General features: G+C 42.2%; 49 protein-coding genes and 2 pseudogenes (2 of these 51 only partly in view). 40 read left to right on the forward strand and 11 right to left on the reverse strand.

The window, feature by feature from the left end; all coding sequences use genetic code 11:
- The 4 genes in view from DMB88_RS14750 to DMB88_RS14760 are tightly spaced (each overlapping or abutting the next) and all read left to right on the forward strand, a layout consistent with a single transcriptional unit that may run on beyond the window.
- Window positions 1–25 carry the end of an ABC transporter ATP-binding protein gene (locus DMB88_RS14750; protein WP_254438588.1) on the forward strand. The gene continues 569 nt to the left of window position 1, outside the view, so the window shows 25 of its 594 coding nt (coding positions 570–594); its start codon lies off the left edge, out of view; it ends in the stop codon at window positions 23–25.
- Window positions 19–147, forward strand: a complete 129-nt coding sequence (locus DMB88_RS31735) for a hypothetical protein (protein ID WP_302476290.1) — start codon at window positions 19–21, stop codon at window positions 145–147. Before DMB88_RS14750 ends, DMB88_RS31735 begins: the two co-directional genes overlap by 7 nt.
- Window positions 144–893, forward strand: coding sequence for an ABC transporter permease (locus DMB88_RS14755; protein WP_128101953.1), 750 nt, complete (start codon window positions 144–146; stop codon window positions 891–893). Before DMB88_RS31735 ends, DMB88_RS14755 begins: the two co-directional genes overlap by 4 nt.
- Entirely contained in the window at window positions 890–1,654 is a 765-nt protein-coding gene (locus tag DMB88_RS14760) for an ABC transporter permease (protein ID WP_128101954.1), read from the forward strand. The genes DMB88_RS14755 and DMB88_RS14760 overlap by 4 nt, the downstream gene beginning before the upstream one ends.
- A 48-nt stretch (window positions 1,655–1,702) precedes the next feature.
- Here DMB88_RS14760 and DMB88_RS14765 read toward each other — a convergent pair whose 3' ends face one another.
- Window positions 1,703–2,593 carry an AraC family transcriptional regulator gene (locus DMB88_RS14765; protein ID WP_128101955.1) on the reverse strand — a complete coding sequence of 297 codons (891 nt, stop codon included), beginning with the start codon at window positions 2,591–2,593 and terminating at the stop codon, window positions 1,703–1,705.
- Between the two features lie 166 nt (window positions 2,594–2,759).
- Between DMB88_RS14765 and DMB88_RS14770 the strand changes: the two genes are divergently transcribed.
- Window positions 2,760–3,911, forward strand: coding sequence for a Gfo/Idh/MocA family protein (locus tag DMB88_RS14770; RefSeq protein WP_128104456.1), 1,152 nt, complete (start codon window positions 2,760–2,762; stop codon window positions 3,909–3,911).
- A gap of 175 nt (window positions 3,912–4,086) precedes the next feature.
- Window positions 4,087–5,082, forward strand: coding sequence for an ROK family protein (locus DMB88_RS14775; protein ID WP_128101956.1), 996 nt, complete (start codon window positions 4,087–4,089; stop codon window positions 5,080–5,082).
- A 78-nt stretch (window positions 5,083–5,160) separates the two neighbouring features.
- Here the strand turns inward: DMB88_RS14775 and DMB88_RS14780 are convergent, their stop codons facing one another.
- The gene (locus DMB88_RS14780) at window positions 5,161–5,457 is read right to left on the reverse strand and encodes a dimethylsulfonioproprionate lyase family protein (RefSeq protein WP_368028370.1); all 297 of its coding nucleotides are present in this window, start codon (window positions 5,455–5,457) and stop codon (window positions 5,161–5,163) included.
- A 261-nt stretch (window positions 5,458–5,718) separates the two neighbouring features.
- Window positions 5,719–6,096: a MerR family transcriptional regulator gene (locus DMB88_RS14785; protein WP_128101958.1), complete on the reverse strand. Its 378-nt coding sequence runs from the start codon at window positions 6,094–6,096 to the stop codon at window positions 5,719–5,721.
- Between the two features lie 134 nt (window positions 6,097–6,230).
- On the opposite strand from DMB88_RS14785, the gene DMB88_RS14790 reads away from it, so the two are divergent.
- The gene (locus DMB88_RS14790) at window positions 6,231–7,202 is read left to right on the forward strand and encodes an aldo/keto reductase family protein (RefSeq protein ID WP_128101959.1); all 972 of its coding nucleotides are present in this window, start codon (window positions 6,231–6,233) and stop codon (window positions 7,200–7,202) included.
- A 135-nt stretch (window positions 7,203–7,337) separates the two neighbouring features.
- On the opposite strand, the gene DMB88_RS14795 is transcribed toward DMB88_RS14790, so the two are convergent.
- Complete coding sequence (locus tag DMB88_RS14795; RefSeq protein ID WP_128101960.1) at window positions 7,338–8,126, reverse strand: helix-turn-helix transcriptional regulator; 789 nt, start codon at window positions 8,124–8,126, stop codon at window positions 7,338–7,340.
- Window positions 8,127–8,242: 116 nt separating this feature from the next.
- Here DMB88_RS14795 and DMB88_RS14800 point away from each other — a divergent pair, with 116 nt between their 5' ends.
- A complete protein-coding gene (locus tag DMB88_RS14800) occupies window positions 8,243–9,388 on the forward strand; it encodes a DUF2264 domain-containing protein (protein ID WP_128101961.1) in 1,146 nt (381 codons plus the stop codon).
- Window positions 9,389–9,395: 7 nt separating this feature from the next.
- On the opposite strand, the gene DMB88_RS14805 is transcribed toward DMB88_RS14800, so the two are convergent.
- The gene (locus DMB88_RS14805; protein ID WP_128101962.1) at window positions 9,396–10,013 is read right to left on the reverse strand and encodes a TetR/AcrR family transcriptional regulator; all 618 of its coding nucleotides are present in this window, start codon (window positions 10,011–10,013) and stop codon (window positions 9,396–9,398) included.
- 182 nt (window positions 10,014–10,195) lie between these two features.
- Here DMB88_RS14805 and DMB88_RS14810 point away from each other — a divergent pair, with 182 nt between their 5' ends.
- The gene (locus tag DMB88_RS14810; protein WP_128101963.1) at window positions 10,196–10,933 is read left to right on the forward strand and encodes an SDR family NAD(P)-dependent oxidoreductase; all 738 of its coding nucleotides are present in this window, start codon (window positions 10,196–10,198) and stop codon (window positions 10,931–10,933) included.
- Between the two features lie 84 nt (window positions 10,934–11,017).
- On the forward strand, window positions 11,018–11,146 hold the full coding sequence (locus DMB88_RS31175; RefSeq protein ID WP_222124443.1) for a DUF6254 family protein: 129 nt from the start codon (window positions 11,018–11,020) through the stop codon (window positions 11,144–11,146).
- Between the two features lie 133 nt (window positions 11,147–11,279).
- On the opposite strand, the gene DMB88_RS14815 is transcribed toward DMB88_RS31175, so the two are convergent.
- Complete coding sequence (locus DMB88_RS14815; RefSeq protein ID WP_128101964.1) at window positions 11,280–12,062, reverse strand: SDR family NAD(P)-dependent oxidoreductase; 783 nt, start codon at window positions 12,060–12,062, stop codon at window positions 11,280–11,282.
- A gap of 149 nt (window positions 12,063–12,211) precedes the next feature.
- On the opposite strand from DMB88_RS14815, the gene DMB88_RS14820 reads away from it, so the two are divergent.
- Window positions 12,212–13,105 carry a LysR family transcriptional regulator gene (locus DMB88_RS14820; RefSeq protein WP_128101965.1) on the forward strand — a complete coding sequence of 298 codons (894 nt, stop codon included), beginning with the start codon at window positions 12,212–12,214 and terminating at the stop codon, window positions 13,103–13,105.
- Between the two features lie 167 nt (window positions 13,106–13,272).
- Window positions 13,273–13,560 (forward strand): thioredoxin family protein, encoded by a 288-nt coding sequence (locus DMB88_RS14825; RefSeq protein ID WP_285858549.1) that lies wholly within the window; start codon window positions 13,273–13,275, stop codon window positions 13,558–13,560.
- A gap of 56 nt (window positions 13,561–13,616) precedes the next feature.
- Here DMB88_RS14825 and DMB88_RS14830 read toward each other — a convergent pair whose 3' ends face one another.
- Window positions 13,617–14,321, reverse strand: a complete 705-nt coding sequence (locus tag DMB88_RS14830; protein WP_254438589.1) for an AraC family transcriptional regulator — start codon at window positions 14,319–14,321, stop codon at window positions 13,617–13,619.
- A 418-nt stretch (window positions 14,322–14,739) separates the two neighbouring features.
- On the opposite strand from DMB88_RS14830, the pseudogene DMB88_RS32025 reads away from it, so the two are divergent.
- A pseudogene (locus DMB88_RS32025) lies at window positions 14,740–21,057 on the forward strand (GDSL-type esterase/lipase family protein).
- Between the two features lie 223 nt (window positions 21,058–21,280).
- On the opposite strand, the gene DMB88_RS14840 reads toward DMB88_RS32025, so the two are convergent.
- Both DMB88_RS14840 and DMB88_RS14845 read right to left on the reverse strand, forming a co-directional pair.
- Entirely contained in the window at window positions 21,281–21,562 is a 282-nt protein-coding gene (locus DMB88_RS14840) for a GNAT family N-acetyltransferase (RefSeq protein ID WP_128101966.1), read from the reverse strand.
- The gene (locus DMB88_RS14845; RefSeq protein WP_128101967.1) at window positions 21,555–21,806 is read right to left on the reverse strand and encodes a (4Fe-4S)-binding protein; all 252 of its coding nucleotides are present in this window, start codon (window positions 21,804–21,806) and stop codon (window positions 21,555–21,557) included. Before DMB88_RS14845 ends, DMB88_RS14840 begins: the two co-directional genes overlap by 8 nt.
- A gap of 498 nt (window positions 21,807–22,304) precedes the next feature.
- Here DMB88_RS14845 and DMB88_RS14850 point away from each other — a divergent pair, with 498 nt between their 5' ends.
- The 16 genes and pseudogenes from DMB88_RS14850 to DMB88_RS14925 form a co-directional block, all read left to right on the forward strand.
- Complete coding sequence (locus DMB88_RS14850) at window positions 22,305–22,853, forward strand: cupin domain-containing protein (RefSeq protein ID WP_128101968.1); 549 nt, start codon at window positions 22,305–22,307, stop codon at window positions 22,851–22,853.
- A gap of 59 nt (window positions 22,854–22,912) precedes the next feature.
- Window positions 22,913–23,497: a 6-bladed beta-propeller gene (locus DMB88_RS14855; protein WP_128101969.1), complete on the forward strand. Its 585-nt coding sequence runs from the start codon at window positions 22,913–22,915 to the stop codon at window positions 23,495–23,497.
- Entirely contained in the window at window positions 23,446–24,396 is a 951-nt protein-coding gene (locus DMB88_RS14860) for an InlB B-repeat-containing protein (RefSeq protein WP_128101970.1), read from the forward strand. The genes DMB88_RS14855 and DMB88_RS14860 overlap by 52 nt, the downstream gene beginning before the upstream one ends.
- A gap of 11 nt (window positions 24,397–24,407) precedes the next feature.
- Window positions 24,408–25,100 (forward strand): InlB B-repeat-containing protein, encoded by a 693-nt coding sequence (locus DMB88_RS14865; RefSeq protein WP_128101971.1) that lies wholly within the window; start codon window positions 24,408–24,410, stop codon window positions 25,098–25,100.
- A complete protein-coding gene (locus DMB88_RS14870) occupies window positions 25,097–26,677 on the forward strand; it encodes an S-layer homology domain-containing protein (protein WP_128101972.1) in 1,581 nt (526 codons plus the stop codon). The genes DMB88_RS14865 and DMB88_RS14870 overlap by 4 nt, the downstream gene beginning before the upstream one ends.
- A 305-nt stretch (window positions 26,678–26,982) precedes the next feature.
- On the forward strand, window positions 26,983–31,365 hold the full coding sequence (locus DMB88_RS14875) for a helix-turn-helix transcriptional regulator (RefSeq protein WP_128101973.1): 4,383 nt from the start codon (window positions 26,983–26,985) through the stop codon (window positions 31,363–31,365).
- A 167-nt stretch (window positions 31,366–31,532) separates the two neighbouring features.
- Window positions 31,533–33,251 (forward strand): Ig-like domain repeat protein, encoded by a 1,719-nt coding sequence (locus DMB88_RS14880; RefSeq protein WP_128101974.1) that lies wholly within the window; start codon window positions 31,533–31,535, stop codon window positions 33,249–33,251.
- Between the two features lie 77 nt (window positions 33,252–33,328).
- Complete coding sequence (locus DMB88_RS14885; RefSeq protein ID WP_128101975.1) at window positions 33,329–34,741, forward strand: InlB B-repeat-containing protein; 1,413 nt, start codon at window positions 33,329–33,331, stop codon at window positions 34,739–34,741.
- 414 nt (window positions 34,742–35,155) lie between these two features.
- On the forward strand, window positions 35,156–35,581 hold the full coding sequence (locus DMB88_RS14890; RefSeq protein ID WP_128101976.1) for a MaoC family dehydratase: 426 nt from the start codon (window positions 35,156–35,158) through the stop codon (window positions 35,579–35,581).
- A gap of 510 nt (window positions 35,582–36,091) precedes the next feature.
- Window positions 36,092–36,511 carry a MarR family winged helix-turn-helix transcriptional regulator gene (locus DMB88_RS14895; RefSeq protein WP_128101977.1) on the forward strand — a complete coding sequence of 140 codons (420 nt, stop codon included), beginning with the start codon at window positions 36,092–36,094 and terminating at the stop codon, window positions 36,509–36,511.
- A gap of 237 nt (window positions 36,512–36,748) precedes the next feature.
- Window positions 36,749–37,492, forward strand: coding sequence for an SDR family oxidoreductase (locus DMB88_RS14900; protein ID WP_128101978.1), 744 nt, complete (start codon window positions 36,749–36,751; stop codon window positions 37,490–37,492).
- Between the two features lie 49 nt (window positions 37,493–37,541).
- Window positions 37,542–38,186 carry an SDR family oxidoreductase gene (locus DMB88_RS14905; RefSeq protein ID WP_128101979.1) on the forward strand — a complete coding sequence of 215 codons (645 nt, stop codon included), beginning with the start codon at window positions 37,542–37,544 and terminating at the stop codon, window positions 38,184–38,186.
- A gap of 170 nt (window positions 38,187–38,356) precedes the next feature.
- Complete coding sequence (locus tag DMB88_RS14910) at window positions 38,357–38,692, forward strand: rhodanese-like domain-containing protein (RefSeq protein ID WP_128101980.1); 336 nt, start codon at window positions 38,357–38,359, stop codon at window positions 38,690–38,692.
- Window positions 38,693–38,767: 75 nt separating this feature from the next.
- Complete coding sequence (locus DMB88_RS14915) at window positions 38,768–39,133, forward strand: nuclear transport factor 2 family protein (RefSeq protein WP_128101981.1); 366 nt, start codon at window positions 38,768–38,770, stop codon at window positions 39,131–39,133.
- A 157-nt stretch (window positions 39,134–39,290) separates the two neighbouring features.
- On the forward strand, window positions 39,291–40,313 hold the full coding sequence (locus DMB88_RS14920; protein WP_128101982.1) for an NADH:flavin oxidoreductase/NADH oxidase: 1,023 nt from the start codon (window positions 39,291–39,293) through the stop codon (window positions 40,311–40,313).
- Between the two features lie 117 nt (window positions 40,314–40,430).
- Window positions 40,431–40,544 (forward strand): annotated as a pseudogene (locus tag DMB88_RS14925) (SDR family NAD(P)-dependent oxidoreductase); the annotation flags it as partial.
- Between the two features lie 54 nt (window positions 40,545–40,598).
- Here the strand turns inward: DMB88_RS14925 and DMB88_RS14930 are convergent.
- Entirely contained in the window at window positions 40,599–41,207 is a 609-nt protein-coding gene (locus DMB88_RS14930) for an ATP-binding protein (protein ID WP_164848698.1), read from the reverse strand.
- Between the two features lie 711 nt (window positions 41,208–41,918).
- Complete coding sequence (locus DMB88_RS14935) at window positions 41,919–42,635, reverse strand: LytR/AlgR family response regulator transcription factor (RefSeq protein WP_128101984.1); 717 nt, start codon at window positions 42,633–42,635, stop codon at window positions 41,919–41,921.
- A 244-nt stretch (window positions 42,636–42,879) separates the two neighbouring features.
- On the opposite strand from DMB88_RS14935, the gene DMB88_RS14940 reads away from it, so the two are divergent.
- The 11 genes from DMB88_RS14940 to DMB88_RS14990 all read left to right on the forward strand — a co-directional run.
- Complete coding sequence (locus tag DMB88_RS14940; protein ID WP_128101985.1) at window positions 42,880–43,509, forward strand: hypothetical protein; 630 nt, start codon at window positions 42,880–42,882, stop codon at window positions 43,507–43,509.
- Between the two features lie 34 nt (window positions 43,510–43,543).
- Window positions 43,544–46,483, forward strand: a complete 2,940-nt coding sequence (locus DMB88_RS14945; RefSeq protein WP_128101986.1) for a glycoside hydrolase family 3 protein — start codon at window positions 43,544–43,546, stop codon at window positions 46,481–46,483.
- A gap of 5 nt (window positions 46,484–46,488) precedes the next feature.
- Window positions 46,489–46,926, forward strand: a complete 438-nt coding sequence (locus tag DMB88_RS14950) for a hypothetical protein (protein WP_128101987.1) — start codon at window positions 46,489–46,491, stop codon at window positions 46,924–46,926.
- A complete protein-coding gene (locus DMB88_RS14955; protein WP_128101988.1) occupies window positions 46,927–49,347 on the forward strand; it encodes a glycoside hydrolase family 2 protein in 2,421 nt (806 codons plus the stop codon). It abuts the gene before it with no gap.
- On the forward strand, window positions 49,313–49,912 hold the full coding sequence (locus DMB88_RS14960) for a hypothetical protein (protein ID WP_128101989.1): 600 nt from the start codon (window positions 49,313–49,315) through the stop codon (window positions 49,910–49,912). The genes DMB88_RS14955 and DMB88_RS14960 overlap by 35 nt, the downstream gene beginning before the upstream one ends.
- Window positions 49,913–49,939: 27 nt before the next feature.
- Window positions 49,940–50,956: a glycosyltransferase family 2 protein gene (locus DMB88_RS14965; protein ID WP_128101990.1), complete on the forward strand. Its 1,017-nt coding sequence runs from the start codon at window positions 49,940–49,942 to the stop codon at window positions 50,954–50,956.
- Between the two features lie 111 nt (window positions 50,957–51,067).
- The gene (glf, locus tag DMB88_RS14970; protein ID WP_128101991.1) at window positions 51,068–52,183 is read left to right on the forward strand and encodes a UDP-galactopyranose mutase; all 1,116 of its coding nucleotides are present in this window, start codon (window positions 51,068–51,070) and stop codon (window positions 52,181–52,183) included.
- 155 nt (window positions 52,184–52,338) lie between these two features.
- Window positions 52,339–54,096, forward strand: coding sequence for a sensor histidine kinase (locus DMB88_RS14975; RefSeq protein WP_128101992.1), 1,758 nt, complete (start codon window positions 52,339–52,341; stop codon window positions 54,094–54,096).
- Window positions 54,071–55,702, forward strand: a complete 1,632-nt coding sequence (locus DMB88_RS14980) for a response regulator transcription factor (protein WP_128101993.1) — start codon at window positions 54,071–54,073, stop codon at window positions 55,700–55,702. The genes DMB88_RS14975 and DMB88_RS14980 overlap by 26 nt, the downstream gene beginning before the upstream one ends.
- A gap of 120 nt (window positions 55,703–55,822) precedes the next feature.
- Window positions 55,823–57,499 (forward strand): type 2 periplasmic-binding domain-containing protein, encoded by a 1,677-nt coding sequence (locus DMB88_RS14985; RefSeq protein WP_164848699.1) that lies wholly within the window; start codon window positions 55,823–55,825, stop codon window positions 57,497–57,499.
- 61 nt (window positions 57,500–57,560) lie between these two features.
- A protein-coding gene (locus tag DMB88_RS14990; protein WP_128101995.1) for an ABC transporter permease crosses the window boundary here: on the forward strand, window positions 57,561–57,671 show its 5' portion. It continues 801 nt past the right edge of the window; the window shows 111 of its 912 coding nt (coding positions 1–111); it begins with the start codon at window positions 57,561–57,563; its stop codon lies beyond the right edge, outside the window.

Raw genomic sequence — 57,671 nt, forward strand, 5'->3', positions numbered from 1 at the left:
GCAGAGACGGTTGATGATGTGGTGATCATTCAGAAGGGGAAAATCGTTGCAGATGGAACGTTGGAAGAAGTTACGGGCAACTATACCACGTTAGAGGAAGCTTTTTTTGCGCTTACAACAACGGAAAATGCAGGTGATGTTGGGTGAGAGCTTTCAACGCGGAAATGTCTAAATTGTTCTCCCTTCCGAGCATCTGGCTTGCCTGCTTCATTGGAGCGTTTGCCCCAGCAATCTTTGCTGGCTTGGATAGTCTCGCAGAAAAAGAGGATATTATCGCTGGAATTAGCACAAGGTTAGCGGAAGTTGGATATGTCGGATTAGGTTTTGGTGTGCAAGGAGTTATCATCCTTGGTGTGCTTGCTGTAAGCAGTGAGTATTTCATAGAGAGCAGTGAATCTGGTGGAGGACGACAGATTACAACAAGTTTATCTGCAGTGCCATCCCGACTTCATTTTCTGTTGGCAAAGGCAGGGGCTGCGACAGCAATCAGCCTATTGTTATGTATAATGGCTATTGTGACAATTGTGCTATCAACTAAGTTAATTCTTGGTGAATATGCTCCCACATTTGAATGGTTCAGGCTTTTCGGTGCAGTTTGCTACTGGGTGTTCACTGCGCTCATAGCGTTCGGGCTTACTGTTCTAACCAAGAATAGTATTATCCCACTCACTATACTTATGATAAATTCATCTGTTGTTTCATTTAGTATCTTGCTTGCCAAGGTTACAACATTAGCGGTGTATTTACCAGATCGCGCCGGCATTGATATGTTTATGTCGATGAGCGACAGATATCACACTCCACTCACAGGTGGCTTGGTCATGTTTACATGGGTAGTTGTTCTTATGATTGTTGCAGCTGTTGTATTTCATAGGAGGGATGTTGCATCATGAATATCTCTTCTAGTAAAAAAATCCCACGAATTTTGTTTAGTGAACTAAATAAATTAGTTACACTGCCATGGATTTGGATCACACTGATAAGTACATTCATAGCTAATTTATGTTTCGTAGCAGCTTTCACTTCTGCTTCTGCTGGTTTGCATGAGACAGTAGGGACGCAAAATACATTAGATATAGGACTTGCGTCCATGGTATATCTTCAGGCGGGCTTCATGATTCTCGGTACTTTAGCTACTTGTTCGGAGTATACGGGTGGACAGATACGAACGACTTTAATTACTGTACCTTGGCGTGGCCTACAATTATCCATGAAACATGTAGCATTGGCCATCATAACCATTCCTGCGGCATTTATAATTGTTTTATCTGGCGTGCTATATCCGTTATTCATAATGAGAGACACTGTGGCAGGGATTGAACTAGATATGATCATAAAATCATTAGTAGGCGCGACTGGCTATTTAACATTAACCACACTTCTCAGTGCAGCGGTAGGTGCTATAGTAAAAAGAACGACGCCTGCTTTAGTGGTGCTGCTTTCATATTATTTTGTACTGAGTCCATTGTCGAGAGACTTGTTACCTCGTATTAGAGATTACTTTCCAGATACGGCAGGATTGTATATGTACATACCGCCTTCCTCTGATGTAATTAATCACTTTACACCCTTACAAGGGGCAGGCATTTCTTTGTTATGGACACTAACCTTCATTACATTAGCGATTCTACTGTATCTTAAGCGAGATGCTTAAGCGTAGAGCTTATGAATTCATTCTACTGAAATTAACGAATAAATATAGTTATTCCAGACGAAACGGATGATTGACCCATCTCTTGCGATACTGGTGGGGCGTGACATCCATCTGTTCCTTGAATAATTTGCAGAAGTAAGATACGTTACTCAAGCCGATTTCCTCCGCAATGAGCGAGATCGGTTTATTTGTTGTAGTTAACAAGCGAACAGACTGATGAATTCTGCGAGCAGCAATAAACTGAGAAATGCTGACCCCAGTGGCGTTTTTGAATAAATGTGAAAGGTGATAGGAAGATAGGTGCAACGATTGAGCCAGCTCATCTAAACGAAAAGGAACATGATAATTTTTTTCGATCCAGCCCAGGATTCGCTCTACTTGATGATTTTTGCGTTCGGTTGGGGAGACGGCTGAGTTGACCTCGAAGTCATTCCATAACGGTTTGAGATGATGTAGGAAGTTCACCAGAAACAGTGAAATTTCTTCTAACCGATTCGATTCGTCCCAATGGGACATTTGCTCTTGAAAGCTCTTGAATAAGTGAACCAAAATGTGCTGATCATCCAGATCATAGAAGCAGGGCGAGGACAGTTTCCCTACATAAATATGTCTGAAAAACGCATGTAAAACAGGCCATTTCTCAAAATAGGCTTCAAACATAGCGGGCTCGAAAATAGCCAAAGATCGTTCAAAACATTGATTGTTGGAATAATCCAATCTCAGGTGATGGAGCTGATACGGCTGAAAAATGCAGAACATGCCCTGCTTAATATCATAGCTTCGATTATTAACAATCATCGTTCCACTACCTTGGTGGATCAATAACAATTCGATGCCTAAGTGAGAATGAAATGTCTCCATATGCTCGTTATTTATACTTTTCCGCCTATACCCGAAATGAAGGGTATTTTCATTGAACTTGTACAGATCATATCGCATACCTCAACATCTCTCCCCTGTATTGTTATCCAGCATGTTTACTATAACGAAGCTCCTTCAAAACCGCAACATAGCGTTATTTTATCCACATTACAGGATCACAATAGACCGTTATCCTAAGATACCATGATGTTAAGAGCATCTAATGTGAAGAGGGGGATTTATGATGTTAAAGGTAGCGATTATAGGTACAGGGGCTATTTCCAACGCTCATATCCATAGTTATTTGCAATTTGGAGAGCGATGCGAGATTGTAGCGCTGTGTGATCTGTATCCTGACAAAGCTGAAGCAAAAAAGAGTGAATTTAATCTGAACGCCAAAATTGTTAGCGATTACAAAGAGCTGCTTCACGCGGGGATTGATCTGATCTCGATCTGTCTGCCTCCGTATGAACATGCGCCGATCGCTGTTGATTTTCTGAATGCGGGGAGTCATGTATTGGTTGAGAAACCGATGGCATCATCGCTTGAAGAATGCGATCTAATGATTGAAGCCGCCCAGAAGAGCGGCAAGGTACTGTCGGTTGTGGCACAAAATCGGTTCACAAATCCAATCATGAAACTGAAAAATATGCTGGATACTGGACTTGCGGGAGCAATCCTGCATGCACAGGTAGATTCATTCTGGTGGAGAGGTCATTGTTACTATGATCTCTGGTGGCGTGGTACTTGGGAGAAAGAGGGCGGCGGCTGCACGTTGAATCATGCGGTTCATCATATTGATGCCCTGCTCTGGATGATGGGACGTCCTGATCAGGTGCAGGCGTTCATGAGCAATGTCGCGCATGATAATGCTGAAGTCGAAGATATATCCATTGCGATGCTTCGTTATCCGAATGGAGCACTGGGACAGATCACGAGTTCGGTTGTGCATCATGGTGAAGAGCAACAGTTCATTTTTCAAGGGCAACATGCTCGAATCTCAGCTCCTTGGAAAATTACGGCCTCCTCTTCACGAGCGAACGGATTTCCTAAGAAAAATGTGGAGCTTGAGGAACAGCTTCAAGAGGCGTATGATCACCTACCGAATCTACCTTACGAAGGACATACCGCTCAAATTGACAATGTCTTGACTGCCATTGAATCAGGGGAGCCGCCGCTAGTTGATGGAACAAGTGGTCGCAGCACCTTGGAGATGATCACAGCGATTTATAAATCAGCTAGTACAGGTGAGAATGTTAGCTTGCCACTTGTAGCTGGTGATCCCTTCTACACAAGAGCAGATGTTCAGCAACATGCGATTCACTTTTATGAGAAAAGCGGTCATGTTGAGAATTTCACGGAACAACAGATTACTATTGGTAGAACAAAGGAATGAACTATTAAAAGTCAAAACACAAAACGTCTGATATCGATGTTTTGTGTTTTTTGGTTCAACCTCTGACATAAGTTTTTGTGTGAAAAGCCATCCCATAATAGTCTCATATGTCCATTCATTATAGGCATGAAGTATTTTACAATAATCTAAACCTATGAGAACGGAGATCAAAATCATGAGTAACTATGTTATAGGCATTGACCTCGGTGGAACCAATATTAAGTCTGCCATCTTCAACATGGATTTTCAAATTGTTCACGAAAGAAGCGATCCGACGCAAGCAGCTAAGGGGCCAGCTCATGTATTACATAGAATTCAAGAAATTATTCAAGAGATGCTGCTGCACGAAGGTATCGATCAGTCTTCAATTAAATGCATGGGTATGGGCATTCCGGGGTTACTTGATCCAGAGGAAGGGCTGTCTATTTTCTCACCTAATTTTCCTGGTTGGGAAAACATTCATGTAGTGAATGTGATGAAAGAACATTTTGAGTTTCCAGTCTTCATTGATAATGATGTTCGGGTAAACATGTATGGTGAATGGCTGTTCGGTGCAGGCGTTGGATATCGCAACCTGGTATTAATCACATTAGGCACGGGTCTAGGATCGGGTATCGTGAATGATGGGAGGGTGGTTTACGGTACAACATCAAGCGCAGGTGAAATTGGACATATGAATATGTTCCGGGAAGGGCGACCTTGTCGGTGTGGAAGCTCGGGCTGTCTAGGCAGATATGTATCTGCAGTAGGCATGGTTAGAACGTTTACTGACAAGCTTGAAGAAGGTCGATCAAGTATCATCCTGGAATGGGTAGGAGACGACTGGACGACAATTACAGCCCATCTGATATCAGAGGCATACGATCTTGGAGATGCGCTTGCGATCGAAGTGATGCATGAAACCGGAACCATTCTTGGATTTGGACTAGCGAATGTGATTAACTTATTGAATCCAGAAGTCGTTATCGTGGGAGGTGGAATGTCGGCTGCGGGGGATCGCTTACTTGAAACAGTACGAGATACCGTTAGAAAACATGCCTTAGCACTTGCATCCAGTTCTTGTGAAATCGTTCAAGCTACATTGGGTAGACAAGCAGGTATGATTGGTGCGGCTGCGTACGCAAACAAACAAATGAATTCTAACAGCAACAAAAGTATCTTAAACGATTAGCGTGTGCTAGAACACAGAAGGAAGAAAATTATCGGTTGATCATTCCAAGTGTTCTAGTTCATTATGCAGATAATTGTCTTAATCAGTTATGAATTTTGATGATGTTACAAGATCACCTCGCCAGATGTAAAGCGCCAAAACTGGGTCGAGTTTTGATTCTGTGGTGTGTACGTTTCCGCTCTGATGAAGAATCATAGTACCTGGTGCTGTTGCTGTTGGCTGCTCATTACCTTTACTCCATATTCCTACCCCTCCGATGGGGATATATATTTCAACAGCAGGATGCACATGAGCAGGATAAAACGTTTCAGGAGCTAATAAGGTAAGACCAATCAGCAAGTGGTCAGCCATTCCTAGATCATCCGGTCCAATAATTTGTGTGAAGGATACTTGTGATTCTAGGCCTCAGGCCATAATTTCAATATGTTCTTTAACTCAGTTATGATCTCAGGATCTGTTGTCTCATATTGTTTGAGACGTTCGTGTAAACGAATTAAGAATGTATCTATAATCGGGTTCATCTCTTTCATAATTTTAGTTCGACCTCCAACTAATGTTCAAACGCTTGTTAAGGTAAGGATGCAATTCGTACCTAACACGAGCTTTTTTATATTTTTATGATAAACATCCTATGTACTATTTAGTGTCAATATGGAAGATGCCGATCTCATTATAGTGCTCCAGCTTGTAATCAATGGTACCCAGGCTACAGTTTAACATATCCATTTGCTTCAGAATATTTTGCCTATGCTGCTCCAACATCTCCTTCCGCTGTTCGCTAGTGCTGGAACCTTCCAGACATAACAGCATAAAAGCTTTGATATCCTCAAGTGGCATGCCACTGTCTCTCAGACAACGTACTAATTCCAGCCAACATATATCCATCTCAGAATATTTACGGGTACCGTATTCTGTCTTTTTCAACAAGGGCATCAGACCTGCCCGATCATAGAAACGCAGAGTGGAAGCAGGCAATTGGGTGCGTTCCGCGACTTGTTTAATCGAAAATTCCAAGCAAATCTTCCTTTCAAAAAAAATGGTTGAATGTCTTGACTTAAACCTAAGTTTAACCACTATCCTAAGATAGTACAATAGAGCGTTTACATGAATAGGCTCTAATCCAACCATTTTCATAAGGAGTGATTCAGTTGAAATACAGAAGACTGGGTAGAAGTGGATTGAAGGTAAGCGAGATTGGATTGGGAAGCTGGCTGACCTATGGATCGGCAACTTCAGAGGAAGTGGCGCGTGCATGTATGCATAAAGCGTACGAACTCGGCATTAATTTTTTTGATACATCGAATTCGTATCCAGGTGCCGAAGAAGTTATGGGGAGTACGTTGAAGGAGTATTCACGTAGTAGTTACGTACTTGCTACGAAGTTGTTTTTCCCACAAGGATCGGGACCGAACGATCGGGGGCTGTCCCGTAAACACATCGTCGAGCAGTGTGAAGCAAGCTTAAAACGATTGGGAACAGATTATATCGACTTATATCAATGTCATCGCTTTGATTCTGAAACTCCTGTTGACGAAACACTTCGAGCATTGGATGATCTGCAAGCACAAGGCAAAATTTTGTATGCAGGTGTCAGTGAATGGACGGCGGCGCAGATCGCGGAAGCATCAGGAATCAGCAAACGTCTGAACTTACGTCCGTTAATTTCCAATCAGCCGATATACAATATGTTTGAGCGCTATATTGAGAGAGAAGGTGTGATTAAGCAATGTGAGCAGGAAGGACTGGGACTTATCGTGTTCTCTCCATTGGCTCAGGGTGTGCTCACAGGTAAATATAAACCGGGACAACAGATTCCCGAGGGTACACGGGCTGCGAATAATCAGACGAACGGTGTCATCAACAGTTATTTGCGTGAGGATGTGCTCCAATGTACTGTCCAGCTATCTGAACTTGCTAATGAAATAGGAGCAACATTATCCCAATTCGCATTAGCATGGATTCTACGTCAGTCAGTGGTAAGCTCTGCGATTATTGGCTCTAGCAGACCCGCGCAGATTGAAGAGAATCTCAAAGCGGTTGAGCTTGAGCTTACATCCGATATCATCTCGGAAACGGAGAAAATTCTGTCTTCCATCAGCCATTTTGCGCCACTGCGATAATAAAGGATATAACACTTCATAGGTATGGACAATATCAGACCGAAATAGATTAACATGTGTGATAGATCACAGGACATTTGTTACCTGATAGGTTAGCTGTTTTTGCAGGCTAGCCTTTTTTTGGTCTATTCTCTATCAATAGCTAGATTCACTTCTAAATCGATATTGCCTTGGCGAGGTACCTACAAATTTTTTGAACTGACGCATGAAATGGGTGTCATTTTCATAACCACACGAGCTGGCTATTTCGGTTACCGACATCTCACTGTGATCCAAAAGGTACTTCGCATGTTCAAGCCTTCCGTTAATCATATCTATCATCACTGAGCAGCCAAACAACTGCTTATAAATATGCTGGAAATAAGATTTACTTACATTTAATCGGGAGGCAAGCTCTGTCACGGAAATACTCTGTTGAGGTGAGCGGTACAGTTCGCTACGTAATTCATTAAAGGGGACGTAATAACGACTCAGTTGATGAAGAACCGTTCGCTCGCGCAAATCACTCAATTTCATAAAGAAAGATCGAAGATCACAATCGATGATACGCTCACGTAGTGAACCATCGAGCCGGTTGAACTTTTGTAGCTCCATAATACATCTGGATATGAGCAGCGGATCGGATGCTTCAATCGGAGTATCCAGCGGGAAATTCAATTCCATCAGAAAATCAGTCAGGTCTGCGCCATAACAATGAAACCAGTCATTGATAAAAGGGTTCTCCAATTCACGATACGCATGAGGCGTCTCGGGGCGAAAAAGCATAAATGTATTTTTTTCTACAATCATCGTTTGCTCATATAGCGTCACTTCTGTACGGCTATTAAAGAATACAAACGTGTAATGACCTGATCCATTCGGGCGATTTCGGATAATTCCCTCATGGTGAATGGTATGAAATCCGCATGAAATTAACTTCAACATCGGTGTACACTCCTAGCACGATAGGTCAGTTTTTGATCATTATAGTTTATTGAAGGAGGGGATACAACGATCTATACTTGATCTAAAATACGAGCCTGGCGAAGGAGCGATGCATCATGCGAGACGACAGAAAATATTGGGTAGACACGTTAGTACAGATTGCACAACCTGTTTTACGTTCTTTATCGCAACAGAAATTGGCTGTAGAGATGCCTGTTGAAGCAAGCGCAGGTGACCGATCTGATTATACATACTTGGAAGCGTTGGGACGTACGTTGGCAGGGATTGCACCATGGATTGAGCATGGACCACGTTCGGGTGAGGAAGGTGAAGTTCGAGCCAGAATGGCTGTAATGGCAAGACAAGCAATCGAGGCTGCAACGGATCCAGCTTCACCAGACTATATGAATTTCACTACAGGCGGTCAGCCTGTAGTCGATGCAGCCTTTCTTGCCAATGCAGTTCTACGTGCTCCAAACGAACTATATGCACTGCTTGATGAAGAAGTGAAAACGAATTTAATCTCGGCGTTGATGGCTACACGAATGATTCGTCCAGTATTCAGCAACTGGCTTCTGTTTAGTGCCATGATTGAAGCTGCACTATTTCGAATGGGTGTAGAACAATGGGATCGTATGCGTGTCGATTATGCATTAAGGCAGCATGAGCAATGGTATAAAGGCGATGGTGCATACGGTGACGGTCCGGCGTTTCATTGGGATTATTACAATAGCTTTGTCATTCAACCTATGCTGGTCGATATTCTAGATGCAGTAGGCGATCAGTTTGAAGATTGGGCTGTACTTCGAGTTAACGTGTTGAAAAGAGCAGCGCGTTATGCGGCTGTTTTGGAACGAATGATCTCACCAGAAGGAACTTACCCACCCCTTGGGCGATCACTCGCATATCGTTTCGGGGCATTTCAGCATTTATCGTTGATGGCTCTGCGGGAAGAATTGCCTGAAAAGCTATTACCAGCACAGGTTCGCTGCGCACTTACAGCCGTAATTAAGAGACAGATTGAGATGCCAGGTACTTTTGATGAGCATGGTTGGCTCCGCATCGGATTTGCTGGAAGTCAACCCGCAATTGGGGAAGCCTATATTTCGACAGGCAGTTTATACTTGTGCACAACCGTATTTCTAGCCTTAGGCCTCTCACCTGACGCTGATTTCTGGCAAGGAGAGGCAGAGTGGACTTCACTGAAAGCATGGTCTGGCGGGGCGGTGGAGCTAGATGTAGCGATGTATGATAATTTTTAGTTTGTCTCTAAAAGAACTCATCGATCTCACCAACATATTGAAAAGAGTGAATATGAGTTCGCGTAAGTTCAATCACGTTTTGGATAAATGTCTCCCGTGATTCACGATATCCGCTTAAGATCCAATTGTTTAATAATCCAAAAAAACCATATGCGGTATAGTACTTGAAATACTCCATATTTACTGGGGAGTTGTTGATTGTCTCGAAGATAAACTGCTCCTCATATATTTTAAGTATTGTTTGTGGAAAACCTGTATGTAGACCGGGTAAGGTATCGTCATATTGAATCAATTCAAAGAATTCACGATGCTCGTAAATGTACTCTACGATTTGAAAAGATTCAGCTGTCAGCTTGCTAGTCAGAACCTTTTGACCGTGCCAATAAGGTCTTCCTACCGCACCTCGCAACCCTTTAAGTTTCATAGTTAAAAGTTCTTCACCAAGAATATATTTATCCTGATAGTGTAAATAAAATGTGCTTCGATTGTATCCCGCTTGCTCTACAATGTCCTTAACGGACACCGCATGAAAGCCTTTTTTCTTGATAAGTTGAATCAGGGCTGATTGGAGGTGTTCTTTGGTGCGATTGCGATGCTGAGTTGTCACAATAAGTTCATCATTCATTCAAAAAATCTCCTATTAATATCGACATTGTAGGGAGAAATGTCTACAAGGTAGACACTTCGTCTCATCTTAATGATTGGATTGTTACAATTTAAAGCATACAATTAATTTTGTAAACATCATATAGCACTATTTATATAGCTGCTATTCAAAATATTTATATTATACTGGAGGAATTATTCATGGGCAAACTTCAAGATAAAGTAGCGGTCATTACAGGAGGAGCATCTGGAATTGGGGCAGCGACAGCACGTCTATTCGTGTCAGAGGGAGCCAAAGTGGTCTTGGTGGACTTGAATGAAGAAAAAGGGAAGGCGTTCGAGCAGGAGCTGAAAGCGCTTAAAGCTGATGCGCTCTTTATTAAAGCCAACATCACAAGTGAACAAGAGGTAGCTGAAATTTTCAAACAAACCGTTGAAGCTTATGGCCGAGTGGACATTGTCTTCAACAACGCAGGGATTGGACGTGTGCATCCGTCACATGAATTGGACTATGCTGAATGGCGCAATACGGTCAATGTTGATCTGGATGGCGTATTCTTGGTTGCTCGTGAATCCATTCGCGAGATGCTAAAAATTGGTGGAGGCACAATCGTAAACACGGCGTCCATGTACGGTTGGGTCGGTTCACCCGGTTCTGCAGCCTACAATGCTGCCAAAGGTGGCGTCGTGAATCTCACGCGTTCACTTGCACTGGAATATGCAGAGAAAAACATTCGCGTAAACGCACTATGCCCAGGATTTATTGATACACCAATTATTCCTGAAGAGAGCAAGCAGGCTCTTTCTGCAGCAACACCTATGAAACGTCTTGGTAAATCAGATGAAATGGCAAAAGCTGTTCTGTTCTTGGCAAGTGACGATTCTTCCTATATGACTGGTAACAGCCTGATCGTAGACGGTGGATACACTGCTCAATAAGAGCTATGGATGAATGAAAGTAGCTTAACATCGACATCCTAAAGGAGTAGTATCATTTCTCATTTCCTGAGGAGGAGATCTTTTATGGCTCGCCAGAAGAAAAGGCAGGAAGCTGCTTGGAAGTCACGAAAGCAAGAACAGCACCCTCATGGTAAAATCAGATCGCTCAAAGAAATATCAAGCGAATATGATGAGAAGCATACTACGCAATAATACGATGACTGTCGGCATCTTCTGCCGGCGGTCATTTTAACTTCATTAATGAAAAAGTCTACGGAATAGAGTTAAGCTCTGTCCTGTAGACTTTTTGCTACATATAACTATTATCAATATGGGAGGTGCTAGTTTAGAACCAGCGGCTAAGGTCTGGATAACCTGTTGTTGCCCATGCCCCATCTACAATAAGGCTTGAACCGGATACATATCCCGCATCCTCACTTGCCAGGAACAGCGCAGGTCCAGTCATTTCTTCCGGCTGTGCAGCACGTTTCATCGGGATTCGCTCCATATAAGCTTCGTTAATATCTGCATTCGAGAGCAGGTCGGCTGTTAATGGCGTATCAATTAAACCTGGAAGGATGGCGTTCACCCGAATACCATTACGTGCCATTTCGAGAGCACCGTTCTTGGTCAGCATTTCAACGCCAGCTTTGGCAGAAGCATATGCCGATCCGGCATACATAGGTACATGAGAGTTGAGGGAAGCTACATTTACAATAGCTCCGCCACCAAGTTTAGCCATCTCAAGAGCCTCGTGTTTCATGCTTAGAAAGACACCCTTCATGCACAAATCCACGGTGAAGTCCCAGTCTTTTTCTGAAAGTTCTGTAATTACACCTGCGCGGGAAGCACCTGCCACGTTGAATGCTAGATCGAGTTTACCGAATTGCTTCACAGCCGCACGAACCATTTCTTCTACATCACTTTCTACGGTTACATTCGCTTTCACTCCGACAAACCGTTCTCCTAGCTCACCCTGGATGGTTTCCAGACGTTCTGTATTCAGATCGGCGGCGAGAACCGAAGCTCCTTCCTCGACAAGTCTTCTTGCAATTGCATAACCGATACCAGATGCTGCACCTGTTACAAGCGCTACTTTTCCTGCAAATCGATTCTCATATGTGTTCATATGTTACACTCCTTCAGATGTAATAATTTAATTGTTTTCGCTTACATATATCTTCAATTCAAAGTATACTTAACTTCAAGGTTCATGTATATTTAAGAAAAATTTATTTAACTTAAATATAATTAATGTAATGAGAATAGAGGTCAACGATGAATTTAGAACAAATGATATATGTGCTCGAAGTTGAGAAGACAAAATCGATTACCGTCGCTGCCGAAAACTTGTCTGTCACGCAATCTACGATCAGTCAAGCCATTACTCGTATGGAGCATGAATTGGGCGTGAAGCTATTTAATCGATCTCGTAATGGAGCTTATCTGTTAGAACATGGCAAGTCAATTTTGGATAAGATGAGAACTGTTGTGGATACGGTGCAAATGATGAGGGAAGATGCACAGTATATTGGGGAATCGATTCATGGAGAATTGCGATTATCTGCGATACCGGGAGGTGTTCCTGGTATTATTCCTACCATTGCAAGTATGAAAAAGCGCTATCCCGATCTGAAATTTGAGTTATCCGAAAGTTCAGCTCGTAGCATTATCAAAGATGTCCGCAACAAAGAGATTGATCTCGGTTTGATCGCTTTATACAAAGATGATATGGAAAACCATTTGCTAGGACTGCATTTTGTCCCTATTGATGAAGGTGTGATGCACGCATGTGTGAATCACACGAATCGCCTAGCCGGCAAAAAGTCAATTACGATGCATGAGTTGAAACATGAGACCCTTGTCCTGTTTAATGATGAATTGGTAGATCAATTTGTAACACAGCTTTCGCAATTGGTAGGAGAGGTGGATGTCTTGTTTCGTACTAAAAACTCAGAAGTGGTCAATGCGGCTCTTGCTCAGTTGAATGCGGTTACGATCGGTCATGAATACTCCTTCACACACGATCGTAGTGTGCTGCATCATGACTTTACCATCCTCAAAATTGAAGGCATGCAACGTGTCATTTCTATTGGCTGGGTTATGCGTGAGAATAAATTAACCCATCGCCTCGTTAGACGTTTCCTTGATCGCTTCCAATACAAGAGATAACGATTATCAGAGGTGTTAAATGAATCCGGTGAATCATGAAAATGGAATGATTTTTAATATTTGCTGCTTGCGTATACAATTTTTATACGTCAATAAGCTAATTATGAAAGGATTAGATCAAGATTAATCATCAATTATTCAATTCAATCGAAGAAATCGAACCATGCTTGCAAGATCATTCCTTAGTTCTACTATATGTTTCACAAGAAGACTGTACGGTCTGTCACGCCATTCTCCCCAAATTAAAGACGTTGCTGACAGACTATCCTCACATACAATTAGTGCAAGTGGATGCACAGCAGGTACCGGAGGTAGCGGGGCAATTTTTAATTTTCTCCGTTCCAACATTAATTATGTTCTATGACCAAAAAGAGCTGTTCAGGGAAGGTAGATTCGTCCAGTTCGAGTCTCTTGAAAAACGTATAGATCAAATTTACAATGCTATAGAATTATAAAACTAGAGTGCCAAACGTCTTAGTACCTGAGAGTCTTATGCAAGAGCAGAGAGGAGTTACTCATAATAGATAGCCTCGTAAGGAAATGCTAACTTATTCAACCGGTATTCTTTGGGTGACATGGACATATATTGCCGAAAAACTTTGCCGAAATAGCTTGGGCTCTCAAAGCCGCATTGTTGACCGATTTGAGCAATCGGAAGTTCCGTTGTACGGAGTAGTCGGACGGCAACCTCAATTCGTCTATCCTTGAGATAAGCAAGCGGTGATGTTTTCTCCGACTTTTGAAATAATCTACATAAGTAATGTTTATTGATATCACAATGGCTAGCCAGTAGATCGAGCGTTAATGGCGTAGCATAATTTTCTCGAATGAACTTTTTGCATTTCTCGATTGTTGTTATTGAAAGGAGACCGATATCCCTCTCCGCATCCCGACTTGTCTGCACCAAGAGAAGCAACCACTGATAGACATGCATGGAGAGGCGATATTTGTCGGTCACTTTCTCTTGATGAATTAATTGAATGATCTGCCATAACTCTTGAATTAAAGGAGAGTCAGCGTTTCGCAGAATGACATACCCCTCATTATCATGAATCATATCCCATATTCGATTGGCTTCATCTCCACGAATGTTAATCCATATAAATTCCCAAGGTTCGTTGTTTTCTTGTTGATAGTAATAGCAATGTTCTCCGCTGATTTTAACAAGTAGTGCGTGCCCCTTAGGTAAAGGGATTGTCTGATTGTCAATATCCAAATAGCCTTGGCCATTAAGGTGTATTGAAAAACAACATGCCCCGGATCCGGTCTGTCATCACTTGGGCAACGATATTCTTCACTTGAGACGATCTGCCATCCAATGGAGTCCAGTGTCATGATTGATGTATCGTCATTACGAAAAGCATAAGAGACCGTATGATTCATAACTTCACCCCTACCTAAAAAAGTCAATTATGTTATATAATACGTCACATTTTTTAGATTGTCTGTCTTTTTTTAGACCTGTAAGATAAATGTAAGCGGTAACATACGAAAGGATGGTGACTGTAATTTAGTGTTCGTTTGACAACAAGTAAGGCAGATTTTAATTTTTGGATAAAGGAGGAGCTAATCCGATGAACCGAAGAACTGTTTCCATCCAGAAATCGATGTTTGTATCTTTTCTAGCATTCCTTATGGTAATTTCATTGGCTGTACCTCCCGCTCCGGCACGTGCAGAGACATCCGACATCAAGGCGGGTCGTCAGGGGGAATATCTGAACCGTGGTCTGGTTGCGGTACTCGTGGACAACGGTGTTTTCTTAAGCTGGAGGTATTTAAACAATGATCCTGATGAGATCGCTTTCAACATATATAAAAACGGAACGAAAGTTAACGCGTCGCCTATAAGCGACGTGACAAACTATGTAGACACAACGGGCTTTGACAGCTCACAATATCAGATTTCCACGATCATTGCGGGCAAGGAGCAGATGGAGCCAGAGGTTGTATCGGTCTGGCATAACGATTATCTACCGATTCCGCTTGATAAACCGGCTGACGGTCGAACCAAGGACGGTGGGACTTACTCCTACTATGCGGGTGACGCTTCTGTAGCGGACTTGGATGGTGATGGCGAATATGAGATCGTCTTTCTGTGGAGTCCAAGCAATTCCAAGGACAATTCGCAGGCAGGATACACTGGTAATGTGTATATCGATGCGATCAAACTAGACGGCACGAAGCTGTGGAGGATTGATCTTGGTGTCAACATCCGCGCCGGAGCGCATTATACGCAATTAATGGTATACGATCTGGATGGCGACGGTAAAGCCGAAGTTGTGGTAAAGACCGCAGACGGCACGAAAGACGGACAGGGTACGGTCATTGGCGACGGCACGAAAGATTACCGCAATGAAGGCGGATACATACTGACAGGTCCAGAATATCTCACGCTGTTCAACGGTGAGACCGGAGCTGCCGTATCATCCGTGGATTATGATCCTCCAAGAGGTAACGTCAGCGATTGGGGCGATGGCTACGGTAACCGTGTAGACCGTTTCCTTGGCGCCATTGCTTATCTGGACGGTACGAAGCCAAGTGTGGTAATGAGCCGGGGTATTATACGCGCACCGTGCTTGTTGCTTATGATTATGTTGGCGGAGAACTCGTCAAGCGCTGGCGGTTTGACACCAATGAGGCAGGATCGCAATATCAGGCACAAGGTAACCACAATCTAAGTGTGCTGGATGCTGACAATGATGGCAAGGACGAGATCATGTTTGGCGCTTTAGCGATCGACGATGATGGCAGCTTGATGTATAGCACCGGACTCGGTCATGGAGACGCTATGCACGCGGGCAAGCTCGATCCGAACCGTGAGGGTCATCAGGTCGTAAGTGTGCATGAGCATTCCAATGCTGCATACGGACTTGAGATGCGCGATGCTGCTACAGGTGAAATTCTCTGGGGAGAAAAAACAGGTTTTGACACAGGTCGTGGGATGTCTGCAGACATTGATCCGAACCATCCAGGATACGAATCATGGGCAACGACGATTACTAACGGACAAAGTGTGCCTGTAACGAGTACCTACTCGGCTGCCGGAGAGGCTATCTACACTGCGGAAGAAGGACCAAAAACCGCAAACTTCGCCATTTGGTGGGATGGAGATCTTCAGCGGGAGCTGTTTGACCATGAATGGGATAACAGTACTGCCAGAGGCATTCCGCTCATTTATAAATGGGATTATGAAAACAAAAAGCTTGATGAAATCTTCCGGGCGACCGGTACGTTAACAAACAACCATACCAAAGGAAATCCGGCGCTTCAGGCGGATATTCTAGGGGATTGGCGTGAGGAAATTCTGCTGCGGAGTGAAGATAGTTCAGAGTATCGTCTCTATACAACGACCATTCCTACAGACTATCGCATCCCTACACTGATGCAGGATCCTGTGTACCGACTGGGCGTAGCTTGGCAAAATGTTGCCTACAACCAGCCGCCGCATACTGGTTTTTATCTTGGAGCAGAGTCAACTTCATTCCCTAAAGCTGATCTGACACTGACTCGCGCAGCGGAAATGCTGGAGTCTGTATACCGTTTTGATTTCGGAACAGATACAGCATCTGGAAGTACAGTTGTTCAAGATACGCTTTACACACAAGAGACGGGATATGGGTTCACAGATACAAGCAATGTTAATGTAGGTGTTAACGAGGTTTCTGTTGCGGCAGGTACGACATTTGCCGTTGATCTGCCGAACGCTAACTATAAGGTGACACTACGATTGGGAAGCGATGCGAATGATTCGAACGTTGGGGTCAAGTCCGAATTTGTCCAGAAGCTCGCTGTAACCAATGTAAAAGCAGGAGAACCCCTGGAGTATTCTTATGATATTGCCTTAGTAGATGGGCAGCTTGATTTTCTCTTCACGGGTACAGCCATAGACATCCAAGACATCATTATTGAGAAATATCCGGAGAAAGAGGCTGGTACAGCAACGACGATCTATATGGCCGGTGACTCAACGATGCAATCTTACAGTGAAATGCAAGCTCCGCAAGAAGGATGGGGTCAACAGTTTGGACGTTACTTCTCTAATGGAGCAGTGATTGTAAACGATGCAATCGGTGGACGTAGCAGTAAATCGTTCATGGTAGATGGGCGTCTGGATACAATTCTGCAGCGCATTAAACCAGGGGACTTCTTCTTCATTTCCTTTGGTCATAATGACGCTAGTGCAGGTATACCAGATCGGTATGCATCACCAGAGGACTACAAAATCTACTTATCCCGTTATGTGAACGGTGCTAAACAGCGCGGAGCTACGCCTGTACTGCTCACTCCGGTTGGACGCAGAGATTTCAATACGTTAACGCAGGAGTTCAACGTCAGCTTCCCGGCCTATGTGCAAGCAGCCAAAGAGGTGGCGCAGGAACTGAATGTGCCGCTGATTGATCTCAGCAAGTTAAGCATTACGTACTACAACAAAATTGGAAATACAGCTACGGAAAAAGTATTCCTATATGCTAATCCAGGTGAATATCCGAAGTATCCGAATGGAATTAATGATAACACCCATTTCAGCAGTTATGGTGCACAGCGAATTGCTGGATTGGTTGCTGGTGCGGTCAAAGACATGGGGCTCAGCATTTCCTCCCTGGTTATTGACCCGGATATAACTGAACCCGAGCCTGAGCCGGAAATCCAGCTCTACGAAGAGGACTTTGAAGGCGCTGCAGCGGACTATCAGTATGCGATGGTGAATGCGACTGGTATTGCGGGAACCATGGCGGGAACAGTAGTTGAACAGTCAGGAAATAAGGTACTGTCGGTCACAGGTTCCGGATCGGGTCATCGGGCGAAAGTATTCCGTTTGTTCGATGCTGTAAACGGCGATAAAGTGGACGTAAACTTTGACTGGCAGTCTGGCAATGTGAGTGCCTATCCGTCAGAAGGCCACCTCACGGTTCAGGATTCGAATGAAAATGCCCTGTTCACACTGTTTACGAAAACCGGAAGCACGAAAATTCATTATTTTGTCGGTGCATACAACCCTGACTACGGCACAGGGGATTCAGCTATACCTGAAGGGGAACGGCTACAGAGATCTCCAAGAACCAATGGGTTAACGTGGATGCATCCGTTAATTTTGCAGAGAAAACATTGGATCTGACATTAACGAATCAGGCGGATCCGACTATTACACAGACGATCCAAGATATTCCTATGAGTTCCATCGCATACGCAGATAACGTCAGAGCGATTCGTTTCCTGGGTACGAGAAAAGGCGGTGGAGGTACGCTGAACTGGACTACTCAAATTGATAATGTGCGAATTGAAGGAACTCAGCTTGCTTCAGAGGGCGGCGATCAGACAGCCTTGGTTGATCTGTACGATGAAGTTAAGGCGCTTGATCTGTCAGCATATACAGAAGAATCACAAGCCGTGGTCAATCGGGCATTGGCAGCTGCGGAAGCTATCTTTAATACAGAAGCAACGCAGGCTGAAATTGACCATACGTTTAACATGTTAACGGTCGCGAAGGAGTCTTTGACGAGTGAACCGGCCGAAGAGATCAACACGTACAAATTTGATTTTGGTTCTGGCAGTGCTGCCGAAGGATACATCAAGGTAGATGCCAAAAGAGCGTACATTGAGGGCAATAAGTATGGTTTTGCCGATACTGCTTTGACGAAAGATGAGAACCGGGAGACCGGGGATGCGCTCAAGGAGGATTTTACTCGAGTAAACGGCACTTCTTTCCTAGTGGAAATGGAGCCAGCTAATTACCGTGTAACGATGACCATAGGAGATGCAGAAGAATCAACCAGCGCGAATGTCGTTGTAGAGCAGATGACCAAACTGCCGCTCACAACGATTGCTAAGGGCGAGTTCAAAGAAGTAACCTATGATATTGCGCTCATCGATGGAATCTTTAACTTCAACTTCACTGGAAATGCACCGAAAATCAATGCGTTGACGCTGGAGCGTCTACCGGATAACAATGCAAGCGATAAGCCTATTGTCTATCTGGCTAGTGATTCCACTGTAGCCAATTACGCAGAGAACTATCGTCCGCAGGCAGGATGGGGCGAGACGCTGGGTCAATATTTTGATCAGAATGAAGTCAGCATTGATAACCGTGCAGTTGGGGATTGAGTAGCAAAACCTTCCTGGTCGGTGGATACCTTAACGATATTTTGCTCGACATCAATGAAGGCGATTATCTATTCATGCAGTGGTCTCATAATGATTCCACACCGTCCCGTCCAGAGCGTTATCTAACGCCAGAGCAGTTTAAAGTGTATTTGAAAGAATACATCAACGGTGCTCTGCAAAGAGGGGCGATTCCGGTTCTGGTCACGCCAGTCAACCGTCGTGATTTTACTGGAGAGGTGCTGAACAAGAGCTTTCCGGAATACGTTCAGGCGATGAAGGAAACGGCACAGGAGACGGAAACGCTCATTATTGATCTGAACCAAGCTAGCTGGGAGTATTTCCAAGAGCTTGGCACAGAAGGAACGAAATCGATATTTATGTGGGTAGGCACAACGGAAGACAATACACATTTGCAGATGAATGGAGCAATCAAAGTATCTGAACTTGTGGCAGGTCTTGTGAAAGAATTGAATATTCCGCTGTCAGCTCACGTTAAATTGGAAGGAGAGAATCCAGATCAGGAAGCTCCGCATACCACGGTAACCGTGGAAGGGGAAGAACATGACGGGTGGTACACTTCTCCAGTACAAGTAACCTTTACAGCAAGTGACGAAGACTCCGAGGTTGAAGGGACTTATTATCAAATCAATGGTGGCGAAACGGTGAGTGGCACACAGTTGACTCTAACTGAGGAAGGTACACACACGATCACTTACTGGAGCGTCGATGTGGATGGTAACAAGGAAAGTGAGCAGACTTTGACCATATCCATCGATCTCGTTCCACCAACCATCGAAATTCATGGTCAAACGGAGTACACGATTGATCAGCACGTGGAAATTGGCTATACAGCCTCGGATGCGGTATCCGGTGTTGCAGAGCCAGAGGGTATACTTCTGGACACTCCAGCTTATACATTGGAACCCGGCCTGAATCAGGTCACAGCAACAATCTCCGACATAGCTGGTTGGGAACAGACAGTAGAATATAGCTTTGCGGTGATAGCTACATTCGACAGCTTGATTAATCTGACCAACTCCTTTGCTGACGAATCAAGCGATCCAAATGCAAGCGTTCTTGCTGATCAGCTTGTGAACACATTGCAACAAGCGCAACAGGCTGCGAATGATCGTGAAGGAGCAAAAGCACGTCAACTGCTCGCATCCTATGGCAGTGACGTTCAAGGAGCTAGAGGAACCGTATTTACGGATGAGCAGGCCAATGTACTGCTTAAATGGGAGGAATGGCTCCATCAAGCAACACCACTAGCGAACGGGGCTCCAGGGACACCGGTGCTGTCGGACAATAACGGATACGACACTGGACTGAAAGATGGAGATTATACTGTCACGATGAATTTGTGGTGGGGCAATAACGGCAACCAGTTCAAACTGTATGAGAATGGTGAGTTGATTAAAGAGGTTTCTCTGGTTGATCAATCGCCATCCGCTCAGTCTGTAAAAGTTGATATTACTGGAAAGAAAAATGGTACCTATATTTATACCGGGGAATTAATCAATGCACTAGGTACGACCATGAGTGTTCCATTGACCGTCATCGTTACAGATGCAACCCCAGGGCAAGCTGTACTGTCGAACGACAACTGGGATGGTGATGGTAACTATAACGTCACGATGAACCTGTGGTGGGGAACAAATGCTACTGAATATGAGCTATATGAGAATGGAGTTCTGATCGATACACAATCGCTACAAACGAATACACCTAATGCACAGTCTGCGGTTACCGCCATCTCTGGAAGATCACCAGGAAGCTATGAGTATGAAGCTGTACTTCGTAATTCTTCCGGGGCAACCAGATCATATCCATTACAAGTGACGGTACGATAGTAAACTGTAACGTTTGAAGTATTCCATTAATATGTGGTAATTAAAGCTACAACTAGAGTACAATATTATTAGAAACAAAAAGGTGCTATTTCTCATAAATTTGAGGAATAGCACCTTTTTATATGCGCTCCGTGTAAGAGCGTTTGACTGATTTTAATATTCATCTGCAAGCATGAAAGGAAATTGACCTATGGAGAAATTGTCATCCATACGTGCTTAGTTATTATTTATTGAGGACATCCGCGTATTCAGAGATACGATCAAATCGTCCTTTGGCAAACGGGCATAAGGGTAAAATCTTAATACCGTTTTCACGTGCGTACTCCACCATCGCTTTGAGCAGTTTATCGCCAAGACCTTGTCCTCGATAAGCATTTTCAACTAAAGTATGATCAATAATGTAGAGTTCCGGACTTGAGATCACATACGTCATTACTGCGGCTATGTCGCCGTTATCTTGAATAAGAAATCTTTTATTAGCTGGTTCATGTTCTACGTTATGCATGTTCATCCTCTTTCCTTGTTGAATATTTACCGTCCAGAAGTTTATACGTCAATGCTCCGCTTGGACAAGTGTCAATATGCCGGGCAATGCCCTCCGAAGTGTCCGCATCTGGATCAATCCAAGGACGTTTACTTAAATTAAAAACCCCAGGCAGACCTTTTACGCAAATGCCGGAATGAATACAGACATCCGAATTAAACATGACCTCGATGTCTTTACCGTAGTATACTTTCTCCTTAGTCATAGTTCCTTCACATCTTTCACTTTAAAGTTTGTTTACAGATCTAGATTCATTCTTTAATTGAGAGCCGTCAGAATTCTTTCCAATAGGTATTCATGGCAAGCCGTGTCTGTCAGTCTCTCGATGTCCGAATTATAATGAGGAATCCTAGATAAGTCAACGTGACGAATCTTCTTATACATTGGTGCAAGCTGTCCTTTAAAAGAGAACAATTGGCTTGGCAAGCATATCGAAGGACAAGAACTTGTACTGATTGCCGAAATAAACAAAGAATCCAGCGCAAGTAGCTATTGAGGCTTTAACTGTGACTGAGTAAATTATTATTAGTAGTAAGTTATCGTATTCTTCATCGCAGTGTACTACTTTCGTATGACTACAAGCTCCTATAATTCTCTCTACAATGTTTAGATGTCGTAGAATTATAGGAGCTTTTTTTGTGTGAAGACAATGAGGATACTTTTATCTGAAATGCAACGAAATGAATACAAGGAGCGATCATGAGTGAAACAAACGGTTACGAATAAAGTAACAGGTGAACAAATTACGTTTATAGAGACGGCAAAGGATACGAACGGTGAATATTTATTAATTGAAGTCGCACTACCGCCACGTGGCAAAGGTCCACCCCTACATATTCATGATCACTTCGAAGAGGAATTTGAAGTGATCGCTGGTACGCTCACAGTTACCTTGGGTAAGACAAAGCACTTGTTAGAGACTGGAGAAGGTTGTATTGCCCCGCTCAGAACACCACACACATTTACAAACGAGCACGATACTCCTGTTATATTTCGCGTTCGATTAACTCCACCAAGCAAGTTCGAGCAATCCGTTCGCATTCATTACGGGCTTATGAACGATGGATTAACCGATGAGAAGGGCAATCCCAAATCTCTCGCCCATACCGCTTTAATATTAACATTACAGAACACACTGATCGTTGGTATTCCACTCTGGCTGCAACGTTGTCTCTTTGGACTAATCATCAAGCGTGCTCGTAAAAAAGGCATTTATGCTGTGCTAGAAAAGTATACGGGACAGGAATTCTGATGAACGATGAGAAGGATAACTGGAAAAGTTAAAAATAGGCAAGGGGGAAGATCGTAAACATGCGTCAACATTGGATAATCAATAAAAAACGATGGTTAATTTCATTAGTCGTCATAATGCTATTCGTCAATACGTATTCCGCAGCTGGGGCATACGAGGAAAGTGAAGTCAGCTCGGTGATGGCTCAAAATCCTATTTTGTTTAAAACACCTGTTGCTCTAGCCATAAATGATCAAGGCATGATCCACGTTGCTGACTATGGTAAAAATCGAATCGTAGTATTAGATCCTGTTGGGAGATATATTGCGGAGTGGGGCGGGATGGGAAGCGGCAATGGACAATTTAATTACCCTAGTGGGATCGCCTTCGATTCACACAGCAATATATATGTTGTGGATAGAGAGAACCACCGAATCCAGAAATTTGACGCGAATGGCAACTATCTGGCGCAATGGGGAAGTCTGGGCAGTGGAGATGGGCAATTTCGAAATCCTTCAGGAATTGCAATCGCTTCTAACGATATCCTGTATGTGGGCGATCGTGATAACCAAAGAATCCAACGATTTGACACCAACGGAAACTTTCTAGGCCAATGGGGAGTCAGGGCAATGGAGACGGGCAGTTTAACCGCCCCTACGGGATAGCGATTGATGGAAGGGGTCACGTCTATGTAACGGATTCCGAATTGCATCGGATCCAAGAATTTGATGCTAATGGCATATTCTTGAACAAATGGGGAAGTCAAGGGTCTGATGATGGACAGTTTCGATTTCCTTTTGATATTACGGTCGATAACAGAAACGGTCATATCTACGTCCCCGATGCTCAAAACAATCGAATCCAAAAGTTTGATCTGGATGGAAATTTTATAAGTCAATGGGGCAGCGCGGGGAGTGGAGATGGACAATTCAGTTTTCCAAACGGTGTAGCGCTTGATCGAAACGGTGACGTCTATGTATCCGAAGCTACCAATCATCAAGTCCAAAAATTCAATGCGAATGGAAATTTCCTCAATAGGTGGTCTGGCACAATTACAGTTCCCGAAGCACTTAAAGTTCAGCTGGATGCACAAGGCGGAACGGTGCATCCAGCTGAACAAGTCAAGCAATATCATGCGACGTATGGCGAAGGTTCGGATGGCGTGACCGTAGATCATTTGCCTAAGCCGGAGCGAGAAGGTTATACATTTGAAGGGTGGTTTACTGAAGCCGATGGAGCAGGACTTGAAGTAACCAATACCTCTCGTGTCACCAGTTTAGAAGATCATACGCTTTACGCCAAGTGGACGTTGAATTACCCGTCCATTCCAGTCATTCGTTCCGTTGAAGCAGGTGACTCTTCCGTCACGCTTAAATGGAAAGCCATTCCCAACGCAGACGGGTATAACCTTTACCAAAGGACAGAGACTGGCTCGTATGGAGCTCCCATTATAATAACTGATCGGTCTGTACTTCATTACACATATGAAAAGCTTACAAACGGCACACGTACTTTTTTCAAAATAGAAGCGTTCAATCGTAGGGGGCAAGCGGGGCTTCATTAGAAGTCAATGCTGTGCCGAGTGCGGTTCCGACCATCACTTCTGTGATTGTGCCGGCGAACGGCAACTATACAGCTGGTGATACGCTCAACTTTAGGATCAATTTCAACGAACCCGTGACGGTATATGGCTTTTCGTCGCTGGGACTTAACATTGGTGGCATTATACGGCAAGCAAATTATGTAGGCAGCAGTGGTTCCTCTACCTTAAACTTTAACTATACGGTTCAAAATGGGGATTCGGACTCCAACGGAATTAGCATCGTCGCTTTTGCGCTTAACGGAGGAACTGTGCGGAGCAATGCCGGAGTCAATGCGTCCTTATCTCTAACAGGGGCTGTGATTCCATCCACTGCCGGCATCATCGTTAATGGGCATAATCAATATACACTGCGCTATGATGGCAACGGAAACACGGGGGGCAGTGTCACGTCAGACGTATACTCACATGTTAGTGGAGAGACAGTACGTGTAGTGGGCAATAGCGGCGTATTGACAAAGGACGGCTTTACGTTTGCGGGCTGGAACAACAGTGCGTCTGGAACTGGCAAAGATTATGCGGAAGGTTCAACGTTTGTGATGGGTGCAAACCATATGACGTTATATGCAAAGTGGAATGCGATTACCCCCATTATCAACAATGATGCTAAGCTGACTCATCTGTCTATATCGGGTACAGCGTTGACGCCGGGTTCAGTTCGGGTATGACCACCTATACCACGAATGTCGGTTCGAGTATAAAAAGTGTTGATGTTACAGCGGCACCTTCCGATCCTAATGCAACGGTGGTTATAAACGGTCAAGCCATAGTTAGTGGCAGTCCATCTCAACCGATCTCGCTCTATGCCGGTAATAATCGAGTCGACATTATTGTTACCGCTGCTGACGGAGTAACGACGCTCACTTACTCGATCCAGGTGAGACGAGCATCCGACTCGATTGATAATCCTGTAGTTAACCATCCTATAGTCAACAACCCGATACCCTCGAAATCTAACGTTCAAACGATCCAAGTCCCTATAGAGAGTGAGGGTGGAGACGTTTTGTTGTCAGTGACGATTACCCGTACGACGGATTCATTGGGCAAAAAGAAGGATGATATCATCATGACTGCACAGCAATCGCAACAACTTAGAACTGCATTGGAGGGAAAAAACGTCTCTGTAGCAAGGCTGGTTCTGCCGAATGACAAGGATGAAGTATCCGAATGGACGATGAGTCTGCAGAAGGGGGCAGTTGCACTGCTTGCCAACATGGGCATTGATCTTGAGGTTGTCACAACGAAAGGATCTATTCATCTATCAAAGTATACCTTGGCTAAGCTCAGTGGTGATACCACATTTGAGATTGTCCCGCTCCATTCGGAGAGTGAACGCTCTGCGCTTCAGCAGCTGGTTGAAACAAATCCATCCGTGCTTGAACGCATAGGAACTTCCTCGATTTCGGTTGTCGATCCTCCCGTCAGTATTAAGACGAATGTGTCGAGTCTGCAATCGGAGATTACTCTCCCTCTGAGTGATCTGAACATTAGCGAGGCTGAGGCGGAAAATCTGGCCGTCTTTATCAAGCATAGTGATGGTACGGTTGAGCTACTGAGAGGAGAAGTTGTGATTTACGACAAGTCTGGTCAAAAGGGGATTCGTTTTGCGATCGATCGTTTCAGCACATTCGTCATCGTTCGCTCAGAGGCACTGATCATCAAGCATCATGACGCTTACATTACAGGCTATGAAGACGGTACGTTCCGGCCTAATACGCCGATAACGCGTGCTGAAATGGCGGTGTTGCTCTCCCGAATTTTCGACGATCGTAGTATGAATGAACCATCTAGTCTCGGCTTTAACGATGTTGACACGTCTTATTGGGCAAAGGATGCGATTACCCTCGTATCGGCTAATGGCTGGATGATCGGGCAATTCAGCGGAAGCTTCCTGCCTGGCAAGACGATTACGCGTGCCGAGATGGCAGCCATTGTAGCAAGATTCATTGAACATTCCGAAGTGAATGAGATAACCTTCACGGATGTGAGAGGACATTGGGCCAAAGCTGCGATCGCTAAGGTTCAAGTCTCAGGTATGATGAATGGTTACGCCAGCGGCAAGTTTCGTCCTAATTCACCTTTAACACGAGCAGAGGCTGTTGTTATTCTGAATAAGCTGCTAGGTCGCGAGCCAATTGAGGGAAGTACCATGAAGTGGAACGACGTTGCCGAAGGGTTCTGGGCGTATGACGATATTCATGCGGCTTCCAACGTCTATGTAGAGGATGTACTTGCAACGCAATAGTAGTTAATAGAGGGCACCTAATCAGGTGCCCTCTATTTTTTTATTCTATATACGATGATGTAATCATATAAAATAGACAGCTTATCCCCCTCTGCACATACGTTTAGAGGAGAGCTGCGGCTTATATTTATTGTGATTTATGCCCTATTCGCAAAAAATGTTTATGTATCACGCAGACTAGACTCTACAAGCATCATAGATTAAAATTTATTTAAGATAAATCTATCTAATCAAAACGAAATTTTATTATTAAATTCTGATATAAATCCTGTTCCCGAAACGAAATATAACTTAGATAGGTGTGCATGAACATCAAGATTTTAAGAGACTACATCACAGATCACCCAATAGAGCTTACTATGTTCATTGAACTGTCTATTATACTGGCAGAAATGGTGCAGCGTGAACACGAGCAGAATAGGATCATTGGATACCTTAGCCCTGACCATATCAGCGTGCAGTGGCAGGGGAAAACGGCGCATATATCCTGGCATACGGAAAGTCATGCAGCTTATCATTCTCCAGAGCAATCTGGGCGATTCAATCTTGTGCCGAGTGAACGCAGTGATCTTTACGCATTAGGTGTTATTCTCTACGAGTTGTTGACCAGGCAATTGCCTTTTCATGCTGAAAATGATGAAGACTGGGGTACCGTGCTTACCCGTAAGGTGCCGCAGCCTTTATCCGATATTCGACCGGGATTAGACGATACACTTCAATTGATACTGATGAAATTACTTGCCAAATCACCGATGGAGCGTTATCAGAGTGCATATGGGGTGCTTGAAGATCTGAAGTTGTATCAGAATATGATGGATAACGATGGAGCGTTTACGCCATTGGAAGTGGGACGATTGGATAAAATACGTACGCTTTCCCTATCCGATTCGTGGTATGGACGCAGTGCCGAAGTGTTGCAAATGGAGGCCGGGCTGGAGCAGGCTTTTCAAGGAATGAATGCCTTTCGTTGGGTGATAGGCAAGGAGGGAACGGGCAAAACGACGCTTGTCCATAGACTCCAACAAAACGTCATTCAGCATGGAGGCCGGATGATTGCCATGGAAGCGGAACCATTCCAACAAAACGTGCGGTGTGGGTCGATTCTTCAAGTGATGCGGGAATGGATCTATCAACTGTGGAGTGAGCCAGTTGAACTCATTACACGTCTGAAAGCCAAACTGCAAGCCGAGTTTGGGCTCGAAATGCAGGTGATCGTCTCCTGCTTGCCCGAGACCAAGCTGTTGTTCGACAACGATGCGAAGGTATCGCATGTCTCGGACGCTACGAAGGTCTGGGAACGGTTTGAAGAACTTCTGCCCGACTTGATCCGTTGTATGGCTGAATGCAAGCCACCGCTTGTTCTGTTTATGGACAATCTGCAGTGGGTTGACAATGGAACACAAGACGTCATTCGTGAACTTGCATTATCACAAAAAGCGTATGGATTATTCCTAATCGGGGCTTATCGTACGGAGGAAGTGATCACTTCCACTGAGGATGAAACGAAAGCTGATCAAGAGGGATTTCTGGTTTGGTTAAGCCAAAGATGCCGTGCGAATCCAGATGAACAAGTGACTCTATCGCCGCTGGCTTACGAGGATGTAAGGCAGCTGATCTCTGATGCTCTATATGAGAAATCCGCTCGCATTCAACTTCTGGCACGGTCTGTCTACGATCAGACAGGTGGGTATCCCGGCTCGGTTCGTCTCTTGCTGGAGGGATGGTTAAAGGAGAACAGACTAAACTTTGACGAGAAACGACGTAAGTGGGTATGGGACTCAGAAATAACCCGGCAACTAAGCAGGTCGGAAGAACATCTACGGCTGCTGGAGATGAGTTTCTCCAATCTCAAGGAAGATCGTAAGGAGTTCTTGGCTATGGCGGCTGCAATAGGTCCGGTATTCCAGTTAACACTCTTGGCCGAAGTGTGTGGCATATCAATGGATAGGGTATTCCGTATTCTACAAGAGGCGGAAGCGGAAGGATTTATTTATCGGGAAGACGAAGCAGGGCAAGAAGATGGACGGCATACAACCTATGTGTTCTCCCATGAATTCATTCACCGAATGGCATATGCCTTTGATTCAGAACGTATTATCCAACGACACCGAGCAATTGGACGGTTGCTACTGGATCGCACGTCGAATTCACGCGATGACTTGTCAAGAACAGCGATTGATCATCTGAATTTGGCAGCTTCGGTATTATCAGAGCAAGAAACGAAGCAATTAATAGAGCACAATCTTCAAGCGGGACAAGAGGCGTTGGCATCCGCGCGCTATGCGAAAGGCAAGCATTATGCCGAAAACGGGCTTCATCTGCTTGCAACATACAAAGTGGACGTACCAGTTACACTCGATGTCGGGTTGCAGTTGGTATTAGCATGGACGGAGTATATGGGTGGCAATAGTGTACGGGCGAAAAAACTGCTGGTGGACTTGAACCAAGACAGCGATCGACTGAGCCGATCAGAGCGGCTCAAAATCTGGGCACCTTTAATCCGATTCCATGCACTCGCGGACAATGAGACTGCGGTTCAATTTGGAATGGAGGCGCTAGGCTCCTATGGTTGGAAGCTTGGGAAGAAAAGTACACTGTTGTCTATAGGCAAGGAAGTGACCCGAACCGCGATCCTTTTACATCGAAAGCGGGAGAAGCATCTTCTGCTGTCCGACCCACTCGATGAGGATTATGAAGAATTATGTCATGTAATGGAGCTGTTGTTTCTTCCATTGCTTGCACATGATGCGCGATCGCTTCTGGAATTGTATGCCCGATTTATTCGTTATGGGTTGCATAAAGGGGTGAATGAGTCACTAGCCGCTATGATCGGAGCATACGAGCTGATTGTGCAAAGGTCATTTCCCAGCTTCGTTCGAAAGACTCCGATTGCTGAGCAGGTGTTTCTGCAAATCGCGAACACCTCTACATTCAGGAAAAAGCATGTTTTTACTTTTTTGATCGGAATGATCAAGCAAATGGACAGTCCTTTGGAATCTTCTGTTGTCCTGTTCAATGCGATGCGGCAAGCGATGGAAGCAGGTGATCATGACTTTGCTAATCCTGCCTTAATTTTCAGTGTTATGGGTAATCATGGGAATGTATATATCCTAAATGAAATGCTCCAATACTTTGAGGAGAACATGCGACATGTTGCCGACGACAAGATACAGGACATGATGCGGCTGACGAGTAGTTACGCAACAGTGCTGCAAGACGATTCTCTGATCGACAGTTTTGTTGCTATTCCACAGGTGCCGACTGACAGCGAGCTGGCGCAACGGGACGAGGACAATTATAGCTGCGGTTGTCGGCTCGAGGTAGCGTACCTGTCGGGTAGATATAGCGAAGCTCTGTATTGGTCGCAGCGAGGAAGGGTAAACGAACTGCATTTGGATTGGATGCGAATTCGTAAACAACGTGTTTACGAGACTTTGGCACGGGCTGGATTGTATTTCGAGACGAATAGGGAGGAACGTAAGCGGATTCGGAAGGCCATACGCGCGCAATTGCGATTGATGAAGAGTTGGCGAGGATTCTTGGACAGTACTTCCTCTGCATACTTGCTAATCAAAGCAGAGGCTGAACGGATCGCAGGGAATTCGGTGAGCGCCATGCAACAATATACGGCTGCAATCAGGCTGGCAAGAACCGAGAAATACGTATTGCTGGAAGCCATTGCTTGCGAACGGCTTGCGGTATGTTATCAAGATGATATGCACAGCCGATCCGGAGCGGCAATTACGATGATGGATGCATGTGCGGCATACGCTGAATGGGGAATCACCTTCAAAGTAACTCAGATTAGAAGCAGAGATGCTAAATTGCTGGACCCGATATATAAGCGTTATGAAGGTTCTGTATTACAGGATCGAATCCAAATGACTCAAACCGGCACATCGCTACCTCAACGGAACGGCTCCAAGATGGGTGAAGGCTCGAAGAGCGAAGAAGAACTCGAACATGTGCAACGACTCATCGATGGGTTGGCACAGACGAATAAGGTCGACTGGAAGGTGAATCTCTTGGAAACGGCTTTAAGACAAGCCGGAGCTGAGCGTGGTCTGTTGTTGAAGCGTCATAATAATGAATTCTATATTGAAGCTAACCGTTCTGACTGGACTGATCAGGAAAAAGGAGTCGGCATGTATGCGGAGAGCGTCTTACGTCATACAACGATGACGGCGAAACCGCTAATTCTGCATGATGCGTTTCAGAGTTTTTGGGTGAAGGATGCTTATATCGCAGCAAGTAAACAGAGGTCGATTCTGTGCATGTCCATTGATGTTCCGGGAGAACAAGCTTCCTATCTACTCTACTTGGAAAATCGACTGATGCCGGGTGTGTTCACAAAAAGGGATGTTCAGATGATGGAGCTTATTGCGACACGGATCATTTATCTCAAGCTGCTGGGAGACGAAGCTGCGAATACAACAATCCCAAGTACTTCCGAAAGTAACGTTTCGTCCGTGGTGCCTAGTCTCAGTCAACCGGGGCTGACTGAACCACTGACCGAACGAGAAACGGAAATTATTACAGCGATTGCAAAAGGTTTGTCGAACAGAGAGATTGCCGATCTCTTTGGGATTGCAGAAACGACGGTCAAGACACATACTTCTAGAATATACGGCAAGTTGGGTGTAAAACGGCGGGGCAAGCTGTCCTACGTGCCAGAGAGCTACAATTGATAGAGTGACGAACAAGGAAGCGAGCCTAAAAGGGCCGCTTCTTTGTTTTTTTGGAGTACTACTTTAGTAGGACTTAAATATCCTAAGATGAGACTATGATGTTTAGATGGAGTCAAATGAAAAGAGGTCATTTTGAGTAATAAGGAATGGTATGAAAGGAAGTGTACATGGTGAGAAAGAGAGTTGTCTCGATTGCAAGTATGCTCGTTGTAATCGTGTGTATGGCATGCATCGTAATTTTTAATAATCAAAGCGTTGCATCCGCTAACATAGTTCCGTCAACTATTTATGCAGCAGAGGATACAACAATGATTTATGAGTCTGGTATGATCTATGAGGGTGAAAATCTCGGGTATCTGGAAGTAGGCTATCAAGGAACACTTAGTGTTCCCTTAGAGGCTCAGGTATTACTAAAGTTTGCTTTACCCCCAATCCCAACAGGGTATGAAGTTGAAACTGCAAATCTTTATATTCCTGTAACAGGTGGTACTTTACAGGCAACAACTAATTTTTCGTTAAAAGTTTCTACGAGTATAGATCATAGCTGGGCACAGGATAGTAGAATAACATCGCCACCAGCTCTAACGTCAGGTTCTACACAATCAAGACTTTTAGCCAATAATGTACCTATACTTAAACCTACACTCGCTCCCTTTAATTTTACCAGCTATATATCAGGGGAATCAGCGAAATCTGATCCTAGAGCAACCTTCATTCTATCAGGAATGACTTCTCAAGAAGCAGCTGAAGCAGGAATAACCTATGCTGATCATTTTATACAAATGACCGAAAATCATGCACATGGCGGCAGTCTGGGTCCATATTTAATTATTACGTATTCTGAAATTGCGAATATTGAAATAACTGGAGTCGCAGATGGAGGTCTATACAATACAAATGTAACGCCAACATTTAACACGGGTACAGCAACTTTGAATGGAAGTCCATTTACAAGTGGAACACAGCTTACTGCTGAAGGCTCGTACACGTTAACGGTTACAGCAGGCAGTCAATTAGAAACGATTCAATTTCGAATAGATAAGACCCCTCCAACAGGGACGATTATTGTAAATCTAGGCAACGAATACACGAATGGTTCGGCTGTACTTATTTCAATAAATCCAGATCCTGGAGTAACTGATATTACGCATATCCAATATTCGCTTAACGGAAGCCCCTATACACAGATGCCTTATGTACCAAGCTTTATGCTATCAATAGGATTTACTGATGGAGATAAAGTTTTGAGATTTAAACTAGTTGATCGTGCAGGGAACCAATCAATTGAATATCAAAAAACCATAACACGGGATACCGAAGTGCCAACAGGCTCTATTGTTATTAATAATGGCAACGTGTATACAACTAATCGTGAAATAACGCTTAATCTATCATTAGGCAACGGTGTAACAGATGTGGTAGCCGTACAATTTTCTAATAACAATAGTTCTTGGTCAGGAGTTGAAGCCTTTAGTTCCATAAAAAGCTATACGTTACCTGCTGGTGATGGAAATAAAACGGTATATGTTCGTTTAATTGATCGAGCAGGCAATATTACCGTCATTCAAGACAGTATTATATTGGATACAACACCTCCAACAGGTACGGTTGTTGTAAATGATGGTAGTGCTTTTACAAATGACTCAAACGTATACGTTGATATAACACCAACAGCAGGCGTGACGGATATCGTGAGCATTCGCTACACGCTTAACGGATTACCTCCAACGACTATAGCGTATACAAATAGCTTTACTATTAACGTAGGAAGCTCGGATGGAGAAAAAGCTATTACAGTAGAGTTAATTGATGAAGCAGGACGCGTATCTCCACTATATAGCACAACGGTAACGCTGGATACGATCCCCCTGTTGTCAGCGGTGTAGCGGAAGGAGGAAGTTACACTTCCTCACAAACCATTACATTTAACGAAGGTACTGCAACACTAAATGGTGGTTCTTTTGTGAGTGGAACGACTGTGGATACTGATGGTTCCTATGTACTCGTGGTTACGGATAGCGCCGGTAACTCAACTACCATAACATTTATTATCAATAAACCAGCTCCAAATAGATATAGCGTTAAATACGAGGGAAACGGTGCTACTGGAGGACAAGAACCAGTCGATAGTCAATCTTATGAGAACGGACATACCGTTACAGTATCTGATAATAGTGGAAATTTAGTGAGGACTGGATTTACGTTTGATGGTTGGAATACATCAGCAGATGGCAGTGGGGTAAGTTATCTGGCAAATCACACGTTCAATATTAATGCCTCAGATGTCACGCTGTATGCTCTGTGGAAGGTAAATTCTTATACATTATCATTTCAATCAAATGGAGGCGCTGTTGTCCCGACTCAGAATATATCATACAACGTAACAGCAACAGCACCGACCGCACCAACTAAACCAGGTTATACATTTGGTGGCTGGTTTAAAGAGACAGCCCTCATTAACCAGTGGAATTTTACGAGAGATGTAATTACAGCGAATATGACGTTGTATGCGAAATGGATTCAAAATAACTCTTCTGAAAATAATGGAGGAGGAAGTTCTCCAACGCCTCCCCAGCGATTCATAGTATCTTTTGAAACGAACGGAGGGAACGGGTTAAATAATCTGTCTGTCGTGTATGATACACGGTTAGCCGAACTACCAACTCCTACTAAAGAAGGTTATACATTTGGCGGATGGTATCATGATATGGCGCTGACCAACACGTGGGACATCACTAAGGATCGAGTGACCAAAGATGCTACATTGTATGCAAAATGGATCGCAAACACAGTATCGGTACCTGCAGCCAATCCGCAATCAACCCCAGAAGAACCAAAACCTGAACGACCTGTTGTTGCTTTTGACGACCTTTCAGGACATTGGGCAAAAGAAATGATTGAGGAATTAGCCAGTCAAGGGATAATTACAGGCTATCCCGACGGTTCTTTTTATCCCAATGAAAGCATCAAGCGCCATCACATGGCTCTAATATTCATACGTGCTTTCGAGTTTGAGCCAAAACGTGAGGCAGTTTCATTTTCTGACGTATCACCAAGTCATCCTTACTATGAAGCCGTTATGTCACTACAGCAAGCAGGAATAGTCGATGGATCAAATGGGGATTTTCAGCCCAATCATTCGCTGACTCGTGCACAGATGGCTAAAATTTTGACACTGGCTCTTGAGATAGAACCAGGTGGAACTCGTACTTTCCAAGATATACCTACAACGCATTGGAGCTATGATTATGTCGCTGCACTAGCAGAACTAGAGATTGTACTAGGTGATAACAACGGCAAATTTAAGCCGGATGAACCCGTGACACGTGCACAGTTCGCGGTAATGATGTATAGAGCATTGAATATGTCAAAATAAACCTTTGGCGTGGTAGAAAAACATATTTTCATTGAAGTCGCTATTACAGCGGCTTTCTTTTTGTTATAAACCTATGGTATTGAGATTAAGCAAGGTATCATATATTACCGGGATTAGCTTCACTTTAATAATAATACCTGCATATGAAACTGAAAGTGGCAAGATAATGTACCGCAATTATGTGATGTCATAGGGCAAAGACATTGTGTTGTTGCCAATAAAATTATTATCTAAACGGGATTGTAGTAAGTAAGAAAAATTATTTAACCCGATTCATCATATTCAGCTGTGAGAGAAACCTGATCTTTTATTAGTATCAAGTACTATTATCAAGTGTTATAATTGTGATTAAGTTGAAACAATAAATAGAGATAATCGGGTTCATCTTCATCTCAACAAAGGAGAGCTTAATATATGAAATTTAATGAATTTTTTGTTGGCCAAACTTTTAAAACAAAATCTCTTGAGATCACGAAAGAGGATATTACGAGATTTGCAGCTGAGTTCGATCCTCAGTATATGCATTTAGATGAAGAGAAAGCCAAAGAGGGAAGATTTAATGGCATCATTGCTTCGGGAGTCCAAACTTTGGCGGTTTCATTTAAGCTGTGGATTGAAACGGGCAGTTATGGTGATGATGTTATTGCAGGAACCGCGTTCAATAATATCAAATTTATTAAACCCGTTTATCCTGATGATGTCTTGTATAACATGGTTGAAGTTATTGAAGTAAAAGAAAAGAAGAATGAAGCAGGGCTTGTTACGGTGAAGTTTTCTACTTTCAATAGCAGAGAGGAACTCGTTTTTGAAGGAGACTTAACGGTTCTGGTCAAGAAGTGATAAACCTTATAGGGAAGCGGATATATGAGGATGTTGATGTATAATGTCATACAGACACCGATCAATAAACACTTGATTTATAGAGTTGAGCAAACAATGAAGTATATATCTGATCAGTTAATTCATTAAGCTAACGAGAAGCACGTTTCGAATGGAAAAGAATTATTTGCAAAGATTGCTGATGGAGAACTAGCCATAGCAGCCGGTCAATTGTGGTCGGCTGCTTTTGTTTAACCAAACGGGCAAGTCCTAATAATTTATCCGTAAGGAGAATAATGTAATAAAAATTTATTAAATTTGATCAAAGGGAGAAAAACATAAGAGTCAAACGCATGGCCATAACCCTGTCAAGTAGACAATATGAAAAAGTATAGTTGACTCTAAGACTCAAGGGGATCATACCAGCAAACAATCGCTTTTAGAGTGTATTTATTTTGACCGTTTTGTTGATGCTTGATACAATAGCATAAACTATGTAGTAAAACTATACTTAAATTAGGTGGGTATAAATTGAAAAATAATAATGATGCCTTGAATATATGGATGTCATTGACAAATAGTTTTACCAGTATCCATGATAGATTGGAAAATGCTCTAGAAGAGCAGTATGATTTGTCGTTAAAGGAGTTTTATGTTTTATATTTTATATCAAATTCTGAAGATAAAGAGCTAAGATTGCAACAAGTACAAGAACTGATAGGTTTAAGTCAAAGTGCCACATCCCGTCTTGTTGTAAGAATGGAAGCAAAAAATTGTGGGGCATTAGAACGACATGTGTGTGAAGATGATAAAAGAGGAATTTACACTAGAATTACGGAGCTAGGAGAAAATAAATTCCATCGAGCTTTAGTAACCGTTAATGAAATTTTGCAAAAGGAACTTCAGCAGGGTGAGTTGACAAAAGTACAAAGCTTATTTGATAAAAAGTAATACTAGATCATGAATTTCCTAATAAAAAGTATATAAGAGGGCTCACTGATGTTTAGGTGAGTTTTTTTGATTATAATAATACTAGGATGAAACGGATGAAGGTCACCTATTTCAAAAAAATGCTGCAGCACAGCTTGACAATCATTTTGTAATCCATTAAATTAAATGCATGCGCATGCTTTTAAATTCAAGTATATGTATCTGAAATAAAAAGAAGTTGGAGAGAGGGGATTGAGAATGAATTATATTCAACACAAAGTGATTATTTTGACAGGCGCATCTAGTGGCATAGGCGAAGCAACAGCATTGTATTTGGCTAAGCATGGGGCAACTGTTGTACTCGCAGCTCGAAATGAAGAGAAGTTGAAAGCATTGACTGATCGTATCAAAAATGATGGTGGCCAAGCATACTACAAAGTAACTGATGTAACCGTTAACGAAGAGGTTCAAGCGCTGGTCAACTTTACCTTGGATTCTGTGGGGCGCGTTGACACGTTAATTAATTGTGCAGGTTACATGCTGTTCTCTATGTGGGACAATGCACATGTTGAAGAGTGGGAGAAAATGATTGATCTAAATATCAAAGGAACATTGTATGGAATTGCTGCTGTACTACCCCATATGAAAAAACAAGGTCAAGGGCAAATTATTAATGTTGGCTCAATTGCTGGACATGCAATTGGAGAAGGACATGGTGTTTATAGCGCTACAAAATATGCGATGAGAGCAATAACGGAAAGTTTACGTAAAGAAATGTCCGTGAAACACAATATTCAGGCTTCCTTAGTGTCTCCTGGTATGATCGCAACAAATTGGCAAAGTACAGTTACAGACCAAGATGTTAAGTCAGTATTAGAGAATCTAAATGAAGTGGCTATTGATGTCGAATATGTAGCAGAGACTATTGGGTTTGTGGTGAATAAGCCTGCTAATGTTTTAATCAATGATGTAATCGTATCTCCTACTTCTCAAGAATGGTAAGAATGTTGTAATAGTCTCAATTGAAATCTCAAACCTAAGGAGTGATAAAATGAAAGTCTTAGTAGTGGGGTCAAATGGACAAATCGGACAAAAACTTATCGCATTATTAAAAGAAAGTAAGGATCACAGCGTTCGTGCGATGGTTCGAAAAAAAGAGCAGGCTGAAGTTTATGAGAAATTGGGTGTTGAAACTGTTCTTGCTGATTTGGAAGGCTCGGTTGCTTCCATTGTTGAAGCTGTTCAGGGTTGTGATGCTATTGTCTTCGCTGCGGGTTCCGGTGGTAAAACGGGCGATGATAAAACGTTGCTCATTGACTTGGACGGTGCAGGTAAGACTATTGAAGCTGCTGAAATAGCAGGCATTGACAGATTTATCATGGTCAGTGCAATTCAGGCTAACAATAGGGACAATTGGCATGCTAACATACTTCCATATTATGCTGCAAAGCATTATGCAGACAAAGTACTTGAGAGTAGCAGCTTAACATACACAATTATACGTCCAGGGATATTGTTGAATGAACCAGGAACAGGAAAGGTGTCTGCTGCTGAAAATATCATTTATGGTAGTATTCCACGTGAAGATGTGGCAAGCACCATTATTGCTGCATTAAAAGAAGAAAACACATTTAGAAAGACTTTTGATTTGATTACAGGAGAAGTATCAATTGTCAATGCGTTGCAACAAATTTGATCGTAGGGAGAGACTAAAGTGAAATATAAGGAATTACTGAAGTTGAACTTGTTATAACAGGTTGTACCCATGTGGAATTCAATTAAAAATTCTTAATAATGGATACAAATTACGAATTGAAACACGTTTGTTTCTTTTGTTATGAAAGGGAGTTAAGGATGTTTTGGTTGATGTTTACTTCTGTGCTTATTGGGTTGTTGGTTGCTGTACGCCAACTATGGCCATTATCAAATCTGCAATATGTCAGTGGTCAAGAATTCAAGAAACTACAAATTGAGTTTCTGGATTATAAAGTGGTGGATATACGGGATTCATCTCAATTTAGTTCAGAACCTACAAACGGAACTATTAATATTTCTTTGGGTCGACTTCCTTATGTATGGCAAAAGCATATTACTCCTGGGGAACATATCTTTATACTTTCACAAGGAAAGTTCAAAACTAAAAAAGCTGCACGTATATTGTTAAAGCGAGGATTCCGCAATCTATATGTCATTAAATCGTAGTAATTGAAATACAATTCAATTCGCATTACTATAAATGCATGCGCAAGCAAATAAAATTAAAAGGAGATAATTATAATGAGTAAAGCAACGTTGAAGGATTATGAAGAAATCGTTAATGCAATGCAGGGATACATTGAGGGGAATATCGAGGGTAAAGGCGATGTAATGAAATCTACCTTTCATGAAGATGCAATTATGTATGGTTATACAAATGATGGTAACCTCAGTACAGGTTCGATTCGAAATCTTTATGAATTGATCGACACGCTAGAACCCGCAAAAGATTTGAAATACAGAATTGATGTTCTAGATGTAGCGGTGACTGTTGCAGTAGTTCGAATTATTCTAGAGGCACCTGGCATTGAGTATGCAGATTATCACACGCTCCTTAAAATAGATGGTCAATGGAAAGTTATTTCTAAAGTGTTCCATCAATATTGATGGTTTAGGAAAGTATATCTTTTGTTTGTTTGGGGAAGATTTATTTTAGCGAACTTCAAAATGAATGATGTTCGGGTTGACAAAAAGAATAGTTCTGATAATATATAAATGCTTGTGCATGCATTTAAATACTGTGAAAATGAGAGGAGTCTTTCTAATGAAAGATTTATTTAGCCCCTTTACAATAAAAGGCATGGAATTGAAGAACCGTATTGTAATGTCTCCTATGTGTCAATATTCGGTGGACAACAAAGATGGAATCGCCACCGATTGGCATTACATGCATTATGTAAGTCGGGCAGTGGGCGGTACAGGGTTTATTATGATTGAGATGACGGATGTTGAGCCAGATGGTCGAATTTCAGATTTCGATCTGGGCTTGTGGTCCGATGAACAAATTCCAGCATTGAAGAGAATTGTAGACGCTTGTCATAGCTACGGTGCAAAGGTAGGAATTCAAATTGCACATGCTGGCCGTAAAGCAGAGGATGCGGAAGTACCCGTTGCTCCATCTGCGATTGCTTTTGATGAAAACTCTAAAACACCGCGTGCTCTAACTACGGACGAGGTAAAAGGGCTGGTTGAAAAATTCCGTAGTGCGGTAGCTCGTGCAGTGAAAGCAGGATTTGATACGATTGAAATCCATGGTGCACATGGTTACCTAATTCATCAATTCCATTCACCACTGACGAACAAACGTGATGATGAGTATGGTAAAGATCTTACCTTGTTTGGTCGGGAAATCATCACAGCAGCGAAAGGTGAAATGCCGGATCATATGCCGCTTCTGATGCGCATTTCTGCTAAAGAATATGTAGAAGGTGGCTATGACCTTCAGGAGAGCATTCAATTTGCTAAAGAATATCAAGAAGCAGGTGTAGATATGTTTGATATTTCATCGGGTGGAGAAGGACCGATTGCTGCATGGGGCAGACCAGGTACACATGCTGCTTACCAGGTTCCACTAGCTAAAGGAATCAAAAATGCTCTAAATGTTCCAGTAATCGCCGTTGGACGACTAGATGATCCAACTTTGGCAAATGCCGTAATTGGAAACGAAGAGGGTGATCTGGTTGCCGTTGGTAGAGGATTGCTCAGAAATCCTTACTGGGCATTGGAAGCTGCTTCGAAATTAAGAAAAGAAACACAAGTTCCTAAACAATATACCACAGGCTTCTAACAAAGATTACTGAGTGTTTTCACCGGAGAATCGGCTCCAGAGATGATAGTGATTTCAATAGTGTTCTCTGGCTGATCATCCGATCACCAAAATATCACATGAAAAGAAGTTTTATTAATGTCTTATATTAAGGATAAAGTTATTATTATCACTACTGCGTCACGAGGCATCGGTGAAGCAACTGCACTTTACCTTGAAAAACAAGGAGCATCAGTAGTACTTGCAGCAAGGATGAAGAAAAACGATCAAGGTACTTTCGGTACCTTGATCGTTTTTTGCCATTCATTATCTAGGGAAATAGATATGAAGATAAAAAATATCTTCGTCTGTGTGAAACGTTAGAGTTCCATTGTATTGTTCTGTAATATGCCGCATGCTCTTAATGCCAAAGCCATGACGATCTTTGTTTTTCTTATTTGTTTGTATCACATCATCTTTGATGATCAGGTCACTATTAAAATAGTTTGTGATGTGAATAGAAATGATACCGCTTTCATTGCCTGTTGTAATCGAAATCGTTCGCTTCTTATCATTGGTTACGGATTGTACAGCCTCCAGAGCATTTTCTATTCCGTTGCTTAATAGAGAGTATAGATGAGTGGGTGAAATAAAAGACAAACATCGACCATCAGCCATGCAACTCATTCGAATCTGATTTTTCTCACAGTAAAGCTGCTTTTTATAGAGAATTACGTCCAGGATATCACTACCGGTTTTCACGGAGGTGTCATACACTTCAATAGCAGCATTCAATGACTCGAGTTCTTGATTAGTCAGTTTGTAACTCACATTTGACAATTGTTGCCGAAGATCGTGACATTTCATATTAATCAGTTCTATTTCACTTCGCATACTTTCAAACTGTTTTTTCTCCGCATGCAGTAGTTCATCCATAATTAATAAATCCTGTTTTAGTTTACTCGTTTCCAATATTCTTGTACGTAATAACAATGTAAGTAGAGCATACAGAATTGCAAAAATCCGAATGATGAAATCCAAGATACTGTTATCGCCCTCGAAGGAACGACTTAACGAGTTAATGATTACGGTGACAAAAATAAAAATCAATGAAAAAATAACAATTAAGACCTTGTTACTTTTGTCGTGTTCATAGACTTTGTTACGACGAAAGAGTAGAGCGAGTGAAATACTAAAAATGCAATGTATCAAGGAATACACTAACCAATCCCGTAACGGAACCATTTCCTTAAAAGGGAGAGTGTTTCATACGGATTTTGTTTGAATACAACAATAAATATTTCATACAACCGGCCTACAATCATCTGGATCGCAATACCGCCACATAGACAAAACAATAGTTCTGAAAAATTTTCCTTGTACAGCAAACATAGAGCACTCAAAACGAAAATATAGACAACAGTACTTACCACTCCGGGAAATAGATAAGGATAATGAAAATTCATATAAGATACTAACAATAGTAGTGGAATCGCCAAGTTAGCCATGATACATAGCTTTAACCAAAACCCTTTTGATTTTTGATAAGGCAGTGTCAGAATGAAAATGCAAAACACAAATTCAATTAAACTAGCCGATCGAATGATAATCTGTTTGGAGTAGACATCCAAAAAATCAGAAATCATACTATTCATCTTTTTCTCTCACATACTCCATTAGTTTATTAACAAAGGCTTTCTTTCTGGGCTGACTGATCCGTAGCTCAATGCCTCCATCTAATGTAACAGTGTATCCCTGTACGCTTTGAACATACGCCAGATTGACCAAGTAACAATTATTGCATCTGAAGAAATCGTATCCGTGCATTTTTTTTTCGATAGATGAAATAGTGGCATACTGCCGGAAGCTATTTTCTACCGAATGATAAATGACATGATGCCCTTCTGTTTCAACATAGCGGATGCTTTTGGGAGAAACTTTGAGGATTCCTTTGTCCGAAGGGATAAGTATTTCATCTTTGGGATTCTCGTTAAGTCTTTGCATGGCACGTGACATTTTCAAGGCAAAATCATAGTACTCCACCGGCTTTAACATATAATCAAGCGCTTCCACTTCATATCCTTGAATAGCGTACTGAGTAAGATTGGTAATGAAGATTAGGATCACTGTTTTATCGAGTGCTCTGATACTACGCGCAGCGTCCATTCCATTCATATACGGTAATTGAATATCCATGAATATGATATCAAAATTGGAGTCGTAATTCTCCAACAGTGCAACAGCTTGTGAGAAATGCACGATATTGAAGGAAAGTCCTTTTTCGGCACTATAGTTCGTCAGATGACTTTCTAACAAACGCGCCTGGTTGATATCATCCTCTACAATAGCGATTTTGATAATCATCTTTCACCCCTTAGTTTTATCTCTAATTTATGTTCACTATAGAAAGTGAGCCTCTCTTTGTCAATAATACAACCTAAACCTCAGCGTAAACTAAAAAAAAACCTCATAAACTAAAAACCCGGTCGTGAATTTTCTTTAATTCTTTGAGTTTATGCCAAATGCCACAAACAACTGGCGTTACGCCATACAATAGAGGTGCGCTAAGGAAAGCGTATACAATAATTGATTAAAAGGGGATAGCAACATGGGAAAAAGAACAGCGAAAACAGCCTTCACGGCAATTTGTATGGTCATGATGTTGGTTGCTTTAACAGCATGTGGAAGTGGTACAGACGGAGAGAAGTCAGGTGCATCTAATAACCCTACAGGGTATTATGCGTCTACAACTAATGTGGCATTCACAAGTGCTTACCCGGAACATACCTTTAAAAGGGCCACTTTTGGCGTCCAATCCATTGAGACATTTGCAGATAATACGTATATCTTAACATCCACAGGTACTTCTTTTTCGGGAGCATTGTTATTTGAAGATAGCGGTAAATACGATGTTGTACCTAGAGGAGCAGACATTACTAAATATTATGGGACAGTAACTGTAAAAGACGAAGATGGGCTACGTACACTTGAATTATCCCAACCTACATCAGTGATGGTGAATAGTTCATATTCGGCAGGTGCAAATCCTATTGGTTATTTGAATACGCTTGCATGGACTGATGAAATGGGGCAAGCAGCTGGTGGAGAAGGTGCAGCCTTAACTGCAGAGCAATACCTTGAATCCGTATCATTCCCGGCAACTTCCATTATTGTTGACCCTGCAAGAGCAAGCTTCGATTACACAGTGCTAAAAGAAAGCGAAGAAGCAACACATTAAGTTAAATAAATGGACTCTGTAGGAGGTAGCTGCATTGAAAAGCAAAAAAAAATTATGGCGCGGATTGACGGCGCTTTCAGCATTTCTCTTAGCCTTTAGTTTATTTATGACTGAACTGCTAATGAGTTGGAGTGGTCAAGTGAATGTTTTTCTTAAAATCACTCCACCTGTAATCCAAGCTGATGAGAGCTCGACGTATTATCCAAGCAACTATGAGTTATCTGATCAGGGTTTAGCAGAGATGTTAGTCGATTCGGATAAACACGATGTGCAGACGATGGAAGAAGGAACGGTTCTCTTAAAAAATAACCAATCCGCACTGCCATTACGTGCTGAAGAACGTAGTGTTACCTTGTTTGGTCGGGCGACGGCAGATCCTGTATATAGCGGGAATTCTGGTGGGCCTGGTATGGATGAGAAACGTCAGGTTAATTTGTACAATGCTTTAAAGGAAGCTGGATTCACCATTAATGACAGGTTGTTCGACGCTTACAAGAATAGTGATGTGGCTAGGGCAAAAGCGTCTCCCGATTGGTTCATTGGAGAAGTTGATAAAAATTTCTATACCAATGACCTACAAGCAACATACCAAGATAATTTCAATGATGTGGCTATTGTCATGTTGTCTCGTGATGGTGGGGAAGGTAAAGACTTAGCGACAACCGACAGAGACGGCATTTCTTACTTGGCACTTCATAACACAGAAAAAGATCTATTAAAAATGATCAAGGATAGCGGGAAATTTTCGAAGATTGTTGTTCTGATTAATAGTGCATATGCGATGGAACTAGGTTGGCTTGAAGAACAGGAATACGGGGTTGATGCTGCCCTGTGGATCGGAAATCCGGGTCTTAAAGGCTTTACAGGCGTGGCAAATGTACTAGTAGGTGCGGCCGATCCTTCAGGTAGACTCGTGGATACCTTTGCAGCAGACTCCTTATCTGCACCAGCGGTTAGAAACGCAGGCGATTTTCAATACTCGAATGATAATGGTCATTATATCATCCAAGCAGAGGGTATCTATCAAGGCTATAAGTACTACGAAACAAGATATCACGATGCTGTCCTGGGTTTAAATAATGCGGATAGCAGCGCAGGTGCTTTTGTTAATCAAGAACGTTGGAGCTACGCTGACGAAATGGTATATCCATTTGGCTATGGTAATAGCTATGCTAATTTCACTCAGCAGTTAACTTCGGTGGAATGGGACAGAAATGCCAAAACAGTAACGGCTCAGGTTAAGGTGACGAATGAGGGCTATCCTCAGGAATCAGCTTATACAGGAAAGTCTAAATCAGTTGTACAGGTCTATGCTCAACTTCCATATGAAGAAGGGCAAGCAGAAAAATCTGCAATACAGTTAGTTGGATTCGGAAAAACGAGTGAACTGGGTGCAGGTGAATCTGAAGATGTCACGGTTACAATTGATGACTATTTATTTGCAACCTATGATGAGAATGCTGAAAATGGGGCTGATCCAAGCAAGAAGGGTAGTTATGTCTTTGATCCAGGCGACTACTATTTTGCAATAGGTAATGATAGTCATGACGCTCTCAATAATGTGATGGCAAATAAGCAAGGTGCAGCCGTAGCAGGCAAGCTATTGCTGGCTAATGGTTCAGTGGTAGATGGAGATGCCAATAAAGCAGTCTCTGTACCGCTAGAAACGTTAGATAATGTAACCTATGCCAAATCTCAATATACAGATGAAGTGGTTTCCAATCAATATGATGATATTGATTATAATTACTTCGCTGAAAATGCGGTTACGTATTTAACACGTAATGACTGGAATACGTATCCTAAAGCATACACCGCTGTTGAGGCCACTGATAAATTAAAAGAAGTATTGTATAACGAAAAATATCAAAAGCCTAGTGATGCGCCAGCGTATGATAGCTTTGCTCAAGGTGTAGATGCAGGGCTGAAACTGGTTGATATGAAGGATGTTCCGTTTGATGACGATGAGAAATGGAATACGTTCTTGAGTCAATTAACGATTGCTGAGTTGAGTGCGACGATCGGGGAGAATTTTGGACAACCAGCTGTGAAGTCCATTAATAAACCTGCCAACAAAAATACAGACGGACCTTCAGGCGCTCAATCCAATTATTTGTTTAATAATGGTCAACCGTCTACGGCACATGTTAGTCAAATTGTAGCAGCATCAACGTGGAACCAACAGTTAATCGCAGAACGTGGTGATTTTATCGCAGAGGATGCTCTGTTCACTGGAACGACACAGCTCTGGTCACCAGGAGCCAATCTACATCGGACTCCATTTAGTGGACGTAACTTTGAGTATTACTCTGAAGATAGCATTCTGAGTTATATCATGGGTGCAGTTCAGACAGAAGCAATGCAAGCGAAGGGATTAACCGCTTCCATTAAACACTTTGTTGCCAATGACCAAGAGACAAATAGAAGCGAGTTAGCTACATTTGCGACTGAACAATCCTATCGTCAAGGTCCTTTGAAAGCATTTGAGGGTGCCTTCACCAAAGGAGAAGCGCTTGGTACGATGATGTCATTCTCTCGAATTGGTGCTCGTTTGGCCTATGCAGATCATGCAACGCTGACACAAGTGCTTCGAAATGAATGGGGCTTCAAAGGGGTTACGATTACAGATTCAGTTAAAGGTAATCCGAATATCCCAACGGTGGAATCACTTGTTGCTGGAACAGATACCTTTAACGCGGATACTGCCCGTGCGAGTGAGATTCACAAATATCTTGCAAGTAACAAGGATGGTTACGTATTGCAAGAGTTAAGAAGAGCCAATAAAGGCTTCTATTATTCCTTAGCTAATTCTACTTTGATTAATGGTCTATCGGCTGAAACTGAAGTAGAAGATTTTGTACCATGGTGGCAAACATTTTTGAAGGTTACGAATTATACCCTTGGTGCATTAACGCTGTTGAGTTTATTCCTGTTCATTAGAACTGGCTATGCAAGAAGGATAAGGGAGGTTTAACCTAAATGGTCTTATTTAAAGACAGAACACTAGGCTTTTGGATCGGATTTATGGCTGCGAGTTTAATGCTGGTAGCTAACATTGTGTTTCTCATTGTTAATCATGGTGATCGCACCTTTTCCTTCATCACCTTTGGTTTAATTATTGCTGGCGTATTAGGAGAATTGCTGGTTTTGCTTAAAAACTATTTCTTTGCCCCTATTCTACCAGCCATTGCCTTTGGGGTCGCATTATCTATGCATTTCTATCTAGGGTTCCCGACATTATCAGATGTTGTAAACGGAGTCAACTTTATTGGAGGAAATCCTCAAGCTGTGCTGGTCTTTGGTATTACCTTTACTATTGGAACTATTGCAGCATTGATCTCTTGTTTTATGAAACAATCCAAGTCCGAAGGGTTAAACCATACTGTTCATACTTCAAATGAAAGCGGAGAAACATAAATGAGAAAAATTAGTATCTGTGATGGATGGAGTTTTATAGAGAATATTACTGATGAATTTTTCAACTTTACAGGTGAGGGGACAGCCGTAAGGCTGCCCCATACTTGTAAAGAAGTCCCTGTACACTACATGGAAGAGAGTGCTTGTCAGATGATCTGTGGTTATAGACGTCATCTGATGGTTCCGGATACACTGAAAGGTCAGCGTTTGTTTCTTCAGTTTGATGGTGCCGCTCACGTAGCAGAAGTATTTGTCAATGGCGAGCAGCTAACGACTCACAATGGCGGATACACTGCTTTTCGAGTAGAAGTAACGGATAAACTGGTGTACGGAGCCGAGAACAGAATTGTCGTTCGTCTGAATACACGAGAAGACGCAAATGTACCGCCATTTGGTCATGTTATTGATTACATGACTTACGGTGGACTCTATCGTGAAGCGTGGTTGTTAGTAGCTAATGAAAGCTATGTAGAAGATGTTTTTGTCCGAACACCGGAGAAAGACCAAGCACTGATTGACGTTACAATTAGTCAACCTGATTCAACACACATTGTGGAATTAAGTTTGTTAGATCAACAGCAAACGATAGTTGCCCATACCACCCTGAATGTAATAGGGGCAGAACTCAAAGAATGCAAGATTAATGTTCCTAATAGCAACGCGTGGAGCCCGGAGACTCCTTATCTTTACTCGTTAGTAGCAACGCTTAAAAAGCATAATGGAGAAATAATAGACGAGTATAATGTATTTTTCGGATTCCGCCAAATTGATTTTCGCTATGATGGATTTTATTTGAATGGTGAAAAATATAAGATTCGTGGGCTGAATCGCCACCAGAGTTATCCGTATGTAGGCTATGCTATGCCTGCTTCAATGCAGGTGGAGGATGCACGAATATTAAAGGAAGAACTACATGTTAACGCAGTTCGTACCTCGCACTACCCTCAGTCTAAGCATTTCCTGGATGCATGTGATCGTTTAGGATTGCTCGTGTTTACCGAAACACCAGGTTGGCAACATATCAAAGACGATGAAGAGTGGAAACAGATTGTTTGTGAAAACGTGGAAGAAATGATTCTGCAGTATCGTAATCACCCTTCCATTATTCTGTGGGGGGTTCGATTGAATGAGTCGCAAGATGATGACGTTCTATATACAAAGACGAATGAAATCGCTCGCCGTTTGGATCACAGCAGACAGACCAGTGGAGTTCGCTTTCTGTGGAGAAGTAATCTATTAGAAGATGTCTATGGGTTTAATGATTTTTCTCATACTGGAAAGAACGCTGCGCTACTACCAAGGTGGTTGATTTCACCGAGTAAAAGCAAAGCGTATTTGATCTCCGAATTTAATGGTCATATGTTTCCAACAAAAGCAACAGATGAGCCTTCTCGCCGGCTTTCTCACGCTATGCGTTACGCCAATGTCTTGAATGAAGTGTATAAAAGAGAAGACATTGCAGGCTCTTTTGGCTGGTGTATGTTTGATTATCAAACCCATGGTGATTTTGGATCTGGTGATCGTATTTGCTACCACGGTGTGATGGACATGTTTCGTAATCCGAAGCTTGCTGCCAGAGTCTACGCTAGTTTCTCAGAAGATGCTCCCGTTCTGGAAGTGGGTTCAGATATGCATATCGGAGATTACCCTGGTGGTGCTGTTGGTGAAAACTACATCTTCACTAATGCGGATCAAGTCCGGCTGTATAAGAATGACATCATGATTCGGGAGTTTGAACCGGTTAACCAAAAGTATCGTTATTTACCACATCCACCGATCGAATTCTATGACACCGTAGGGAACGTAATAGAAGAAGGAGAGAAGTATTCCCGTAAGAAAGCAGATGCCATCAAAGAGAGCCTATTAGCTATCCAGCGCTTTGGAACTGCATTACCTGTAAAGTATATTTTTAAAGCAGTATGGGTCATGTGTCGTCACCTTGTATCGCCGATCACCTTCTATCGTTTGTTTTTCAAGTACATTGAGAATTGGGGAGCTTCAGCACCCGTCTATCGTTTTGAAGCTGTGAAAAAAGGAAAGGTTGTCGCAGAGGTTGTGAAATCATCTAACGCGAGTATTCATGTGGAAACCACCGTTAGTGCTGCGGAATTAGTCGAAGCTGACACATATGATATGGCGTCAGTTCGTATTCGAGTAGCAGATGCCAATAACAATAATGCAACCTACTCTCATTTACCTTTATTTCTAAAAGCAGAAGGTGCGATAGAAATCGTAGGACCAGACTGTGTCGTCGCAGAGGGCGGTATGTGTGGTACGTATATCAAGACACACGGGACAGCTGGCGAGGGAACATTGACAATCACCTCCAACCAGACTGAACCTGTCCAGTTAAGCTTTAACGTGATATTAGAAGGAAGTGATCGGTATGCAAGCAATCAGATTGTACTGGAACAATTATAGAGATAAGCATCCCAAGTTGGCAGAATTTTTAATGTTTCTGATCCTGAGTAATGGCATCACCGTTTTTCAAATGGTTCTTATGCCTGTCTTAAAAGCCATGTTTAGCGGAAGCCGTATGGAAGCCTATACTTTTCAACTTTTTCCGCTAGGTCATAATTTTGACGGATCAGTTTATTATATTTTCAATTATCCGGCTGGTTCAATTGCATCAGGTGGAGGTGGAGGTCTTGCTTACTTCATTGCTGTCCAATTAACCTTGGGTATTGCTCAGGTCATTAATTTCTTTGCGCAACGAAATATCACGTTCAGATCCAAAGGGAACATTTATAAAGCCGCTTTTTGGTATGTTGTAGCTTATATCTTGATTACCATTTGTGCAGGAGCACTTCAGGGTTGGTATAAGGAACCGATCTACAGCTTCTTTATCGATCGATTTGGAAGATCTGGTGAGACAACGGCTGATCTGATCACCATGATTATTAATGCCGCCATTTCATTCTGGGTATACTTCCCGATATTGAAAATCATCTTTAAAGAGAAGAAAAATAAGATATCAATAGGATAAATACACGACACTAAGAAGAGGTTTGTTATGAAACTATTATCTTTCGTAATACCGTGTTTTAACTCGCAGGATTACATGGATCGGTGTATAAGTAGCTTGCTGATTGACGATGAAGAACTTGAGGTCATTATTGTTAACGATGGATCTAGCGATAGTACCCAAAGGATTGCAGAGCAGTATGAGGCGAAGTATCCATCCATTGTAAGAGTCGTACACCAAGAAAATTTAGGCCACGGTGGAGCGGTCAATACAGGTATTAGTTTTGCTACTGGATTATTCTTAAAGGTTGTTGACAGTGATGATTGGATTGATCCTAGTGCCTTCAAAGAAATACTTGCAACACTAAAAACGTTGGTAGCGGAAGATAAGACAGTCGACATGGTTGTAAGTAATTTTGTCTATGAGAAAACAGGGAAAAAGTACAAAAAAGTGATGGAGTACGGAAAAAACTTTCCTGAAGGATGCATTTTCTCATGGGACGATATTAAACCCTTTCGCAAAGGTCAGTATATCTTGATGCATTCGATTATTTATCGCACGAGTCTATTAAAAGAATGCAAATTGAAACTTCCAGAGCATACGTTTTATGTGGATAATCTGTTTGTGTTTAAACCGCTGGAAAAAGTGGAGCGAATTTATTATGTGAATGTTGATTTTTATCGCTATTTTATTGGGCGAGAGGATCAATCCGTCAACGAGAAAGTGATGATTGAGCGAATTGACCAACAGCTGAAAGTTAATAAACTCATGATTGACCAGATCAATATGGAAGAGATTAAAAGCCTGAAACTTCGTCAATATATGCTGAACCATCTCGAAATAATAACCGTGATCTCTACCATATTATTGATTCGTTCAGGGAAGAAGGAAAATCTAAAAGCGAAAAAAGAACTGTGGAAGTACATTAAGGATAAAGATATTGAATTATACAATAGTATCCGATATGGAGCCATGGGAAGATTGATGAATATGCCGGGTCATTTGGGTCGCACAATGTCAGTAGCTGCCTATAAATTATCACAGAAGATTGTGGGATTTAATTGAAAGCATAAAACAACGTTTATCATCTTTAAACCTGTGGATCCGTTTAGAATCCACAGGTTATTTCATATCAATTGCTTTCTTATGAACGAATGAAAGGTCAGGTGAGTGTACATGCAACACGATTATTTAGTCATAGGTTCCGGATTATTCGGTAGTACATTTGCTTATGAAGCAGCCAAACGGGGGAAGCGAGTAAAGGTTATCGAAAAACGAGACCACGTTGGCGGTAATATCTATACGGAACCGATCGAGGACATACATGTTCATAAATATGGGGCGCATATTTTTCACACCAATAATAAGGAAATCTGGGACTACATCAATCAATTTGCGGAGTTCAATCGATATACGAACAGCCCCGTAGCCAATTATAAAGGTGAAATATACAATTTACCCTTTAATATGAATACATTTAATCAGCTATGGGGCACGATTACCCCTGATGAAGCTAAGTTGAAGATTGCAGAACAGATCCAGGCAACACAGATTAAAGACCCCAAAAACCTGGAAGAACAAGCGATTTCATTAATCGGAACGGATATTTATTACAAATTGGTGAAGGGTTATACAGAAAAACAATGGGGGCGCAAAGCAACCGAGTTACCTCCGTTTATCATTAAACGTGTCCCTGTCCGCTTCACGTATGATAATAATTATTTTAATGACCGTTATCAGGGGATTCCTGTTGGTGGCTATACACAAATCATCGAAAAAATGCTATCGAGTGAATTGATCGAGGTAGAGATAAATCAGGATTTTTTTTCAAACAAAGAATCCTACTTAAAAAGCTTCCCCAAAATTGTGTATACAGGAATGATTGATCAATTGTTTGATTACACATTTGGTGAGTTAGAATATCGAAGTTTACGATTCGAATCCTCGACTATAGATCAGCAAAACTATCAAGGCAATGCAGTTGTAAATTATACTGATTCCGAAACACCATACACTCGAATTATTGAGCATAAACACTTTGAATTCGGCAAGCAGTCCAAAACAATCATAACAAAAGAATATCCCCAAGCTTGGAGCAAAGGCGACGAACCCTACTACCCTCTAAATGACGAAAGTAATACTGAAAAATATAGAAAATATCACAAACTTGCAGAGCAATCACCACATATTATATTGGGTGGACGTCTAGGAATGTATCAATATTATGATATGCACCAAGTTATTGCAGCTGCCTTGAACACAGTTAGCATAGAATTCGGGCAGTCCCATTGAAAGTCGCTATTGAGCGACTTTTTTTATTTATAGATCAATATAACAATAGTCTTCCTAATACAACTTTATGCTATATTATGTCTACATAATAATGAAATCGTTTTCTTTCGTTGGGGAAAAGTAATGATTAGCTAGAAATCGGAGGAGTTGACGTGTTGAGAAATACAAATACGAAATGGCGGCTATCCATTAATAAACGTCTGATCATAGCGTTTATTGTTGCGACATTTCCAATATATTTACTTGCAGGCATATTGTACAACTGGACTTCGGATTTACTACGGAAAGATATTATGACCTCGACTGAAACGCAGTCTCAAAAGTATTTAAGTGAGCTTAATAGTACCCTTAGCCGCTTTAATTCACTTCAGTACGATATGCTTAACGATGAATATGTAATCCAGTTTGCGAATGCATATGACACGCTTGAGTCCTATCACAAAATTCAGCTTATTCATTTTTTGAGATCCAAACTAGTATCCATTCGAAACAGCAGCGACTTCATCGTGGATGTACGTCTTTATTTAACAAATCTTGATATTGAAATATCCGCAAACGACGGTTACGGTCAGTTGAAGGTTACAGATATCCCTCCTGAAAAGCTGAAAGATCCTTATCATCTTATTACTTATGATGACAGATTGCTTAGCGTCGCATACCCTCTTGAGAGCGAATATAGAACCACCCCTGAAATAATCGTTGAGATCGAAATGAGAACGAGTGAACTTCATCGCAGCTTCGAAGCTGCGTTAGAAAAAGATTATTCTGGCGCGATTGTACTCGGACTAGGTCGAAACGCCAAAAATATGATTGTTGTGAATGATGACAAATTAGAACAGTCAATCACACGGCAGTATGGGGAAATGAAACAATCAACTCAAGAAGCTTCACCAATTCAAACGAATAAAGATTATATTTTTGTAAGATCTTCTCTGGCGGAAAATGACTTGTATATCGATCATTATTTGTATACACCAACGATGTTTGAACCAATCTCGAAATCTATTATCTGGTTCTGGCTATTCTTCGGACTGACCATTCTAATGGTTGCCCTGTATCTGTACTACATCAACAGAATCATTAATAAGCCTATGGTGAAGCTTGTTCGCGCGTTCAAGCGAATTGAAGAGGGAAATTTGGAACTCAATATTCATCATAATAAGGAAGACGAATTCGGTTATTTATACAAACGTTTCAATGATATGGTAATCAATTTGAATATTTCAATAGATGAGATCTATAATCAGCGGATTCATCGACAAAATGCGGAGCTGAAACAGCTTCAATCACAGATTAATCCTCATTTCCTATATAATTGCCTGTTCAGTATCATTCGTCTTATTAAAATGGAAAAAGACAAAGAAGCCGTGCATTTCACGGATCAGCTTGCCAAGTATTTTCAATTCATAACGCGCAACTCTAGAGATACAGTCACCCTTGAGAATGAAGTGGCACATGCTCGTAATTATGCCATGCTACAATTAGCTAGATTTTCAGATCGGGTGACCGTGAATTTTGGCGAATTACCGAACAGTATCAAAGCTCTTTCGGTTCCACGCCTAATTATTCAGCCTATAGTTGAAAACGCATTCGTGCACGGCTTGGAAAATGTGATAGAAGGAGGTATTCTTAGCGTTTCGTTCCTGGATAAACCTGAACAGATCGTGGTTCTTGTCGAAGATAACGGTGAGGACAGTGAGGATGCTATAAAAAAACTGTCTGCGCTTCTATCGGATACGCAAGATGAACAAGAGATCTCGGGGATTTTGAATGTGCATAGAAGGCTTCAGTACAAATACGGACCAGAGAGTGGGATAAAGGTCAGTCCTAGTGAGCTAGGTGGAGTAAAGATTGAACTAACGATTTCACGGAAAGAGGCGAGTGACGATGTACCGGATGTTAATTGTGGATGACGAGAAACTGCTGTTGAATGGATTATACGAATTGTTCCTGGAAGCCGAAGGACATCGACTTGAAGTTTACAAAGCATCTACTGCATTGGAGGCTTTGAGAGTCATGTCTGAAAAGCGGGTTGATATTCTGTTGTCCGATATTAAAATGCCTAAGATGTCGGGATTAGAACTTGGTGATCAGGTAAAACGGCAATGGCCGGAATGCAAACTCATATTCCTTACAGGCTTCGATCAATTTGATTATGTTCATCATGCCATTAAGCAAGGTGCACAGAACTATATATTGAAAGCAGAGGGAGACGATGCGATCGTAGAGGCAGTTCGTAAAACCATTCGTGATTTGGATGAAGAACAGAAGATGGACACTTTAATCAAACAAGCACGTGACATACAGAAAAAACATGCGGAGCATCACCGCCTTATCTACCTATCTGACTTACTGGAGGGCTTACAATCGCAGGAGGATCTAACACCACAACATTTGGAGGCAATGGGGATCAAACTTGCAATAGACCGCCCCTTTATTATGTGTGTGGCAAGATTAGATTTGGTGAATTCTTCATTACGAGCTAGAGAGAGACAGTTACTTTTCACGGCACTGCATACCGTTTGTGTACGATTTCTGTCAGCCTATTCCGAATTCACAGACGTTGTATATAACCGGGAGTATTATGTTTTCTTCATTCAATCTCGTGATCACTCCTCAAAAGCTGATGAGCAGTTAATAACTTTTATTAACGGGTCTATTGAATTGATTCAGCAAACATTAGAAAAATCGACAGGATATACATTTTCATTTGCACTTACAGAACGATCTATTGTTTGGAGCGATGTAGTCAAGCAGTTTACAGTTCTCAAAGCCTTCTTATCTCGATACTATGATGCTCAAAAAATCATCGTGAGGAATAACAACTTTACAGGTTCGGAGAATCAAGATGAAGAAGAGGTACGTGGGTTCATTGAGGTTTTCCATAAGAAGGCAAATGCACTAGAGACGTACATTGAATCTGGACGAAGAGATGAAGTTCAATTTATATTGTCAGAACTGGCGTCTTATGCTGAGTGGGAGGCCATTGATGATATGCGATACATGGAGATGTATTGCGCGGTAGCACTTCGTATACTGACATCTGCCAACAAATTAGGGCTGGATCGTGATACTACAGTTGCTTCCCATATGTCCAAGCTGTTACAGCCCACATCCATTCTTATACGAAAAGAAGGGATCAAGACATTACAGCACATCTTAAACCAATTTGAACATTACCACTCCTCTCAGTCTTCTAGCATGCGGATAGACATACTCTGGAAAATTAATCAGTACATTGAAACACATTTAGGTGGTGACCTTTCTGTATCCAATCTTGCGGAGCAAGTGTACTTGAATCCGGATTATCTATCCAGAATGTTTAAACAATCAAAAGGCATAACCCTTACGGAGTATATCGCAGCTCTGAGAATTCAAAGAGCCAAAGAACTACTAACGGACCCAAGAAATCTCGTGCAGGATATCGCCAAAGCCCTTGGCTTCACTTCGGCTGGTTATTTCAGTCGATTCTTTAAAAAAGAAACGGGACAAACCCCGCAGGAGTTTCGGACATCTTAAAGACGCAAGGTACACGTTGTCGGCAGAATACAAGGAATATCGGAATTTTGAAATCGCTTTCTTTCCCTCTGGACTGTAAGCTTATCTTGTACTTAATATTGAATGACTGGAGGGGTATACATGACGAACAAAAAAAGGAAAGTATTCTCTTTTGCTGTAGTAATGATGCTAAGTGTCTCACTTCTGGCCGGATGCAGTTCGAACAATGCAAACAAGGTGTCCAATAATGAGGGCGTCAGCACAGCAACAAATCCCCCGTCTGATCCGATGGCTAAGTATGATCCACCCATCGAACTAACAGTTGCTATATCGATTGCCGACGCAATCGCCGATGGCTTTTCTGAGGAGAAGTGGGAGAATAGCGAATGGATCAAAGCCTATCGGGATGAGCTTGGTATTATTGTTAAACCGCTATGGTACACCAAAGGTGCAGATGCAGGAAAGCAGAAAATGAGCGTTGCTATCGCATCCGGTGATATACCGGATCTTGTAGGCGCGAGTCTGGAAAATCTCGCAACGCTGTCGAAGACCAATCTATACACTGATTTAACAGATGTTTATAAAAATTATGGAACACCATTGACGAAGGAGATCATTACCGAGGAAGGCAACACAGCCCTAGAGTCAGCAACCTTTGGAGGGAAGTTAATTGCTATTCCATCGACTAGCTCATCTATTGATAGTGCTTCCTTTTTGTGGGCACGCCAAGATTGGTTGGAAAAGTTAGGTCTACCGAATCCAAAGACGACAGATGAACTATACTCGGCTCTCAAGGCAGTTGTGGAGCAGGATCCTGACGGCAATGGTAAGAAGGATACTGTTGGGCTCATGCTGAGCAAAGATTTCCTTACTCCTGGGTTGGCTGAAGCCATAGGATTATTTAATGCCTTCGATGCTTATCCGAAAACGTGGGTTCGTGGAACAGACGGTAAGCTTGTGTACGGTAGCGCACAGCCAGAAGTCAAGGATGCTCTTGCATATCTTAACAAACTGTATAGTGAAGGTTTGATTGAGAAAGACTTTGGCGCAAAAGATTCAGGTAAAGCAGCCGAGTTGGCTGCTGCTGGAAGAGTCGGTTTCAACTTTGGTCAAATGTGGAATGGGATGTATCCGTTACAGCAGACAAAGGATAATTTCCCGGATTCCAACTGGATGGCTTACCCGATCGTATCCAAGGATGCACAACCTGCTAATCCTCAAATCCAGTTAAATGTTGAGAATTACTATGTGATGCGTAGTGGATACGAGCACCCGGAAGCCATTATGAAACTGATTAATTTCTGGACAGAGTTGAACTATGGGGATACATCCTCCGAGGAATACAACCGATTCTTGGGTCCTGAACCAGCTCCGGGACATCATTATGCCGTTGCAAAGGCGTGGAAAGCAAAAAAGAACCTTCAAGGTCATCTTAATATAACAGAAGCTTTCAAAACGGGGAATGCCTCTAATTTGAATGCTGAAGAAAAAGGATACTATGATAATATTCAAAAATACAAAGATGGAGACAACGCCAACGCTCAATACGAGAAGGTGTTCGGCGAAACCGGTTCGTTTAAATATATGAACGAATATGTTAATCAAGATCTATTCAAAATGAATGAGTTCTATGGTGCACCAACGGCTGCCATGAAAAACCGGTTGAAAACGATTGAACAGGCAGTTATTGAATATTACACAAAAGTTATTATGGGATCCGACTCACTGGATAATTTCGATAAATTCGTTGATCAATTGAACAAACTCGGCCTCGAAGAAGTTACGAAAGAGGTCAATGACTGGGACGCAGCTAAATGATGATGAATAGGGGAACTTCGCAGTTCCTCTATTTTTATAAAAACGGATGGAGTGTGCACACATGGAGCTAAAAGGAACCCGTAAACGTCGGTTCTCTACTGGTGCTTACCATATGATGCTGTTGCCGGCGGTCATTCTGGTTCTCATCTACAGCTATGGACCGATTGTTGGC

The sequence above is a fragment of the Paenibacillus sp. DCT19 genome, from assembly GCF_003268635.1.
In the GTDB taxonomy this organism is placed as follows: Bacteria; Bacillota; Bacilli; order Paenibacillales; family Paenibacillaceae; genus Paenibacillus.

Coding starts and splice junctions, on each gene's coding strand:
- DMB88_RS14760 (WP_128101954.1), top strand. CDS start 890: ATGAATATCTCTTCTAGTAAAAAAATCCCACGAATTTTGTTTAGTGAA.
- DMB88_RS14765 (WP_128101955.1), bottom strand. CDS start 2,593: ATGCGATATGATCTGTACAAGTTCAATGAAAATACCCTTCATTTCGGG.
- DMB88_RS14770 (WP_128104456.1), top strand. CDS start 2,760: ATGTTAAAGGTAGCGATTATAGGTACAGGGGCTATTTCCAACGCTCAT.
- DMB88_RS14775 (WP_128101956.1), top strand. CDS start 4,087: ATGAGTAACTATGTTATAGGCATTGACCTCGGTGGAACCAATATTAAG.
- DMB88_RS14795 (WP_128101960.1), bottom strand. CDS start 8,126: ATGTTGAAGTTAATTTCATGCGGATTTCATACCATTCACCATGAGGGA.
- DMB88_RS14800 (WP_128101961.1), top strand. CDS start 8,243: ATGCGAGACGACAGAAAATATTGGGTAGACACGTTAGTACAGATTGCA.
- DMB88_RS14805 (WP_128101962.1), bottom strand. CDS start 10,013: ATGAATGATGAACTTATTGTGACAACTCAGCATCGCAATCGCACCAAA.
- DMB88_RS14810 (WP_128101963.1), top strand. CDS start 10,196: ATGGGCAAACTTCAAGATAAAGTAGCGGTCATTACAGGAGGAGCATCT.
- DMB88_RS31175 (WP_222124443.1), top strand. CDS start 11,018: ATGGCTCGCCAGAAGAAAAGGCAGGAAGCTGCTTGGAAGTCACGAAAG.
- DMB88_RS14815 (WP_128101964.1), bottom strand. CDS start 12,062: ATGAACACATATGAGAATCGATTTGCAGGAAAAGTAGCGCTTGTAACA.
- DMB88_RS14820 (WP_128101965.1), top strand. CDS start 12,212: ATGAATTTAGAACAAATGATATATGTGCTCGAAGTTGAGAAGACAAAA.
- DMB88_RS14840 (WP_128101966.1), bottom strand. CDS start 21,562: ATGCATAACGTAGAACATGAACCAGCTAATAAAAGATTTCTTATTCAA.
- DMB88_RS14845 (WP_128101967.1), bottom strand. CDS start 21,806: ATGACTAAGGAGAAAGTATACTACGGTAAAGACATCGAGGTCATGTTT.
- DMB88_RS14855 (WP_128101969.1), top strand. CDS start 22,913: ATGCGTCAACATTGGATAATCAATAAAAAACGATGGTTAATTTCATTA.
- DMB88_RS14860 (WP_128101970.1), top strand. CDS start 23,446: ATGGGGAGTCAGGGCAATGGAGACGGGCAGTTTAACCGCCCCTACGGG.
- DMB88_RS14870 (WP_128101972.1), top strand. CDS start 25,097: ATGACCACCTATACCACGAATGTCGGTTCGAGTATAAAAAGTGTTGAT.
- DMB88_RS14875 (WP_128101973.1), top strand. CDS start 26,983: ATGAACATCAAGATTTTAAGAGACTACATCACAGATCACCCAATAGAG.
- DMB88_RS14880 (WP_128101974.1), top strand. CDS start 31,533: ATGGTGAGAAAGAGAGTTGTCTCGATTGCAAGTATGCTCGTTGTAATC.
- DMB88_RS14890 (WP_128101976.1), top strand. CDS start 35,156: ATGAAATTTAATGAATTTTTTGTTGGCCAAACTTTTAAAACAAAATCT.
- DMB88_RS14900 (WP_128101978.1), top strand. CDS start 36,749: ATGAATTATATTCAACACAAAGTGATTATTTTGACAGGCGCATCTAGT.
- DMB88_RS14905 (WP_128101979.1), top strand. CDS start 37,542: ATGAAAGTCTTAGTAGTGGGGTCAAATGGACAAATCGGACAAAAACTT.
- DMB88_RS14910 (WP_128101980.1), top strand. CDS start 38,357: ATGTTTACTTCTGTGCTTATTGGGTTGTTGGTTGCTGTACGCCAACTA.
- DMB88_RS14915 (WP_128101981.1), top strand. CDS start 38,768: ATGAGTAAAGCAACGTTGAAGGATTATGAAGAAATCGTTAATGCAATG.
- DMB88_RS14920 (WP_128101982.1), top strand. CDS start 39,291: ATGAAAGATTTATTTAGCCCCTTTACAATAAAAGGCATGGAATTGAAG.
- DMB88_RS14930 (WP_164848698.1), bottom strand. CDS start 41,207: ATGGATGAACTACTGCATGCGGAGAAAAAACAGTTTGAAAGTATGCGA.
- DMB88_RS14935 (WP_128101984.1), bottom strand. CDS start 42,635: ATGATTATCAAAATCGCTATTGTAGAGGATGATATCAACCAGGCGCGT.
- DMB88_RS14940 (WP_128101985.1), top strand. CDS start 42,880: ATGGGAAAAAGAACAGCGAAAACAGCCTTCACGGCAATTTGTATGGTC.
- DMB88_RS14950 (WP_128101987.1), top strand. CDS start 46,489: ATGGTCTTATTTAAAGACAGAACACTAGGCTTTTGGATCGGATTTATG.
- DMB88_RS14955 (WP_128101988.1), top strand. CDS start 46,927: ATGAGAAAAATTAGTATCTGTGATGGATGGAGTTTTATAGAGAATATT.
- DMB88_RS14960 (WP_128101989.1), top strand. CDS start 49,313: ATGCAAGCAATCAGATTGTACTGGAACAATTATAGAGATAAGCATCCC.
- DMB88_RS14965 (WP_128101990.1), top strand. CDS start 49,940: ATGAAACTATTATCTTTCGTAATACCGTGTTTTAACTCGCAGGATTAC.
- glf (WP_128101991.1), top strand. CDS start 51,068: ATGCAACACGATTATTTAGTCATAGGTTCCGGATTATTCGGTAGTACA.
- DMB88_RS14980 (WP_128101993.1), top strand. CDS start 54,071: ATGTACCGGATGTTAATTGTGGATGACGAGAAACTGCTGTTGAATGGA.
- DMB88_RS14985 (WP_164848699.1), top strand. CDS start 55,823: ATGACGAACAAAAAAAGGAAAGTATTCTCTTTTGCTGTAGTAATGATG.